General features: G+C 66.6%; 48 protein-coding genes and 1 tRNA gene (1 of these 49 running past the window's edge). 28 read left to right on the top strand and 21 right to left on the bottom strand.

Annotated elements, in window-relative coordinates:
• Window positions 1–1,211: the beginning of a ribonuclease R gene (rnr, locus tag LL962_RS17260; protein WP_228317782.1), read on the bottom strand. The gene continues 1,294 nt to the left of window position 1, outside the view; only the first 1,211 of its 2,505 coding nucleotides appear in the window; the start codon lies at window positions 1,209–1,211; its stop codon lies off the left edge, out of view.
• A gap of 121 nt (window positions 1,212–1,332) precedes the next feature.
• Between rnr and LL962_RS17255 the strand changes: the two genes are divergently transcribed.
• Window positions 1,333–1,419: transfer RNA gene (locus tag LL962_RS17255), tRNA-Leu, on the top strand.
• Between the two features lie 375 nt (window positions 1,420–1,794).
• Here LL962_RS17255 and LL962_RS17250 read toward each other — a convergent pair.
• Window positions 1,795–3,318 (bottom strand): platelet-activating factor acetylhydrolase IB subunit, encoded by a 1,524-nt coding sequence (locus LL962_RS17250; RefSeq protein WP_228317781.1) that lies wholly within the window; start codon window positions 3,316–3,318, stop codon window positions 1,795–1,797.
• 288 nt (window positions 3,319–3,606) lie between these two features.
• Window positions 3,607–4,725 (bottom strand): acyl-CoA dehydrogenase family protein, encoded by a 1,119-nt coding sequence (locus LL962_RS17245; protein ID WP_228317787.1) that lies wholly within the window; start codon window positions 4,723–4,725, stop codon window positions 3,607–3,609.
• Window positions 4,726–4,877: 152 nt separating this feature from the next.
• Between LL962_RS17245 and LL962_RS17240 the strand changes: the two genes are divergently transcribed.
• From LL962_RS17240 to metH, 3 genes are all read left to right on the top strand, one after another.
• Window positions 4,878–5,873 carry an ArsR/SmtB family transcription factor gene (locus LL962_RS17240; protein WP_228317780.1) on the top strand — a complete coding sequence of 332 codons (996 nt, stop codon included), beginning with the start codon at window positions 4,878–4,880 and terminating at the stop codon, window positions 5,871–5,873.
• On the top strand, window positions 5,870–7,009 hold the full coding sequence (locus tag LL962_RS17235; protein ID WP_228317779.1) for a homocysteine S-methyltransferase family protein: 1,140 nt from the start codon (window positions 5,870–5,872) through the stop codon (window positions 7,007–7,009). Before LL962_RS17240 ends, LL962_RS17235 begins: the two co-directional genes overlap by 4 nt.
• A 241-nt stretch (window positions 7,010–7,250) precedes the next feature.
• Complete coding sequence (gene metH / locus LL962_RS17230; protein WP_228317778.1) at window positions 7,251–10,004, top strand: methionine synthase; 2,754 nt, start codon at window positions 7,251–7,253, stop codon at window positions 10,002–10,004.
• Window positions 10,005–10,140: 136 nt separating this feature from the next.
• Here the strand turns inward: metH and LL962_RS17225 are convergent, their stop codons facing one another.
• From LL962_RS17225 to LL962_RS17180, 10 genes are all read right to left on the bottom strand, one after another.
• Window positions 10,141–11,346, bottom strand: coding sequence for an AGE family epimerase/isomerase (locus tag LL962_RS17225; RefSeq protein WP_228317777.1), 1,206 nt, complete (start codon window positions 11,344–11,346; stop codon window positions 10,141–10,143).
• A complete protein-coding gene (locus LL962_RS17220) occupies window positions 11,343–12,329 on the bottom strand; it encodes a carbohydrate kinase family protein (protein ID WP_228317776.1) in 987 nt (328 codons plus the stop codon). Before LL962_RS17220 ends, LL962_RS17225 begins: the two co-directional genes overlap by 4 nt.
• Window positions 12,326–13,636: an L-fucose:H+ symporter permease gene (fucP, locus tag LL962_RS17215; protein ID WP_228317775.1), complete on the bottom strand. Its 1,311-nt coding sequence runs from the start codon at window positions 13,634–13,636 to the stop codon at window positions 12,326–12,328. The genes LL962_RS17220 and fucP overlap by 4 nt, the downstream gene beginning before the upstream one ends.
• Before the next feature lie 13 nt (window positions 13,637–13,649).
• Window positions 13,650–14,780: a LacI family DNA-binding transcriptional regulator gene (locus LL962_RS17210; protein ID WP_228317774.1), complete on the bottom strand. Its 1,131-nt coding sequence runs from the start codon at window positions 14,778–14,780 to the stop codon at window positions 13,650–13,652.
• A gap of 400 nt (window positions 14,781–15,180) precedes the next feature.
• Window positions 15,181–16,008 (bottom strand): transporter, encoded by an 828-nt coding sequence (locus LL962_RS17205; RefSeq protein ID WP_425509875.1) that lies wholly within the window; start codon window positions 16,006–16,008, stop codon window positions 15,181–15,183.
• 335 nt (window positions 16,009–16,343) lie between these two features.
• The gene (locus LL962_RS17200; RefSeq protein WP_329957061.1) at window positions 16,344–17,054 is read right to left on the bottom strand and encodes a DUF2058 domain-containing protein; all 711 of its coding nucleotides are present in this window, start codon (window positions 17,052–17,054) and stop codon (window positions 16,344–16,346) included.
• A gap of 18 nt (window positions 17,055–17,072) precedes the next feature.
• On the bottom strand, window positions 17,073–17,309 hold the full coding sequence (locus tag LL962_RS17195) for a SlyX family protein (RefSeq protein WP_104587934.1): 237 nt from the start codon (window positions 17,307–17,309) through the stop codon (window positions 17,073–17,075).
• Window positions 17,302–17,718 (bottom strand): hypothetical protein, encoded by a 417-nt coding sequence (locus LL962_RS17190; RefSeq protein ID WP_228317772.1) that lies wholly within the window; start codon window positions 17,716–17,718, stop codon window positions 17,302–17,304. Before LL962_RS17190 ends, LL962_RS17195 begins: the two co-directional genes overlap by 8 nt.
• A gap of 24 nt (window positions 17,719–17,742) precedes the next feature.
• The gene (locus LL962_RS17185; protein WP_228317771.1) at window positions 17,743–18,714 is read right to left on the bottom strand and encodes an FKBP-type peptidyl-prolyl cis-trans isomerase; all 972 of its coding nucleotides are present in this window, start codon (window positions 18,712–18,714) and stop codon (window positions 17,743–17,745) included.
• Window positions 18,715–18,803: 89 nt separating this feature from the next.
• Window positions 18,804–19,361: a glutathione peroxidase gene (locus LL962_RS17180; protein ID WP_104587936.1), complete on the bottom strand. Its 558-nt coding sequence runs from the start codon at window positions 19,359–19,361 to the stop codon at window positions 18,804–18,806.
• 136 nt (window positions 19,362–19,497) lie between these two features.
• On the opposite strand from LL962_RS17180, the gene LL962_RS17175 reads away from it, so the two are divergent.
• From LL962_RS17175 to LL962_RS17145, 7 genes are all read left to right on the top strand, one after another.
• Window positions 19,498–19,746, top strand: coding sequence for a hypothetical protein (locus tag LL962_RS17175; protein WP_228317770.1), 249 nt, complete (start codon window positions 19,498–19,500; stop codon window positions 19,744–19,746).
• Between the two features lie 2 nt (window positions 19,747–19,748).
• Entirely contained in the window at window positions 19,749–20,111 is a 363-nt protein-coding gene (locus tag LL962_RS17170) for a GntR family transcriptional regulator (protein WP_104587938.1), read from the top strand.
• A complete protein-coding gene (locus LL962_RS17165; RefSeq protein ID WP_228317769.1) occupies window positions 20,108–20,983 on the top strand; it encodes an ABC transporter ATP-binding protein in 876 nt (291 codons plus the stop codon). Before LL962_RS17170 ends, LL962_RS17165 begins: the two co-directional genes overlap by 4 nt.
• Window positions 20,980–21,966: an ABC transporter permease gene (locus LL962_RS17160; RefSeq protein ID WP_104587940.1), complete on the top strand. Its 987-nt coding sequence runs from the start codon at window positions 20,980–20,982 to the stop codon at window positions 21,964–21,966. Before LL962_RS17165 ends, LL962_RS17160 begins: the two co-directional genes overlap by 4 nt.
• A 12-nt stretch (window positions 21,967–21,978) precedes the next feature.
• Window positions 21,979–22,803 (top strand): GIN domain-containing protein, encoded by an 825-nt coding sequence (locus LL962_RS17155; protein WP_228317768.1) that lies wholly within the window; start codon window positions 21,979–21,981, stop codon window positions 22,801–22,803.
• Window positions 22,804–22,822: 19 nt separating this feature from the next.
• The gene (locus tag LL962_RS17150; protein WP_208621458.1) at window positions 22,823–23,359 is read left to right on the top strand and encodes a DUF2884 family protein; all 537 of its coding nucleotides are present in this window, start codon (window positions 22,823–22,825) and stop codon (window positions 23,357–23,359) included.
• A gap of 283 nt (window positions 23,360–23,642) precedes the next feature.
• Complete coding sequence (locus LL962_RS17145) at window positions 23,643–24,065, top strand: hypothetical protein (protein WP_228317785.1); 423 nt, start codon at window positions 23,643–23,645, stop codon at window positions 24,063–24,065.
• A gap of 124 nt (window positions 24,066–24,189) precedes the next feature.
• Here LL962_RS17145 and LL962_RS17140 read toward each other — a convergent pair whose 3' ends face one another.
• Entirely contained in the window at window positions 24,190–25,596 is a 1,407-nt protein-coding gene (locus LL962_RS17140; protein ID WP_228317767.1) for a class II fumarate hydratase, read from the bottom strand.
• Between the two features lie 282 nt (window positions 25,597–25,878).
• Here LL962_RS17140 and LL962_RS17135 point away from each other — a divergent pair, with 282 nt between their 5' ends.
• The 3 genes from LL962_RS17135 (at window position 25,879) to LL962_RS17125 (ending at window position 29,299) form a co-directional block, all read left to right on the top strand.
• Complete coding sequence (locus LL962_RS17135) at window positions 25,879–27,201, top strand: hemolysin family protein (RefSeq protein ID WP_104587943.1); 1,323 nt, start codon at window positions 25,879–25,881, stop codon at window positions 27,199–27,201.
• 35 nt (window positions 27,202–27,236) lie between these two features.
• On the top strand, window positions 27,237–28,604 hold the full coding sequence (gene purB / locus LL962_RS17130) for an adenylosuccinate lyase (protein ID WP_228317766.1): 1,368 nt from the start codon (window positions 27,237–27,239) through the stop codon (window positions 28,602–28,604).
• A gap of 197 nt (window positions 28,605–28,801) precedes the next feature.
• Entirely contained in the window at window positions 28,802–29,299 is a 498-nt protein-coding gene (locus LL962_RS17125) for a DUF3060 domain-containing protein (RefSeq protein WP_228317765.1), read from the top strand.
• Between the two features lie 170 nt (window positions 29,300–29,469).
• Here LL962_RS17125 and LL962_RS17120 read toward each other — a convergent pair whose 3' ends face one another.
• Window positions 29,470–29,733, bottom strand: coding sequence for a PDZ domain-containing protein (locus LL962_RS17120; RefSeq protein WP_343237487.1), 264 nt, complete (start codon window positions 29,731–29,733; stop codon window positions 29,470–29,472).
• A 489-nt stretch (window positions 29,734–30,222) separates the two neighbouring features.
• On the opposite strand from LL962_RS17120, the gene LL962_RS17115 reads away from it, so the two are divergent.
• The 13 genes from LL962_RS17115 to LL962_RS17055 all read left to right on the top strand — a co-directional run bounded on the left by LL962_RS17115 (window position 30,223) and on the right by LL962_RS17055 (window position 47,878).
• On the top strand, window positions 30,223–31,701 hold the full coding sequence (locus tag LL962_RS17115; protein ID WP_228317764.1) for a ribosomal protein uL16 3-hydroxylase: 1,479 nt from the start codon (window positions 30,223–30,225) through the stop codon (window positions 31,699–31,701).
• Window positions 31,698–32,627 carry a GNAT family N-acetyltransferase gene (locus LL962_RS17110; protein WP_228317763.1) on the top strand — a complete coding sequence of 310 codons (930 nt, stop codon included), beginning with the start codon at window positions 31,698–31,700 and terminating at the stop codon, window positions 32,625–32,627. Before LL962_RS17115 ends, LL962_RS17110 begins: the two co-directional genes overlap by 4 nt.
• A gap of 180 nt (window positions 32,628–32,807) precedes the next feature.
• Window positions 32,808–35,636, top strand: coding sequence for a 2-oxoglutarate dehydrogenase E1 component (locus LL962_RS17105; protein WP_441004882.1), 2,829 nt, complete (start codon window positions 32,808–32,810; stop codon window positions 35,634–35,636).
• A gap of 40 nt (window positions 35,637–35,676) precedes the next feature.
• On the top strand, window positions 35,677–36,894 hold the full coding sequence (gene sucB, locus LL962_RS17100; RefSeq protein WP_104587949.1) for a dihydrolipoyllysine-residue succinyltransferase: 1,218 nt from the start codon (window positions 35,677–35,679) through the stop codon (window positions 36,892–36,894).
• 111 nt (window positions 36,895–37,005) lie between these two features.
• Window positions 37,006–38,448, top strand: a complete 1,443-nt coding sequence (lpdA, locus tag LL962_RS17095) for a dihydrolipoyl dehydrogenase (RefSeq protein WP_017156789.1) — start codon at window positions 37,006–37,008, stop codon at window positions 38,446–38,448.
• Window positions 38,449–38,741: 293 nt separating this feature from the next.
• Entirely contained in the window at window positions 38,742–39,335 is a 594-nt protein-coding gene (locus LL962_RS17090; RefSeq protein ID WP_228317761.1) for an LOG family protein, read from the top strand.
• Between the two features lie 430 nt (window positions 39,336–39,765).
• Window positions 39,766–40,368 (top strand): IMPACT family protein, encoded by a 603-nt coding sequence (locus LL962_RS17085; protein WP_228317760.1) that lies wholly within the window; start codon window positions 39,766–39,768, stop codon window positions 40,366–40,368.
• Window positions 40,365–42,134: an ABC transporter transmembrane domain-containing protein gene (locus tag LL962_RS17080; protein WP_228317759.1), complete on the top strand. Its 1,770-nt coding sequence runs from the start codon at window positions 40,365–40,367 to the stop codon at window positions 42,132–42,134. Before LL962_RS17085 ends, LL962_RS17080 begins: the two co-directional genes overlap by 4 nt.
• An 89-nt stretch (window positions 42,135–42,223) precedes the next feature.
• Window positions 42,224–43,123 (top strand): hydrogen peroxide-inducible genes activator, encoded by a 900-nt coding sequence (locus LL962_RS17075; RefSeq protein ID WP_104587952.1) that lies wholly within the window; start codon window positions 42,224–42,226, stop codon window positions 43,121–43,123.
• 88 nt (window positions 43,124–43,211) lie between these two features.
• Window positions 43,212–44,900, top strand: a complete 1,689-nt coding sequence (locus LL962_RS17070) for an ABC transporter ATP-binding protein (protein WP_228317758.1) — start codon at window positions 43,212–43,214, stop codon at window positions 44,898–44,900.
• Window positions 44,884–45,969 (top strand): HlyD family secretion protein, encoded by a 1,086-nt coding sequence (locus LL962_RS17065; protein ID WP_228317757.1) that lies wholly within the window; start codon window positions 44,884–44,886, stop codon window positions 45,967–45,969. The genes LL962_RS17070 and LL962_RS17065 overlap by 17 nt, the downstream gene beginning before the upstream one ends.
• Window positions 45,966–47,369: a TolC family protein gene (locus tag LL962_RS17060; RefSeq protein WP_228317755.1), complete on the top strand. Its 1,404-nt coding sequence runs from the start codon at window positions 45,966–45,968 to the stop codon at window positions 47,367–47,369. The genes LL962_RS17065 and LL962_RS17060 overlap by 4 nt, the downstream gene beginning before the upstream one ends.
• A gap of 314 nt (window positions 47,370–47,683) precedes the next feature.
• The gene (locus LL962_RS17055) at window positions 47,684–47,878 is read left to right on the top strand and encodes a hypothetical protein (protein WP_104587956.1); all 195 of its coding nucleotides are present in this window, start codon (window positions 47,684–47,686) and stop codon (window positions 47,876–47,878) included.
• 282 nt (window positions 47,879–48,160) lie between these two features.
• Here LL962_RS17055 and LL962_RS17050 read toward each other — a convergent pair whose 3' ends face one another.
• From LL962_RS17050 to hrcA, 6 genes are all read right to left on the bottom strand, one after another.
• Entirely contained in the window at window positions 48,161–49,288 is a 1,128-nt protein-coding gene (locus LL962_RS17050) for a prephenate dehydrogenase (protein ID WP_228317753.1), read from the bottom strand.
• A complete protein-coding gene (gene pdxY / locus LL962_RS17045) occupies window positions 49,285–50,193 on the bottom strand; it encodes a pyridoxal kinase (RefSeq protein WP_228317752.1) in 909 nt (302 codons plus the stop codon). The genes LL962_RS17050 and pdxY overlap by 4 nt, the downstream gene beginning before the upstream one ends.
• Window positions 50,194–50,543: 350 nt before the next feature.
• Window positions 50,544–51,668: a molecular chaperone DnaJ gene (gene dnaJ, locus LL962_RS17040; RefSeq protein WP_228317750.1), complete on the bottom strand. Its 1,125-nt coding sequence runs from the start codon at window positions 51,666–51,668 to the stop codon at window positions 50,544–50,546.
• Between the two features lie 160 nt (window positions 51,669–51,828).
• Window positions 51,829–53,754, bottom strand: coding sequence for a molecular chaperone DnaK (dnaK, locus tag LL962_RS17035; RefSeq protein WP_104587961.1), 1,926 nt, complete (start codon window positions 53,752–53,754; stop codon window positions 51,829–51,831).
• 140 nt (window positions 53,755–53,894) lie between these two features.
• Window positions 53,895–54,413 carry a nucleotide exchange factor GrpE gene (grpE, locus tag LL962_RS17030; protein ID WP_228317749.1) on the bottom strand — a complete coding sequence of 173 codons (519 nt, stop codon included), beginning with the start codon at window positions 54,411–54,413 and terminating at the stop codon, window positions 53,895–53,897.
• Window positions 54,414–54,511: 98 nt separating this feature from the next.
• Complete coding sequence (gene hrcA, locus LL962_RS17025) at window positions 54,512–55,543, bottom strand: heat-inducible transcriptional repressor HrcA (protein WP_167395370.1); 1,032 nt, start codon at window positions 55,541–55,543, stop codon at window positions 54,512–54,514.
• A 138-nt stretch (window positions 55,544–55,681) separates the two neighbouring features.
• Here hrcA and recN point away from each other — a divergent pair, with 138 nt between their 5' ends.
• A complete protein-coding gene (gene recN, locus LL962_RS17020; RefSeq protein ID WP_228317748.1) occupies window positions 55,682–57,346 on the top strand; it encodes a DNA repair protein RecN in 1,665 nt (554 codons plus the stop codon).
• Window positions 57,347–57,671 lie beyond the last annotated feature (325 nt).

Raw genomic sequence — 57,671 nt, 5'->3', positions numbered from 1 at the left:
TCCAGCGGCGTGCCTGGGCGCACATAGTTGGACACGTCGGCGATCGCCACCACCAGACGGAAACCGTCGGCATTGGGTTCGCAGTACACCGCGTCGTCGAAATCCTTGGCGTCCTCGCCGTCGATGGTGACCAGCGGCATCTGCCGCAGGTCCACCCGGCCGCCGATCATCTGCGGCTCCACCACCAGCGGCACGGCCGCCGCTTCGTCCAGCACTTGCTGCGGAAACTCGTGCGGCAATTCGTGGCCGTGGATGGCCATCTCCACCACCAGCGATGGCGTCAACTTGTCGCCAAGCACAGCGATGATCCTGCCGATGGCGGGGCGGCGCGCGTCCGGCGGCGCGATCAGCTCGCATACCACCAGCTGGCCTTCGCGCGCCTCGCCAATCCCATCCGGCGCGATCTGCACATTGCGCTGGATGCGCTTGTCGTCCGGATCGACGTAGGCCACGCCGTGTTCGTAGAAGAAGCGGCCCAGCATGCGCGACATGCCACGTTCGAGCACACGTGCGATGGCGCCTTCGCGGCGCCCGCGGCGATCGATGCCGGTGACATTGACCAGTGCACGATCGCCGTGCATCACCTTGCGCATTTCGAAAGGTGGCAGGAACAGGTCGTCGCCGCCCTCGTCCGGCTTGAGGAATCCGAAGCCTTCCGGGTTGGCGATCACCACCCCGGCGATCAGGCTGGTCTGCTGCACCGGTGCATAGCCGCCGCGGCGGTTCTGCACCAGCTGCGCCTCGCGCACCATCGCGGCCAGGCGCTTGCCGAGTGCGTCGATACGCGCGCTCAGGCCGAGCTGCCCGGCGATCTCTTCGGCGGTCTGCGGGCCGTCGCAGGCCTCCAGCAGCTGCAGGATGGCTTCGCGGCTGGCGATCGGCTCGGCATAGCGCAGCGCCTCGCGGTCGGCATGCGGGTCCTTGAAGCCCGGGGCGGAAGCGGCCGCAGGCTCGGCGAACCGCTCGGGCGGCGGCGCCGGTGGCCCGCTCTTGCGCGGATGCGGTGCGCGCGTGGCGCTGGGCAACTCCGGAGACGACTTGGCGGCGGAGCGCTTGTTTGCGGACCTGGTCGAAGCGCCGGCGGCGGCGCGAACCAGAAAGTCCGGCATCCACCCCGGCAACTTCTGTTGCTCGGCGGTAGAGGAATCGCCCGCTTTGGAGGCTTTACGGCGACTGGGCCGGGCGGAATCTGGGGGGTTTTTCTTTGTCATTGCGCTTATGGTACCCCCTGCGGTCCTGGCGTGGGCGGCAGGCCGACGCCGGCCGTCGGCGATCGGCCTGTAAAAAGCGTTGACAAGCCCTGCGGGAGTCTGCAGAATTCGCGGCTCACCTGCCCAGGTGGCGGAATTGGTAGACGCACTAGCTTCAGGTGCTAGCGGGGGCAACTTCGTGGAGGTTCGAGTCCTCTTCTGGGCACCAGTTTAAAAAGACCTCCGAGCGATCGGGGGTCTTCTGGTTTCTGGGGTCCGATGTCTTCCGGCACCTCTGATCACCTCGGCCTGCACCATGCCCCTGCCTGTTCGATCAGTTCAACGGCCGCTGGCGACGGCGCAGCGTGCAAGCGGCTCTCGCATCGGCCCCACGCATGCCAGGACGGCCAACGATCATGCGCTGTGTCGTATCGGCGCCAATGCCTCCGGATCAGCCTGGCTGACGATTTAGCCGCGCAGCCGACTCGAGCGGATACAAGCGAACGCAAGCCGCAGCGCGACCCGCGATACTCACTGACCGGCACGCGCAGTCGATGTCAGCGCAGCCCTGGACTGCGCCACGCCTGGCACCTGCCCGACCACCTCATCGCCCCGCGGTGATGCCTGCAGCGCGCAAGGCCTGGGCCCAGATACGGTAGCCGGCGTCGCTGGGATGGGTGCTGTCGGGCATCAAGGCTTCGGGCAGGGATCCGTCCGGTTGCAGCATCCGCGGCCCGATATCCAGTAACTGCACCGACGGATCCCTGGCGAAACGGGCGGCAAGCAGACGATTGGTTTCGGCGATCGGCGCCCGTAGCGGACTGTCGGCACGGAAGCCGCGTGGCATGATCTGCATCAGGATCAGCTTGCTGCCAGGCAACCGGCGGCGCACCTCGGCGACCACCGCCTCCACGCCCTTGGCAGCTTCGGCCGGCGTGCTGGCGCGCGCCTGCGCGGTGCCGGTGAGATTGTTGGTCCCGATGTGCAGCACCACCCAGCGCGGATCCAGGCCGTCGAGTTCGCCCTGGCGGATGCGCCACAACACGTTCTGGGTGCGATCCCAGCCGAAGCCCAGATTCAGCACCCGCCGTTTGCCGTACAGCCATTGCCAGGAATCCAGGCCGCTGACGCGGGTGGCCTGCGGCGGACCGGCCCAGAAATGGGTGATCGAGTCACCGATCATCACCACCTCGGGCTTGAGCGTGCGCGCCTCGGCCAGCGCGGCATGGTGGCGGGCGTACCAGTCGTAGGAATCCTGTTCCAGCCAATCGACCGGCATCAGCGAGGTCGCCGCATCGCGGCCGAGCTCGGCCACCGGCTTGACCGGCGGCTCGCCTAGCAGCCGCGCAAGGGTCGGCTCGATCGCCTCGGCCAGCATGCGCTGACCCTGCGTATCCGGATGCAGGGCACCGGCGGCAGGGCGCAGGCGCGGGTCGTAGAACAGCTCGGTGCGCAGTGCGCCGCCGCGCTGGAATACCGAACTCACGTCCAGATAGGTCACGCGCGGATTGTCGCCGTAGCGCACGGCCAACCCCTGATTGACCTGCGCGTCGCGCCGCGACTTCTCCACCGAGATCTCGCTGGGCAGCACGCTCAGCAGCAGGATATGGGTGCGCGGCAACTTCTGTTCGAGCGCCGCGACCACCGCATCGATACCCAGTTGGGTCTGCTCGGCGCTCTGGTCGAGGTGACCGGTGTTGTTGGTGCCGATCAGCACCAGCGCGACCTTGGGCTGCAGACCATCCACTTCGCCATTGGCCAGCCGCCACAGCAGGTTTTCGGTGCCATCGCCGCTGAAGCCCAGATTCAGGGCGCCGCGACTGCCGTAGAAGGTTTGCCAGGTGGACTGGAAGTCTTCGTCTGGCAGCTTGGCTTTCTCGTAGTTCTGGGTGATCGAATCGCCGATCAGCAGCAGCCTGGTGTTCGGGTGCTGTTTGACCTGCTCCAGCACCTGCGCATGCCGCTGCACCCACCAGGGCTCCTGCAGCCGGTCGGTGGGCACGATGGAAGGCGGCGGCGTCTGCGCCCCTGCGGTGGCGCAGGCCAGCAACAGCCCCCCGCACATCAGCGCAAGCGCGATGGCAGACAGCGAAGCGCGGAAAAGCGCAATATGCAACGACCGGAACATGCGCGCACCAGAAACGGAGAGAAGCGGCGATTGTGGTCCGCTGCCGCGGCGAACGACAAGCGCCATCGCGCAGCATCTGCACTCAGGCGCGGCGCGATGGCTAATGTGCGCCACTGGCCCGATAACGCTGCTGCATCCCATCCTGCGCACCGGCCGATGCAGGAGCGTGCCGACACGCGATCACCAGGCGCTGGATTTGGGAGGTCTTCGTAGACCTCGGTGATCTTCACATCTCTGTGAGCGATCCAGCGTTGCCGCGCCTGCGGCAGCGCTGGAGCGCGGCCGACCTCAGCGCAGCCCGGTCTCGCCGCGCGCGATCACCAGGCGCTGGATTTCGGAGGTGCCTTCGTAGATCTCGGTGATCTTCGCGTCGCGGAAGTAGCGCTCCAGCGGCATTTCCTTCGAGTAGCCCATGCCGCCATGGATCTGCACGGCCTGGTGGGTGATCCACATCGCCGCTTCGGACGCGGTGAGCTTGGCCACGGCCGCCTCGGTGCCGAATTTCTGCCCCTGACCCTTGAGCCAGGCCGCGCGCAGCGTCAGCAGCAGTGCTGCGTCCAGCTTGCACTTCATGTCGGCGATCTTGGCCTGGGTCATCTGGAAGGTGCCGATCGCTGCGCCGAACGCCTTGCGCTCCTTCACGTAGGCCAGCGTGGCTTCATAGGCGGCGCGCGCGATACCCACCGCCTGCGAGGCGATACCGATACGGCCGGCATCGAGCACGCTCATCGCGGTCTTGAAGCCCTCGCCTTCGGCGCCCAGCACTTCGTCCGGCTGCGCCACGTAGTCGGCGAACTCGATCTCGCAGGTGGCCGAGGCGCGAATGCCGAGCTTGGGCTCGGTCTTGCCGCGGTGGAAGCCGGCGCGCTCGGTATCGACCATGAACGCGGTGATGCCGCGCGATCCCTTGTCCGGTTCGGTCACCGCGAACAGCACGATGTACTTGGCCACCGGGCCGGAGGTGATCCAGCTCTTCTTGCCGTTGATGACAAAGCTGCCATCGCCCTGCTTGACTGCACGGCAACGCATCGCCGACGCATCGGAGCCGGACTGCGGCTCGGTCAGCGCGAACGCGCCGATGTGGGTGCCCTCGGCAATCGCGCGTACGTACAGCTGCTTCTGCGCCTCGGTGCCGTTCTTCAGGATGCCGGTGCAGAACAGCGAGTTGTTGACCGACATGATGGTCGAGTGCGCACCGTCGGCGGCAGCGATCTCGATCATCGCCAGCGCATAGCTGATCGGGTCCATGCCCGCGCCACCGTACTCGGCCGGCACCTCGATGCCCATCAGGCCGTTCTCGCCCAGCAACTGGATGTTTTCCAGCGGGAACTCGCCGCTGCGGTCGAAGTGCTCGGCGCTGGGGGCGATCTTTTCCTGGCCGATCCGGCGGGCCACGTCCTGGATCATCAGTTGTTCTTCGGTAAAGCTGAAATCCACGTTCGACCCCTCCGGGTATTGACTGTGCGCCCATTGTAGCCACAACCATTCGCATGCGTATGTAGTTGACCCCACTCCCTGCCCGGCCGAAAATATCTCCATATCGCGATATAGAGATATTCATGGATCTGGAAGACTGGTCGGCCCGCCTGAAAGTATTCGCCGACGCCACCCGGGTACGCCTGCTGGCCTTGCTGGAACAGGAAGAGCTCACCGTGGCCGAGCTGTCGGCCATCACCCGCCTGGCCCAGCCGCGCGTGTCCACCCATCTGGCCAAGCTCAAGGAAGCCGGGCTGGTGCGCGACCGCCGGGCCGGTGTCTCCGCGTATTACCGCTACGACGAGGTCTCGCTGGATCCGGCCCAGCGCGCACTGTGGCTGGCACTGAGTACCGGCAGCGACGACCCGCTGCTGCGTCAGGACGCCGAACGCGTGGCCGCCGTGCTGGCCAATCGTGCCGCCGACCAGAACTGGGCCGATTCGGTGGCCGGCGACATGGAGCGCCACTATTCACCCGGCCGCACCTGGGAAGCGCTGGCACGCACGGCCCTGCCCTTGCTGGAAACCGGCGACGTGCTGGACATCGCCTCCGGCGACGGCGTGCTGGCCGAACTGGTGGCGCCGCACGCCACCCGCTACATCTGTATCGACACCAGCGCCCGCGTGGTCGCCGCCGCCAGCGAACGCCTGCGCAAGCTGGGTAACGTGGAAGTGCGCGAAGGCGACATGCATGCGCTGCCCTTCCCCGATGCCAGCTTCGACCTGGTGGTGCTGATGCACGCACTCACCTACGCCGCCAAGCCGGCGCAGGCGGTGGCCGAATCGGCGCGCGTGCTGCGCCCGGGCGGCCGCTTGCTGCTGTGCAGCCTGGCCAAGCACGAGCATCGCGCCGCAGTGCAGGCCTATGGCCACGTCAATCTTGGTTTCGCCGCCAAGGAATTGCGCCGATTCGTCGAAAAGGCCGGGCTGGACGTCTCCAGCCTGGAGACGGTGACGCGCGAGAAGCGCCCGCCGCATTTCGAAGTGATTTCGTTGATTGCGGTGAAGCCGGGAATGGGGAATCGGGATTCGGGATTGGTGGAACACACAGACACTGCGGCGAGGAGAACCGGACCATGACGCAGGCGCGAATCCCCAATCCCGAATCCCCAATCCCGTTCTCGCTGCCGTGGCTGCATCCGGAGCGTGCAGCCAAGCTCACTGCCGCGCTTGCCGAACGCATCCTCATCATCGATGGCGCGATGGGCACCATGATCCAGCGCCACAACCTGCAGGAACCGGATTACCGCGGCACCCGTTTCGCCGACGGCTACGACAGCGCGCACGTGCATGGGCCTGGATGCGATCACGCGCATGCGCCGGAAGGCCACGACCTCAAGGGCAACAACGACCTGCTGCTGCTGACCCGCCCGGAGATCATCGCTGGCATCCACCGCGCCTACCTGGACGCCGGTGCCGACCTGCTGGAAACCAATACCTTCAACGCCACCTCGGTCAGCCAAGCCGACTATCACCTGGAACATCTGGTGTACGAGCTGAACAAGGCAGGTGCCCAGGTCGCGCGTGCTTGTTGCGATGCGGTTCAAGCGCTGACCCCGCACAAGCCGCGCTTCGTGATCGGGGTGCTGGGCCCCACCAGCCGTACGGCCTCGATCAGCCCGGACGTCAACGACCCCGGCTACCGCAACACCAGCTTCGACGCGTTGCGGGAAACCTACCGCGAGGCGATCGAAGGGCTGATCGACGGCGGTGCCGACACGCTGATGGTGGAAACCATCTTCGACACCCTCAATGCCAAGGCAGCGCTGTACGCCATCGAAGAAGTCTTCGAAGCGCGCGGCGGGCGCCTGCCGGTGATGATTTCCGGCACCATCACCGACGCCTCCGGACGCACGCTGTCCGGGCAGACCGCCGAAGCGTTCTATGCTTCGGTGGCGCATGGACGGCCCTTGTCGGTCGGCCTGAACTGCGCGCTCGGCGCCAAGGATCTGCGCCCGCACGTGGAGACGCTGGCGCAGATTGCCGACGCCTATGTCAGCGCGCATCCGAATGCAGGCCTGCCGAATGCATTCGGCGACTACGACGAAACGCCGGAAGAGATGGCGCACACGCTGCGCGAGTTCGCACAGGCCGGCCTGCTCAATCTGGTCGGCGGTTGCTGCGGCACCTCGCCCGACCACATCCGCGCCATCGCCGAGGCGGTGGCAGATCTACCGCCGCGGCAATTGCATGGCTCGCGGGAGCTGGCCGCGTGAGGTGCCAACCGCCCCCTCATCCGCCCTTCGGGCACCTTCTCCCGCAAGCGGGAGAAGGAAAGGGCGTCGCGTCGCCTGCCACGATGGCGCTCCGAGGACAGCGCACTTCCCTTCTCCCGCTGGCGGGAGAAGGTGGCGCGAAGCGCCGGATGAGGGCTGCTTCGCGTCACCTTCCGTGGCACAGCCGTGAACACCGGTTCACCACCACCGATCGCGCCCTCAACGTCCGGCAGAGCCTTGCATGAGCACTCCCCGCTACACCCGCCTGTCCGGCCTGGAGCCTCTGGTCATCACCCCGGACCTGTTGTTCGTCAATGTGGGCGAGCGCACCAACGTCACCGGCAGCGCGCAGTTCCGCAAGCTGATCAAGGAAGAGCGTTACGAAGAGGCGGTGGAGGTGGCGCGCCAGCAGGTCGCCAACGGCGCGCAGATCCTCGACGTCAACATGGACGAGGGCCTGATCGACTCCGAAAAGGCGATGACCCGCTTCCTCAACCTGATCATGTCCGAGCCGGATATCGCGCGCATCCCGGTGATGGTCGATTCGTCCAAGTGGACGGTGATCGAAGCCGGTCTGAAATGCCTGCAGGGCAAGAGCGTGGTCAATTCGATCTCGCTCAAGGAAGGCGAAGCGGTGTTCATCGAGCAGGCCCGCAAGGTGCTGCGCTACGGTGCCGCCGCGGTGGTGATGGCCTTCGATGAGGCTGGCCAGGCCGACACCTGTGCGCGCAAGGTGGAGATCTGCACGCGCGCCTACAAGGTACTGACCGAGCAGGTCGGCTTCCCCCCGCAAGACATCATCTTCGACCCGAACATCTTTGCCGTGGCCACCGGTATCGAAGAACACGACAACTATGCGGTGGATTTCATCGAAGCCACCCGCATCATCAAGGACACCTTGCCGCATTGCCACGTATCCGGCGGCGTCTCCAATGTCTCGTTCTCGTTCCGCGGCAACGAGACCGTGCGCCAGGCGATCCATTCGGTGTTCCTGTTCCACGCGATCAAGGCTGGCATGGACATGGGCATCGTCAATGCCGGCGGCATGCCGATCTACGACGACCTGGACCCGGAGCTGCGCGAGCGCGTGGAAGACGTGATCCTCAATCGCCGCCGCGATGGCACCGAACGTCTGCTGGAGATCGCCGAGCGCTACAAGGGCAGCAAGGGCGCCGCGAAGACCGAAGACCTGGCCTGGCGCGACAAGCCGGTGCGCGCACGCCTGGCGCACGCGCTGGTGCACGGCATCGATGCCTATGTGGACATCGACACCGAGGAAGCGCGCCAGCAGTCGACGCGCCCGCTGGACGTGATCGAAGGCCCGTTGATGGACGGCATGAACGTAGTCGGCGACCTGTTCGGCGCCGGCAAGATGTTCCTGCCGCAGGTGGTCAAATCCGCACGCGTGATGAAGAAAGCCGTCGCCTACCTGCTGCCCTTCATCGAGGCGGAGAAGTTGCGCACCGGCGATGTCGGCAAGTCCAACGGCAAGATCATCATGGCCACGGTCAAGGGCGATGTGCACGACATCGGCAAGAACATCGTTGGCGTGGTATTGGCCTGCAACAACTTCGATGTGGTCGACCTGGGCGTCATGGTCAGCGCGCAGGTGATCCTGGACCGCGCCCGCGAAGAGAATGCGGACTTGATCGGCCTGTCCGGATTGATCACCCCGTCACTGGAAGAGATGTCGCATGTGGCGCGCGAGATGCAGCGCCAGGGCTTCGAGATTCCACTGCTGATCGGCGGTGCCACCACCTCGCGCGCGCATACCGCGCTGAAGATCGACCCGCATTACACCGCGCCCACCGTCTGGGTGAAGGATGCCTCGCGCGCGGTAGGCGTGGCGCAATCGCTGATCTCGCGCGACCTGCGCGAGGCCTTCGTGGCCGCCAACGACGCCGACTACGCCGAAATCCGCGCCCGCCACCGCAACCGTGGCGACGCCAAGCGGCTGGTGTCGCTGGAGAAGGCGCGTGCGCAGCGGTTCGATGGCGACTGGAGCAACTACACGCCACCGACGCCGCGTCAGCCGGGCCTGCACGTGTTCGACGACTACCCGCTGGCCGAGCTGGTCGAGCTGATCGACTGGACCCCGTTCTTCCAGGCCTGGGAACTGGCCGGCAAGTTCCCGGCGATCCTCAGCGACGAGATCGTCGGCACCCAGGCCAGCGAGCTGTACCGCGACGCGCGGCGCATGCTCACGCAACTCGTCGACGAACAATGGCTGAGGGCCAAGGCCGTGTTCGGCCTGTGGCCGGCTAATGCGGTTGGCGATGATGTTGAAGTGGTCCTGACCGACCACCGGGTTTCGGCAACCGAGATTGGGGATTCGCAGCAGCCTGGCCAATCTCCAATTCCCAATCCCGAATCCCGGCGTTTACTGCATTTCCTGCGCCAGCAAGTCGACAAGCCCATCGATCGTCCGGACTTCTGCCTGGCCGATTTCATCGCCCCCAGGGACAGCGGAAAACAGGACTGGATCGGTGCGTTTGCCGTCACTGCCGGCATCGGCATCGACCCGCATGTCGCCCGCTTCGAGGCTGCGCACGACGACTACAACGCCATCCTGCTCAAGGCACTGGCCGACCGTCTGGCCGAGGCGCTGGCCGAGCGCCTGCACCAGCGTGTGCGCACCGAATTCTGGGGCTATGTCGACGATGAGAACCTGGACAATGAGGCGTTGATCGCCGAACGCTATCGCGGCATCCGCCCGGCCCCCGGTTACCCGGCCTGCCCCGAGCACAGCGAGAAACGCACGCTGTTCGACATGCTCGACGCCGAGCGCAATGCCGAAATGTCGCTGACCGAGAGCTTTGCGATGCTGCCCACGGCGGCGGTGTCCGGCTATTACTTCAGCCATCCCAAGAGCCAGTATTTCGTGGTCGGGCGGCTGGGCAAGGAACAGGTGGCCGACTACGCCAGGCGCAAGGGCATTACCGTGGCACTGGCCGAGCGCTGGCTGGCCTCCAACCTGGATTACGACCCGGAATAAGAGCATCTGCAGACTGCAGACATTGCAGGAGCGCACCCGGGCGCGACGGGCGTTATCGGAAAAGCTTCATCGCACCCGCGTGCGCCCCTAGGCGCCACCGACGCATCGCGCGGCGGCGCCCTTGATCACGCCAGCATCAAGCAACCGGCCGCAACACGTTCAAGACTTCGTAGCACGCGCCCATGGTGTGGTAATCGGTCTTGCCGGCGGGGCTCTTTTCGTCGCTGTACTTGCGGTTGTCCGCATCCAGAATGCGGTACCACGCGCCATAACGGTGGTCGATCATGTGTGTCCAGGAGTAGTCCCACAGCTTGTCGTACCACTGCCAATAGCGCGCATCGCCGCTGCGTTGAGCGAGCAAGGCAGCGGCGGCCAGCGATTCGGCCTGCACCCAGAAATACTTGTCGTCGTCGCAGACCTGGCCATCCGGCGCGAAGCCGTAGTACAGACCGCCGCGCTGTGCATCCCACGAGCGCTCCACCGCCACATCGAACAGGTGTCGGGCGGTAGGCAACAACCAGTCGGCCGGCGCATAGCGATCCAGCAGCATCAGCAGCTTGGCCCATTCGGTCTGATGGCCTGGCTGGAAGCCCCATGGCCGGAACAGATGCTTGGGATTGTCGCGGTTGTAGTCCCAGTCGATGTTCCACTGCGGGTCGTAATGCTCCCACACCAGGCCATCGGCCTTGGCCGCCTGACGCCGGGTCATGTGATCGGCCAGCTGCAGCGCGCGGTCGAGATAGCGCTGCTCGCCACTGGCCTCGTACGCGGCGATCATCGCCTCGCACATGTGCATGTTGGCGTTCTGGCCGCGATACGTGGTGAAGTTGAACTGCGCGTCGGCCTCGTCGCGATACAGGCCGAATTCCGGCTCCCAGAAGTATCGCTCCAGCAGCTGCCAGGTTTCGTCCATCCATGCGCGCGCCTCGGCGATGCCGGCCTTCAGTCCGCACGAATAAGCGAGCAGCACGAACGCAACGCCGTAGCAGTGGTTCATGTCGTCTTCGACCACGCCATCGCGCAAGGTCCAGGCATAGCCACCGGTGGCGGCGTTACGATGCACGTTGCGCAGGTAATCCAGGCCGTGGCGCACCGCATCCAGGTACTCGGCATTGCCGAATTCGCGGTAGGCCATCGCGTAGTTGAAGACGAAGCGCGTGCTGCTCACCAGATGCCGGTGGCCGGCGTCGTACACGGAGCCGTCGTCGCGGAAGTAGTGGAAGAAGCCGCCGGCAGGGTCGATCGCGCGCGGGTGGTAGAACGCCATGGTGTCTGCGATGTGCTGACGCAGGACATCGGCCGAACGGAAATCGGGTGTGGGGGATGCGGGCAACGGGCTCATGCTTGTTCCTGGATCAGGGTATGGACGTCATCGATACCGGGCATGGCGGCGAACGCGCCCTTGCGCGTGACCGCCAATGCGCCAACGGCAGCAGCGAAACGAATCACCTCGGCCATCGCCGCAGGATCGACGCACAGCCGCTCGAGCGGGAGCGCGCGCGCAGCCAGTTGGTACAGCAGGCCGCCCACGAAGGCGTCGCCTGCCGCAGTGCTGTCGCGCACCTGCACGTCGAAGGTCGGCACCTGGCCCGCGTCGGTACGCGTCTGCCAGTGCACCGGGCCACCGCCATCGGTGACCAGCAGCCAGCTCGCCCTTCCCTGCCAAAGCTTCTGCGTCACCGCGGATGCATCGGCGTTCAAGCTGCCGGCCAGATAGTCGAGTTCTTCGCGCGAAAGCTTGACCACATCGGCCAGGGCCAGCGCCTCCCATAGCACCGGCGCCGGGTCCACGTGCTGCGGCCACAGCATCGGACGCAGGTTGAGGTCCAGGCTGACGATGGCGCCGGCATCGCGTGCGCGGCGCATGCCATCGAGCGTGCATTGCGCGATCTCCGGCTCGGTCATGCTGTTGGAGCACACATGCAGCACCGCTGCCTGCGCGAAGCCGTCGGCCGCGAAGTGTTCGGCGCGGAACAGCAGGTCGGCTGCCGGTGGCCGGTAGAAACTGAAGCTGCGCTCGCCCGCGGCGTCGAGCGCCACGAAGGCCAGCGCGGTCTTGGCCTGGTCGGTACGCACGATGCCATCGGTGGCCACGCCGGCCTGCTGCAGGCTCTGCAACAGGAAATCGCCGAACATGTCGCGCCCGAGCATGCCAACGAAATGCGCTGCGCCACCGAGTCTGGCCACTGCCACCGCCACGTTGGCCGGCGCGCCGCCGGCATACTGCGCGAAGGTGCGCGCATCGTCGCTGGCGGCCTGCGGCAAGGCCAGCATGTCGATCAGGGCTTCGCCGAAGCAGATCACCTGGTTCCTGACGGCACTCATGCGCGCGCCTCCGCCAGGTCACCACGCAGGCGCGAACCCCAGATGCCGTAGAACACGATGTACAGATAGCAGAGCAGTGGCAGCACGAACGACTCGTGCAGGCCAATGCTGTCGGCCAGCAGGCCCTGCAGATAGGGCACGATGGCGCCGCCGACGATCGCCATGATCAGCAGACTGGAACCGCGGCCGGTCAACGGACCCAGGCGCTCGATACCCAGCGTGAAAATGGTCGGAAACATGATGGAGTTGAACAGGCCGATCGCCACCAGCGCGTACACCGCCAGCATGCCGCCGCTGGCCATGGTCGCGCCCAGCAACAGCGCATTGATCGCGGCAAACACCGACAGCAGGATGCGCGGCGACAGCTTGGCCAGCAGCGCCGAGCCGATGAAGCGGCCGATCATCGCCAGCGTCCAGTACGCCGATACGTACTTGGTCGCCTCGCGCTCGGTGAAACCGCCGATCTGCGGCAACGAGAAGTAATTGACCATCAGGCTGCCGATCGCCACTTCCGCGCCGACATAGAAGAAGATCGCCAGCACACCGAAGCGCACATGCGGATGGCGCAGCGCATCGCGCAGCGTATGCGCGCTTTCGTCCTTGGGCGCACTGGCATCGGTCAGTGCCGGAAGGCGGAACAGGAATACGAAGATCGCCAGCAGGAACAGCACGACGCCCAGCCCGATGTACGGGCCCTGCACTGCCTGCGCTTCCTGCACGCGATAGGCAAGCTGCTCGGGTTCCGGCAGCGCCTTGAGCGCGTCGCTGCTCATCACCGTGTTGGACAGGATCAACCAGCCACCCAGCAGCGGCGCGATCGCCGTGCCCAGCGAGTTGAGCGCCTGCGCCAGGGTCAGTCGGCTCGATGCACTGCGCTCGGGGCCGAGCAAGGCGACATAGGGGTTGGCCGCCACCTGCAGGATGGTGATGCCGGTCGCCAGGACGAACAACGCACCGAGAAACGCGCCGTAGACGCGCAATTCCGCTGCCGGCCAGAAACCCAGCGCACCGACCGCCGCTACCGCCAGCCCGGCCACGATGCCCAGCTTGTAGCCCAGCCGGTTCACCAGCCAACCGGCCGGCAGCGACATCAGGAAGTACGCGCCGAAGAAGGTGAACTGCACCAGCATCGCCTGCGCGAAGTTGAGTTCGAACACCGACTTCAGGTGCGGAATCAGGATGTCGTTGAGGCAGGTGAGAAAGCCCCACATGAAGAAGATCGTGGTGACCACCGACAACGCGACGCCGTTGTTGACGGGCGCCTTGCTGCCGCTTGGCACGGTGGATTGCGTGGAAAGGGAAACCATAGGAGTTGCCTGGTCAGCGGCCGGAGGCCTTGGTGGGAAAACGGGAGGGGGAGTGCGACGGCGGAAGCGGACCGGCCGATGGCGGGGCGCAGGCGCTGCTGGCGCGCACCTTCAACGCGACCGCGGCGGTGAGTCGTTGTGCGGCCAGCTCGGGGCTGCCGATGCGTTGCAGCACCAGTTGCGCGGCCTGCCGACCACGCGCGCGTGGATCGGCGGCCAGCGTGGTCAGTGCGGGGGTGAACAACGCGGCTTCGGCGATATCGTCGAAGCCGGTCACCGCGAAGTCGCGCCCGGGCACGATGCCACGCATCGCCAGGGCCGCCATCAGGCCCAGCGCAACGCTGTCGTTGTAGCAGACCGCTGCGGTGACGCCGTGCGCGCCGCCGTCGAGCATGGCTGCGCCACACAGCGCCGCATCCTGGCGATTGGGCGCCGACTCGACGTAGTGCACGGGCAGCCCGGCCTCGGACATCGCGCGCGCATAGCCGACACGGCGCTGCCGGCAGGAGCTGGAATCGGCGTGACCGCCGAAGAACACGATCTGCCGGTGCCCCTGGGCGATCAGATGCGTACAGGCCAGCAAGGCGCCCTGCTCGTTATCCAGCGCCAGCAGATCCCAGTCCGCCCCTTCCACTTCGCGGTTGAACAGCACCACGTTGCGCTGGCGGCCGAACACCTGCGCCAGCGCCTGCGCCTGGCTGCCCTCTGCCGGCGAAAGGATGATGCCGGCCGGCGTGTGCTCCATCAGCGAGGTCAGCACCGCCTGCTGGCGTTGCGTCGACTCGCCGGTGCTGCCGAGCAAGGTCACGTACCCGGCCGCGCCCAGCGCCTCGTCGACGCCCGCCGCGAACTCGGCAAAGAACGGGTTGGACAGATCGTTGATCACCAGCGCGATGCTGGACGAGGTCCGCTGGCGCAGATTGGCTGCCGCACGGTTGTAGACGTAATGCTGCCGATCGAGCTCGGCCTCCACGCGTGCGCGGGTCGTGGCATGCACCAGCGGGCTGCCACGCAGCACCAGCGACACGGTGGCGCGCGAGACGCCGAGCGCCGCGGCGATATCGCGCAACGTCACCGCGCCGCGCCGCGCCGGGCGCGCATCGACCGGCTCAGGGATGGCGGGCGCCGGCCTGGAACGCGTCAAGCGACCGGCCCTGCTGAATGAACGTCGCGCATGCAATGGACTTGAATTGGATCGATCCAATTAAGCCCGTTCCCCGCAGGCTTTGCATGCGGCAGCGCAACATAGGGCCGCGATCCGGGGCTGACGTGGCCCCTGCCTTTCGGGCTGTCGTCCCACTTCCAATCCCCCAAGCCTCGCACCGCCTGTCCCCGGACCATGAGGACGCAGCATTGCCGCTCCTGCGGTGCCACCTCATCTAGAAGTCTCGCACACGGTCGTCGGTCGGCTGCGGCAGCGCCCCGTGGACGTAAGCTGCGCCCTCTCGCCGGCAGCCTATCGTTTTCCCGGTGCGCCGCCATGCTCGGTCATGCAACCGGTCGGGAAGCCTGTTCCAGCCTGCGCACCACCAGGGCATGCCCGCTTACCGGAAGGCGATCGACAAACCGATCCCGCCTTGCCAGTCCGGGCTCTCCGACGTCACTCCGCGCAGTACCGAGATATCCAGCTGCATGGCATGCGGCAGCTGCCAGGCGCCGCCGGCGCCCACCACCCGCGAATGCTCGCTGCCGGTGTCCACGCCCGCTTCGACATAGCTGCTGAAATGTTCGCCCGAGAAAAACGTGTAGTTCGGCGCGAAGGTCCAGGTGTGGCCGCCGTCGTTGCGCGCGTAATTGACGTACAGCGCCAGCGAGCGCGCCTGCGCCAGATCCCAGGACGCCGTCACGCCAAGCTCGTGCGTATAGCCGTCGCTGAAAGCGCGCCTGCCGGTGGGCATGCCATAGGTGCCCAGCGCAGCCCATTGAAAACTGTCCCAGCGCGATGGCAGCGCGACCTTCAGCCCGATATGGCTGTCGCCGCTTCCGCGCACGCGCGTGCCGGCCGTGCGTTGCCAGTTGTAGCTATCGCTACCCAGTTGCAATTCCACATGCTGCGACAGGCCCAGACGCAGGACGGTATCGGCGGTGTACTGGGTCGTGCGCTGCCCGTCCGCACGATCGGTACTCGCATCCGGCAAGCCCTGCTCCCAGGCGAACGCACCGGGTTGCAGCACCTGCGCCGCGAACGGAAGTCCCGGCCGATCAAACGCGGGTGGCTCGTCGGCCTGTGCCGCCACCCGCCCGCTGACAAGACCCAGCGCCAACAATGCCCCCGCCCGGATCCGGCCTGGCCGCGCGGGCTTGCGCCACAGGCGGCACGCCGCCGTTACGGCGTACGGGAAATCGACTGACATGGACATGGGCGACACCATCGGCAGGAAGTGGGCGGCAACACGGCAGACCATAGTCCCGGCCGCGTCCACCGACAACGGGGGCGCAACCCGGGCGGGCCGTGATGGGGCCGGAATGCCCCTGCCGCCCAGGCTCCAACTCGGGCGCGCCCTGCTGGTCCTCCGTCGCCTGGACCGGGCCTCGTCCGGCAGACCAGGGCGAATGGGCGACCTGCACGACACGCGCGGCATCCTCCTGCAGCGCGCCCGTCGGGCGCTACCGCGAACAGACGCATGTCGACGCCCGCCGCCGTCGCTGCCGTTCAACGCATGGACACCCTCAGGTGTCCGTGGACGACACCGCCCAATGCCGCCGGTTACCAGACCAGATCGTCGGGAACCTGATACTTGGGATCTGCGTACGGGTCATCGCCCGCGGGCGCGTTCGGATCCACCTTCAACGCCACCGACGGAGCGAACACCGCCTCGGCCGCGGCCAGTACTTCGGCGGTGACCAGCAGGTAACGCCCGTTGAGCTGCAGCACACCCAGCTCGCCGGCATTGAGCGCCTTGAGCTGATCGGCGGTCACGTAGATGCGCTTGATCTTGCCGCCGTACGGGAAATGCCGGGCGATATCGGCATCGGCATGATTGAGCCCCTTGTCCTTGAGCAGCTCTTCCAGCTTGGCCTTGGCCTCGCGGCGCAGGCGTGCCTCTTCCTGCTTCACGCGCTCGGCTTCGATACGCTCGTCCTTCTCGCGCTGCGCACGGATCGCATAGGCCTTGGCCAGGTCGATGTCTTCGCGGCTGCGCGCCGGCTTCGGGCCACGTCGGTCGGCAGCGGCCTGCTGCGGGCGCGCCGGTCCTCCCGGCCGCCCGTCGCGCCTGTGCGCAGGCCTGCCATCCGGCGTCGTGGCCGACTGCGGCCGCTGCGGCCCCCTGCCCTGGCCACCCGGCGTGTTGCCGGGCGCGGGCTTGCCGCCCTGCCCGTGTGCACGCGCGTTCGGCCGTGCGTCGGATTTGCGTTCGGGCTTGGGCGAGGACTTGAAGCCCAAGCCAAGCAACTGGTCACGTAAGGTATCGCTCATGGCGGCGGCAATCTGCAATCAGTAGTGCGGAGGCGGCGGTTCATCGGCCGCGTCGGCAAACAACGTGGAGCGCACCTTGCCCAGATCCTCGAGCAGGTGGCGGATCAGTTCGGCATTGCGGGCGCCCGTCAGTCGGGCGTCCGCGAGCGCTTCGCTGAGCTCGTTGAGCGCCTGCTCCTGAAAGGAAAGGCGCGTTTCCAGTTCGATCAACCGCTCTTCCAGTGCGCGGTCGTGCAGCGGGAGTTGCTCATGCATACAACGAAGAACCTCGTCCGATGGGGTAAGCGATCGGTTCCGGCATGGCGGACCCGCTGACCACGATCGCTGGACCGTCGTCATGACGACCTGCGGTTTGCGCCATCGCCATCAGATGCCATAGCCCGGCGCCGCCGACCAGGGCCGGCGGCGTGCGCATGGCGGTGAAGTGATCCCGCCGTGCGCGACCGCCGCCGCTGCGGCGTCGGTGAATCGCTACCGGCAGCAGACACGGCAGGCTTTCAGCAGCGACGCCTGGCCGGGGACGCGACCGAGAGACCACCCGGTGGTCGAGGCCATCGACCTCGACCGGTTCGATGCCCACGCAGACGATCCGATGCTTCACGTCCGCCAGGCAAGTACCGGTGACATGACCCACGTAACCGGCGCCTGGAATCGCAACGCACATGGACGCAATGACTCCCGCGAACTATCAGGGAAGGATGCCCATCAATTCGACATCGAAGGTCAGGGTGGCATCCGGTCCGATCGGCCCACCCTGCGTCCCGTTCGGACCATAGGCGAGGTTGGACGGAATCCAGAAGCGGTACTTCGAGCCCACCGGCATCAGCGCCACACCCTCGGTCCAGCCGGGAATGACCTGATCCAGGCCGAACTCGGCCGGCTGGCCGCGCTGGTAGGAGCTGTCGAACACCTGCCCGTTGAGCAGCTTGCCTTCGTAGTTCACGCGGACCTTGTTGGTGCGCATCGGGCGTTCGCCGCTGCCCTGGCGCAGCACCATGTACTGCAGGCCGGACGCGGTGGTGATCACGCCCTTCTCGGTCTTGTTCTTGGCCAGGAAGGCATTGCCTTCTTCGCGGTTCTTGGCACCGGCAGCACCCTGCTTGGCAGCGGCGAAGGCCTGCATGGTGGCAGCGGCTTCCTGCTGGGTCAGACGCGTGCTGCCCTTGGCGAAGACGGTGCGCACCGCCTCCATCAGGATCGACAGGTCGATCTCGTCCTTGATGCCGGCCAGCGACGGGCCGACCGCACGATCGCCAAGCATCAGGCCGACATTTTCCTTGGACGGCGCGGCCGGCGCCGACCCCGGCGCCATGCCCGGTACCTGCTGGCCGTTACGCGCCGCCAGCGCGGTGCGCAGGGCGGTATCGGTGGCCTGGGTCTGCTCGTCGGACAACAACGGCTTGCCGCCCTTGAACGCATTCTCGATGGCGCGCTGCATCGCGCTCAGATCGATGTCCTGGGCGATCGGCTCGAACGAGCGCGCCACGTCCATGCCGATGGCGTAACTGACGTTCTCGCGCGTGCTCTTCTCAGACGATGCATTCAAAACTGGCTTCTCCTTGGTGGCCGCTGCGGCCGGTTGCTGCGACATCGCCGGCACCGAAGCCGTCATTGCCACCATCAATAGCGACGCCGCCGCGCCGCGCTTTCCCATCTTCATTCGATGCACTTCCCGAGAGTGAAAAGACACGCCGCCCACGGCGCTGAACGCGCATTGTCGCATGCGCGCGCGGCATTGCGAGCGCTCGCTCAGCGCGACGGCGCCTGCAGTGCGCGTTCGATCGCCGCCAGTACGCGCGGATCGTCCGGTTTGATCTTGCTGGAGAACTGCTCGGCCACGCGTCCATCGCGGCCGATCAGATACTTGTGGAAGTTCCAGTCCGGCGCCACCCCGGTCGCCTGCGTCAACCGCTGATACAGCGGCGTCGCGTCCTTGCCCAGCACATGCACCTTTTCGAACATGGGGAACTTCACCCCATAGGTCAGCGTGCAGAATTCCTGGATCTGCTGCTCGGATCCCGGTTCCTGGCCCTGGAAGTCATTGGACGGGAAACCGAGCACGGCAAAGCCTCGGCTGCCGAACCGCTGGTTCAGGGCCTCCAGGCCCGCGTATTGCGGGGTGTTGCCGCATTTGCTGGCGGTGTTGACCACCAGCACCACCTTGCCCCCATAGCTACGGTTCAGGTTGATTGGCTGCTTGCCGGCCAGCGGGCGGTAGTCCACATCCAGCAACGGCGCATTCGCAGCGACCGCCGATGCCGCAAAAAAACCAATCAAAACAAGCATCAACAGAGGTTTGGTCGACATGACAATCCCTTCAGGGTGAGCAGGCAACCCAGCCCGTGCCAGGGGTGCCATCGGTTGGGTATGACAGGCAGTTGACTCGCCGCGTGTCGGTGTTATAGTTGAATACAACACCAGTCATCCAACGCAGGGGGAAAGCATGAACAGCACGCGCTTCACGCGACCAGTACCGCTGTTGCTGTTCGGCAGCACCCTGTTCGCCATTGGTTGTCTGGGAGCCGCTTCCAGTCAGGTCACGGAGTCCGGCGCCGATTATGGCGTGTCGGAGGCGGTTACGGAAAACGCGACAACTCCCCCCGACGCACGCCCCCGGCTCAGCCGGCATCCGCGCGCCTCGCTGTCGATGCCCTATTTCTCCTTCGCGCAGGTTCTGCGCCCACGGAGCTGATCATGAACGACATCCAGTGGAGCGACGGCGCTCCCATCTATCGCCAACTCAAGGAGCGGGTCATTGCCATGATGCTCGATGGAGTCCTCAAGCCTGGCGATGCCCTGCCTTCGGTACGGCAGGTGGCCGCTGACTACCAACTCAATCCGATCACCGTCTCGCGCGCCTACCAGGAACTGGCAGACGAGAACCTGGTGGAAAAGCGCCGCGGCCTGGGCATGTTCATGACCCCGGAAGCCGCGCAGAAGCTGCGCGGAAGCGAACGCGAGCGTTTCTTGAATGAAGAATGGCCGGCCGTGCTGGAGCGCATCCAGCGGTTGGGCCTGTCCATCGACGATCTGTTGCCACAGGGGAAAACATCATGACTGCCGTCTACACCGACCACGTCGTCGAGGCACGCGGGCTGCGCAAGGCCTACAAGCATCGACAGGCGCTGGACAACACCAGCTTCACCATCGCCGCCGGCCGCATCGTCGGGCTGATCGGGCCCAACGGTGCGGGCAAGACCACCGCCCTGAAGGCGGTGCTGGGGTTGACCGATTTCGACGGCGAGCTGCGCGTGCTGGGCATGGATCCGCGCACCCAGCGCAATGCGCTGATGAACGAGGTGTGTTTCATCGCCGATGTGGCGGTGCTGCCGCGTTGGCTGCGGGTGGGCGAGGCGATCGATTTCGTCGCCGGCGTGCATCCGCGCTTCGATCGCGCCAAGTGCGAGCGCTTTCTGGCCAATACCCAGCTCAACCGCAAGTCGCGGGTGCGCGAACTGTCCAAGGGCATGATCGTGCAGCTGCATCTGGCGCTGGTGATGGCCATCGATGCGCGCATCCTGGTGCTGGACGAACCCACCCTCGGCCTGGACATCCTCTACCGCAAGCAGTTCTACCAGCGCCTGCTGGAGGATTACTTCGACGAACAGAAAACCATCATCGTCACCACTCACCAGGTCGAGGAGATCGAACACATCCTCACCGACGTGATGTTCATCCGCGACGGCCGCGTCGTCCTGACCGCCGACATGGAGGATGTGGCGCAGCGCTATACCGAAGTCCTGGTCGGCCCAGAGCAGCTGGATGCCGCCCGCGCGCTCGCGCCCATCGACGAACGCGCCCTGCCCTTCGGCAAGACCGTGATGCTGTTCGATGGCGCCCCCAAGGATCAGCTCGCCCGCTTTGGAGAAACCCGCAATCCCGGCCTGGCCGATCTGTTCGTTGCCGTCATGAAGGGGACCTACGCATGAATGCCATGACCCACCAAGCATCTCCCGCCCGTACCTTCGGCTGGCTGCTCAGACGCGAGTACTGGGAAAACCGCGGCGGCTTCGTCTGGGCGCAGGTGATCACCGGCGGCATTGCCGTGTTCTTCGCGCTGCTGGGCGCGGTGATCGGGGCGATCACCGCACGCCGCAATCTGGTCAACGACAGCGTGAACCCGGGCGACATGGCCGAGTACGCTCGCACCCTGGGTCAGGTCGGCGACGGCCTGCTGCTGGGCGGCATCGGCATCGCCTCGGTGGTGCTCGCCTTCGTGGTGTTCTTCTATTCGCTGGGGAGCCTGTACGACGATCGCCGCGATCGCAGCGTGCTGTTCTGGAAATCGTTGCCGGTTTCGGATGCGCAGACCGTGCTGTCCAAGGCGGCCTGGGCGCTGCTGCTGGCGCCGCTGATCGCCATCGCGATCGGCCTGGTGGTGGGCCTGGCGTTGTGGCTGATCGCCATTGGCGGCGCGCTGATCGCCGGTGCGCCCAGCCCCTGGGCGATGGCCACGCACTCGCACCCGTTCGCGCTGTTGTGGCTGCTGCTCAAGACAGTGCCGATGAGCCTGTTGTGGTCACTGCCCACTGTGGGCTGGCTGATGTTCTGCTCGGCCTGGGCCAACAGCAAGCCATTCCTGTGGGCAGTCCTGTTTCCGCTGCTGGCCTGCGTGATGCTGAGCATTCTCTCGGCGATGCCCGGCGTGTCGCTGCCGATCGGCTGGATCTGGTACATCGTCGCCTACCGCGGCCTGCTCAGCGCCCTGCCCGGCACCTGGTCGCCACGCGCGGTCAGCGGCAACCTGGACAGCAGCGCCATGCAGAACCCCAGCGATCTGGTGCAATGGGCGCTGCAGCACACCGACAGTTCACGTGTCTATGGCAACCCGGATATCTGGGTGGGTGCCGCCATCGGCGCCGCCCTGATCGCCGCCTCCATCTACCTGCGCCGCCGGCGTTCCGAAGCCTGAGGGAGTTCCATCATGCGTGTGCTACTGAGCCTGGCCATTGCCCTCGCACTGCCCGCCTCCGCCCTTGCCGAAGAACAATGCAAGTTTTCCGAGCCGCGTCAGCTCGACCTGCAACTGGCGGGAGTGAAATCGGTGCTGTTCGAGGTCCATTCCAACGATCTGCGGCTGCAGGCGCAGCCAGGCAACAACGGACGCCTGAGCGGACGCGCCTGTGCCGCCAAGGCCGATCTGCTGAAGGGCCTGAACGTCACCCAGAAGCGGGTCGGCGACAAGCTGGTGGTGACCCTGGCCGCGGATCGCCTGCCGCGCATGTCCATCGGCGAGTACTACGCGTATCTGGACTTGCGCGGAAGCGTGCCCGACGCGTTGTTGGTGCAGCTCGACGTCGGTTCCGGTGATGCGGAGATCGACGGCGCCGCGACGGTCAGCGCCGATGTCGGTTCGGGCGATGTGGCGGTCCGCCACAGCAAGGGCCGTGTCACCGCCAAGGTCGGCTCCGGCGATGTGGAGCTGCAAGAGGTGGGATCGCTGCGTGTGCTGAGCGTGGGCTCCGGCGACCTGAAGGCCAGACAGATACGCGGCGCGGCGGACATCGGCGCGGTCGGTTCGGGCGACGTCCAACTGCAGGGGGTGGCTGGCAACGTCACTGTGGGCACCGTCGGTTCGGGCGATGTGGAGATTGCAGACGTACAAGGAAGCGTCACGGTCGAGGCGATCAGTTCCGGCTCGCTGGACGTGCGCAAGGTCGGCGGCGACCTCAGCGTCGCGCGCAAGGGCAGCGGCGATATCGACGTGAGCGATGTCGCCGGTGCCACGCGCGTGCCGGCAGACAGGTAACTTTCCACATGAGGGGGGAATGCTGATGAAACTGTTCGTTTCTGTGGTGTTGGCGAGCGCATTGCTGGTGGGCTGCGGAAAATCCGAGCCCAAGGTCGTGGTCTCCGGCCAGAATGGCGGAAGCGGCGTGACGTTCAACGGCAAGAGCGTCACGCTCAAACGCGATGGCCTTGCTGCGGCGACGATCAGCGCCGATGGCGCGCTCAGTATCGACGGCAAGCCGGTGCAACTGAGCGAGGCGCAGCGACGTGCGATGCGCGAGTACTACGTGCAGATCCAGGGTGTCGCGGCCAAAGGCATCGACATCGGCACGCAGGGCGCAGCATTCGGCGCGCACGCCGCCGGCGAAGCGCTCAAGGGCGTCCTCAGCGGCAACGCAGAGCAGATCGGCGACAAGATCGAAGCCGAAGCGGAGACATTCAAGCAGAAGGCCTTGCTGATCTGCGACCAGCTGGAAAAGCTGCGCGGCGCGCAGGACACCGCAGCAAGCGCAGTGCCCGAGTTCGGGCCGTATGCCAACCTCACCCAGAAAGACGTGGCCGACTGCCGCGAGTGAATGCCATGGCAGGCTCCAGTTTCTGAGATCCGGCTGTGGATCGGCTTGCCGCTGGGGGCACGCAATTGCGCCGCCTATGTGCGTGGGCGCCCTGCTGGAGGGGGACATCGGCGCGCCGACGACAGCGTCGGCGCAATCACCGAGGCGCAATCACCGAGGTGTGGCGGCAGCTGCCGGTTGGCGCTGGCTGCGACAGCATGTCGCCTTCCGGCTCGCCCATGGCACCCGCGCCGGTGAATCGGGCGGGATTACACTAGTGCGCTCCCCTCGACCCACCGATCCCATGAACAAGTTCTTGATGCTTTGCATGGCACTGCTGCTGTGCACCCTCGCCGCCTGCGGCGACCAGTCGGCCCGGCGTGCCGAGCGCGGCAAGCCGCGGGTTGCCGTCACCACGCAGTCGGTGATGATCCGCCGCCCGCCGGCTGCCAACGCACAGATCACGCCCGACGGGACGCTCAAGATCGACGACATCGCGCTGCCGCAGAAGGAACCGACCCGGGCCAAGCTGCAGTTGCTGTTCGGGCATCTGCAGATGCTGCGCCAGCAGGCGGTCAACGATGCCGGCCCGGACCCGGAGTACAAATCCATCAAGCTGACGGCCACGCCGGAGATTCAGCGCCTCAGTCGCGAATTGCTGGATGAGATCCCCTCGCTGCATCCGTATCGCGAGAGCTTCGACAACGTGCAGGCCGAGCGGCACTGAGCCGCGCCGGCGAAGACCGATTGCCGGTTCCGGGGCGACGGGCATCCACCCATCGCCCACCGCGCCACCGGATTGCCACTTCGGCGGGCAGCCGGATGCTGCCATTGCAACAGGCTGGCGGCGGTCAGCCGCCGCTGCCCCCACCGCCGGCCTGGATCCCGCCGCGCGTCAGTGCTGCAGGATCCAGCAGCCGCCGCAGTTCGGCTTCGGGCAGGCCGCTGTCTTCCTTGGCAACGTCCAGCACCGGGCGCTGCTCCTTGTAGGCGCGCTTGGCGATCGCAGCCGCTTTTTCGTACCCGATGATGGGATTCAACGCGGTGACCAGGATCGGATTGCGATCCAGCGCCTCGCGCACGCGCTCCTGGCGCACCTTCAAGCCCGCGATGGCGCTATCGGCCAGCAGCCGCGCCACATTGCCCAGCAGCGTGATCGAATCCAGCAGGTTGTAGGCGATCAACGGCAGGGTCACGTTCAACTGGAAATTGCCGGTCTGTCCCGCCACGGTGATTGCGGTGTGGTGGCCGATGACCTGCGCGCAGGCCATCACCGTGGCCTCGGGGATCACCGGATTGACCTTGCCCGGCATGATCGAGCTACCCGGCTGCAGCGCCGGCAACTCGATCTCGCCCAGCCCGGCCAGCGGACCGGCATTCATCCAGCGCAGATCATTTGCGATCTTGATCAGGGCCACTGCCAGCGCGTTGAGCTGGCCGGACAACTCCACTGCATCGTCCTGCGCGGCCAGGCCCTCGAACTTGTTCTCCGCGCTTTCGAACCTGGCCCCGCTCAGGCTCGACAAGGCCTTGGCCACCTTGCCACCGAAACGTGGATCGGCGTTGATGCCGGTACCGATCGCGGTACCGCCCAACGGCAACCGGCGCAGGCGCTTGAGCGCATCGTCGATGCGTTCCTGCGCGGAACTCAACTGCGCAGACCAGGCGCCGAATTCCTGCCCGAAGGTCAGCGGCATCGCGTCCATCAGATGGGTACGCCCGGTCTTGACGATCTTGTCCAAGCCTTTGGCGCGCTTGTCGATGGTCTTGCGCAGATGCTTGAGCGCCGGCTGCAGATGCTCCTGCACCGCCAGCAAGGCAGAGACACGGATCGCGGTGGGCACCACGTCATTGGAACTCTGCCCCAGATTGACGTGATCGTTGGGGTGCACCGCCGTCTTGCCGGCACGCGTGGCCAGCGTGGCGATCACCTCGTTGGCATTCATGTTGGACGACGTCCCCGACCCGGTCTGATAGACGTCGATCGGGAACTGCGCATCGTATGTGCCCTCGGCCACCTGCAAGGCAGCATCCTGCACGGTCTTGCCGATCGCTTTCGGCAGCAGCCCCAGATCGGCGTTGACACCGGCGGCGGCGGCCTTGATCAAGCCCAGCGCACGAATGAAACCGCGCGGCATCGGCTGCCCGGAGACCGGAAAATTCTGTACGGCGCGTTGGGTCTGCGCGCCCCACAACGCATCGGCAGGCACCTGCAGCTCGCCCATGCTGTCGTGTTCGGTCCTGAAACGTTCGCTCATCTGCATTCTCCGCAATTGGTGATGTTGTGGTGACGCAATGGCTGGCAGCGGGCGTGCCCATGCTGGCGTGGCCGCCTACGATACCCGGTGCGTGCGTTGCGACCACGTCGTCGCATCAGCTGGGCTAGACTGGCCGTTCATTCTTTCCGAGGTACCACGCCGCCATGGGCGACGACCCTGACTGTAGAAACGCACCGAGCGTGTCGCTCTTCGCTGTAGACCTCATCGCCTTCTGCCCTGCTGCGCCGATGCGCGTGGCCACCGATCCGGGCGGAGGCGAACATGCTCGGTAACGTGCTGCTGCTGTTCGTCGCATTGCTGCTGGTGCTGTTGAACGGCTTCTTCGTCGCCGCCGAATTCGCACTGGTCAAACTGCGTCACACCCAGGCGGTGGGGCTGGCGCAGAACAACGGCTGGCGCGGGCGTCTTCTACTCGGTGTGCATGCACACCTGGATGCGTATCTGTCGGCCTGCCAGCTGGGTATCACCCTGGCCTCGCTCGGCTTGGGTTGGGTGGGCGAGCCGGCCTTCGCGCACCTGCTGCAGCCGCTGTTCGATGCGCTGGGCCTGTCGCCGGATGCGGCGCAGTTCACCGCATTGGCGATCGCCTTCAGCCTGATCTCCTTCCTGCACATCGTGCTGGGCGAACTGGCGCCCAAGAGCATGGCGATCCGGCGCCCGGAGCGGATGTCGCTGTGGACCGCAGCGCCGTTGTACCTGTTCTACTGGATCATGTATCCGGCGATCTGGCTGCTCAATACCAGCGCCAACCGTCTGCTGCGGCTGCTGGGCTGGGGCGATGTCGAACATCAATCGCACCGTTATTCGCGCGAAGAACTCAAGCTGATCGTCGGCCGCCAGGACCCCAACGCGGCCGCGCCCGATCACGGCCTGGCGCTAATGAGCCATGCACTGGAACTGCCGGACCTGGTGGCCGGCGACCTGATGCGCCCGCGCGAGCACATGCGCAGCCTGCGCGAAGGCATGGACCTGGAGGCGGTGCTCGCAGAATTCAGCGAGTCGCGCTACAGCCGCTATCCGTGGTTCGACACCGATGGCGAACAGGTGCTGGGCATCCTGCACACCAAGGATCTGTTGGTGGCGATGGCGCGCGGCCAGGATCTGGACGATTTGCGGCCGCTGCTGCGCCCGGCCACCCGGCTGACCCTGGAAACCCCGATCCCCCAGGCGTTGGAGCAGTTCCGCAGCGGCACCACCCATCTGGCGCTGTGCGTGGAAGACGAGGGCCGCATCCTGGGCTTCTTCACCCTGGAAGACCTGCTGGAAGTGGTGGTCGGCGAGATCGAGGACGAGCACCGCCATGTGGTGCGCGATGCCCCGGTCCGCAGCCAGGACGGCTCGCTGCTGGTGGCCGGCAGCACCTCGATCTTCCGCCTGGAGCGCCTGCTCGGCCAGGATCTGAGCGCCCCGGACCATGTCAATTCGGTGGGCGGGCTGATCGTGCATCGATTGCAGCGGCTGCCCGAAGAGGGCGAGACCCTGGAACTGGATGGACATGCGCTGACCGTCCGGCGCATGGCCGGCCACCGCATCCAGGCGGTCACGGTCCGACCGCTGGGCGAAGCCGGGGCCGGGGCGGCGTAGAATACCGGCCCCGCCAGCTTCCCAGTGCCCTGCCCATGTCGGATTCCGCCCTGCTCGCCCTGTCTCCGCTCGACGGCCGCTACGCCTCCAAGGTGGACGCGTTGCGCCCGATCTTTTCCGAATACGGCCTGATCCGGGCCAGGGTCAAGGTTGAGATCGAATGGCTGTTGGCGCTGGCCGCCGAACCCGGGATCGCCGAGCTGGCGCCGTTTTCGGACGCCGCCGCGCGGCGCCTGCGGGTGTTGGCCGAGGACTTCAGCGTGACGCATGCCGCGCGGGTCAAGGAGATCGAGCGCACCACCAACCACGACGTCAAGGCGGTGGAGTACTTCATCAAGGAACAGCTCAAGGACGACGCCGAACTGGGCCCGGCGCTGGAATTCGTGCATTTCGCCTGCACCAGCGAGGACATCAACAACCTCAGCTACGGCCTGATGCTGGAGCAGGCGCGCCGCAAGGTGCTGCTGCCCACGCTGGACGGCATCGTCGCCTCGCTGCGCGCCCTGGCGCACGCGCAGGCCGCCCAGCCGATGCTCTCGCGCACCCACGGCCAGACCGCCTCGCCCACCACGCTGGGCAAGGAAATCGCCAATGTGGTCGCGCGCCTGGAACGCCAGCGCCGGCAGATCGCCGCGGTGGAACTGACCGGCAAGATCAACGGCGCGGTCGGCAACTACAACGCGCACCTGGTGTCGTACCCGCAGCTGGACTGGGCCGGCTTCGCGCAGCGTTTCGTCGAAAGCCTGGGCCTGGTGTTCAACCCTTATACCACCCAGATCGAGCCGCACGACAACGTGGCCGAGATCGGCGATGCCACCCGCCGTGCCAATACCATCCTGATCGACCTGGCACGCGATATCTGGGGCTACATCTCGCTGGGCTACTTCAAGCAGAAATTGAAGGAAGGCGAAGTCGGCTCGTCCACGATGCCGCACAAGGTCAACCCGATCGACTTCGAAAACGCCGAGGGCAATCTCGGCATCGCCAACGCCCTGTTCGAGCATTTTTCGGCCAAGCTGCCGATCAGCCGCTGGCAGCGCGACCTCACCGACTCCACCGTGCTGCGTGCCCTCGGCACCGCGTTCGGCCATACCCAGGTGGCGCTGGATTCGCTGGCCAAGGGGCTGGGCAAGCTGACCGTCAACCCCGAGCGTCTGGATGCCGATCTGGATGCGGCATGGGAAGTGCTGGCCGAAGCGGTGCAGACCGTGATGCGCCGTCACGGCCTGCCCAATCCCTACGAACAACTGAAGGCGCTGACCCGCGGCCAGGGCATCACTGCGGCCTCGATGCAGGCGTTCGTGGAAAGCCTGCAGTTGCCGGAAGAAGACAAGCAGCGTCTGCGCGCGCTCACTCCGGGCGGCTACACCGGCCTGGCAGAGCAGCTGGCCCGCGCGATCTGAGCCTGGCCATTGCGTGCGGTCGCACCGCGCCCCGAGCGGGCGCGGTGGGCAGCCGCTGACTGCCTGCACCCCACATCGGTGCGGCCTGCGGATCTTCATCCGCAGGATCTGCGGCATCAGCGCGCGCCCCGCCTCGTCGACAACGCGCAACACAGCGGCTGCTATGGTGCCGGCCTCATCCACCCAGGAACCGACCCATGCGCGTACTCCGGATCAATGCGGTTCTGCTTGCCTCGCTCAGCGCAGCCGTCAGCGGCTGCGGTGCCGATCGCCCGGCCGCGCAGGCGGTATCGGCCATGTCCTCCACCCTCACCGACCCTGACAGCGGCGCGGACTGCAGCGGCAAGGATGTCCGGCTGACCCGCAACGACAGCGAGTGGATCCTGCACGGCGACTGCGGCGCAGTCACCATCACCGCCTCGCGTGGTGCGATGAACCTGGACAACGCGCGCAGCATTCGCGTGGAAGGCAGCAACTTCACCGTACTCAACCAGCAGCTCGGGCAACTGAGCGTGACCGGTCACGACAACACGCTCAATCTGACCAACGTCGACAGCGTGGACATCCAGGGCAACAAGAACCTGGTGCTGGCGCGCGAGGTGAAGCAGGTGCGGTTTTCGGGTAACGACAACACCGTCAACCCGTCCAGCAAGCCCACGCTGGACGACAGCGGCAGTGGCAACAAGCTGATGTAGGGCCCTGTCGGGGGCCCACCGCCGCACACGAGGCTGTGCCCTGACGACCGTCAACAGGGCCACCAACGGTCACGCTCGTCCGTGGCGATGTTCCGGCATCTGCAGGCATCGCTTCGCCGCGCATGGCTTCATGCACTCGTCGCGCCCTGGCCATGCCAGGTGCAGCCCGATCAGGGCTGAGGCGCCGCCACCAGCGTCACCTCGCGCGGCTTGGCAGTGCCTCGCACGATCATGAAACGCAGCGTTTCCCCGACCTTTCGATCGAGCGCGGACTTGAGCACGTCGGCCTTGCTGCCGGCCACCGGGATGCCCTGCGCCGAGACGATGGCATCGCCTACCTGCAGGCCGGCGGCGGCCGCAGGCGATGCAGGCTTGACCGCGTCGATGGTCACCGAGGTCAGCGTGGGATTGAACGAAAACCCTTCGCTCTGCACCGCGAAGCTCAAACCGAACCAGCCTTTCGCATCGCCCGCCTGCACCATGCCGCTCAAGCTCATGGCGGCAGTCAGCACGAGCGCACCCGGTTTCCATCGACGCATCACATCCATCCCTAGTCGAGATTGCAGCGCACAGCGGCTGCGGTCCTGCAGTGTGCAGCGCGTACCGCAGCGGACTCATGTGCCATCGGGCACCCTGCCGCCAAGTCGGCAGCGGGCCTGCCTCATGCGGCGCCCGACACCTCGCATGCATATCGCCGCGCCGGACCGCCGTCTTGCAGCGTGATGGCATGCGCGCCCATGCCGGACCTGCACAGGCGCCGCCGATCCGCAGCGCACATCCGCTTCACCACCTCCCTGAAACCTTGCCTGTCTGCGCTGCCGTGTGCAGGTGCAGATCCGGCGCAGGCATCGGACAATAGCGCCGGTGTGCGCCGGCCTGGTCCGCGCCGCCAGCATTCCGTCGATCCCCTGCAAGGAAATCCCATGGCTGCACGCAAGGCAAACCCTCCCGTCATCGAAGTCCAGGCGCGCCCTGGCCAGCCACTGGGCATGCCGGTGGAGCGCTTCCTGCGCACCTACTGGCACAAGCACCCGCTGCTGATCCGCAATGCGTTCGCGGACTTCGCTTCGCCGCTGCAGCCGGAAGATCTGGCCGGGCTGGCTTGCGAGGAGGGCGTGCTGGCACGGCTGATCAGCCACGACCGCGCCAGCGACGACTGGAGCGTGCGTACCGGCCCGTTCCAGGAAACCGACTTCCCCGGCCTGCCCGACCATGACTGGACCCTGCTGGTGCAGGACGTGGACAAGTGGGATGCCGACGTGCGCGCGTTGCTGGAACAGTTCCGCTTCCTGCCGCGCTGGCGCATCGACGACATCATGATCAGCTTCGCCGCCACCGGCGGTTCGGTCGGCGCGCATGTCGATCACTACGATGTGTTCCTGTTGCAGGGCCAGGGCCATCGCCGCTGGCAGATCGACGCACGCGCCTCGCAGGGCCGCAGGCCCACGCCGCAGGCATTCCGCGACGATGTCGACCTCAAGCTGCTGCGCGAGTTCAAGCCCACCCACGACTGGGTGCTGGGCCCGGGCGACATGCTGTACCTGCCGCCGCTGGTGCCGCACCATGGTGTGGCGCAGGACCCGTGCCTGACCTTCTCGATCGGCACCCGCGCGCCTTCGTCGGCCGAGCTGATCGGCGACTACCTGGACACCCTGATCGCCGATGCCGACGAGTCCGTGCGCTATCACGACGAAGACCTGAAGGTGCCGGCCGATCCCTACGAGATCGACGTCACCGCGATGAACCGCGTGGTCGAAGCGCTCAACGCCTTGCGCATGAACGACCCCGATCGCCTGGGCGACTGGTTCGGCCGCTTCATGACCACCTACCGCGCCTCCGGCGATGTGGTGCCGGCGCCGGAACCCATTCCGCGCGAGGCAGTGGAACAGGCACTGGACGAAGGCGTGCTGCTGTATCGCCACCCGTGGTCGCGGCTGGCCTGGCGGCGTGCCAAGCGCGGCGCCACCCTGTTCTGCAGCGGCCTGGAGTTCGCCCTGTCGGCCAAGGACGCCGCACGCCTGGCGGCCGCCGAAGAGATCGATGGCGCGCTCTACGGGCAGTTGTCGGCGCGTGGCCGCGAGGTCGTGCTCGAACTGCTGGCCCAGGGACATTACCAGCGCGCCCACAACGACACGCACGAGGATATCGACGACGAACCAGCACCTGCGCTGAGCGTGTCGGCCGCTCACGGCGATGCCGATGACGACGCCAGTGACGATGCCGACACCATGGACGCCGATGATGCGGTCGATGACGACGCCGATGTCGAAGCGGTCGCCGACGACGCCGACAGCCCGGAGGAGCGCGTCGCTGCCGCCGAGGCAGCGGACGACGAGGCGGACACGGACGACGAAGCAGACCCGTCTGACACCGGCGACGATGGAATCCCGTCTCGCGCATGAACCCGCAAGGCAGCCCGCAGATCGTCACGCTGGACCCGGCCACCGACGCCGCGGCCCTGCGTGCGCTGCGCCTGGCCTGTGCCACAGCCCCCGCGGCTGACCCGCTTGAGCCCGACTGGGACGCGCTGGACCCGCTCAGCCTGCATCTGGGAGCGCGGACCGAGCAGGGCCAATGGGTTGCCTCGGTCCGGCTGACCCCGGACCGGCGCATCGACCGGCTCGGCCTGCTGCCGCACTGGCGCCGCCGCGGCCTGGCCGACCAGCTGCTCACCGCGGCCGTGGCCAACGCCGCCCAGCGTGGCTGGCCCGAACTGCAGGCACGTGTCACCGCCAGTGCCCAGGCGGTGTTCGCGCGCCAGGGCTTTCTTCCCCGCGCTTCCGCCGGCGTTGCAACCGAACATGGCGACGATGGCGACGCGTCCGGCACGCTGCTGCATCGCCGGCTCGACGGGCCGATGGCCGTGGACAGCCTCACCGCAGCCCTGGCCGCCACCGCCGGCCTGCTCTGCGGCGCACGCCGGCAGGTACTCATCTACAGCCGCGCGCTGGATCCGCCCCTGTTCGACAATGCAGCGGTGCTGGATGCACTGCGCCGCTTCGCCACTGCCCGCCACGACAAGCGCGTGCAGGTGCTGGTACAGGATCCGGCAGCGGCCATGGCCAGCGGCAGCGCGATGTTGCGCCTGGCCCAGCGCCTGCCGAGCGTGTTCCGGTTCCGCGCGGTCAGCGATCCGGTCGATACGAGCTATGCATCGGCCTACGTGGTCGGCGACGACGCCTACTACTTTCGTCCAACAGGTCATCGCTACGATGACGGCGAAACCTGGCTGTCCGGGGCCGCGCGCAGCCGCCAGCTGGAGCGCGAATTCGCGCAGATATGGGAGCGCAGCGCGCTCTGGAACGAACCGCGCGCACTCGGCATCTGACGCGGCAAGTCCTTGCCGGCGCAGGCGCGCCGGCAATTGGTCTGCCTCGCCGGTCAGCTCACAGACGCCCTCTCACAAGCGCAAGGGGGTATAATTTTTCGAGATTTGAGACCGACCGACAAGGCATCCTGCCCTGCCGCTTCCGCACAATCATCCCCACAGCAGACCCGACTTACCATCGTGGATAATCTCCTAAAGCACTTCGCGCAGTCATCGCAGCTCGCCGGCGGCAACGCCGCCTACATCGAGGATCTGTACGAGCAGTACCTCGTCGCCCCGGACAGTGTCGATCCGAAGTGGAAGAGCTACTTCGATGGCTTCGAAGGTCGCAATGCCGGTGATGTCCCACACTCGGCCGCCATCGCCCATATCCTCACCGCTTCCAAGCAGGCCGCCCATGCCGGCACCGGTGCAGGCGCCAGCGACGAGCGCGAGCGCAACGTCGGCCGCCTGATCACCGCCTACCGCGCTCGCGGTCACCTGGGCGCGCAGCTGGACCCGCTGGGCCTGACCCCGCCGGTCAATCCGCCGGACCTGGACCTGCCGTTCCACAGCCTGTCGCAGGCCGATCTGGACAGCGAGTTCAGCACCGGCGGTGTCGGCGGACAGCCGCGGATGAAGCTGAAGGACCTGCTGGCGCGCCTGAAGGCGACCTATGCCAGCACCATCGGCGCGGAGTTCATGCACATCCAGGAATTCGACCAGCGCCAGTGGATCTACCGTCGCCTGGAAGATGCCGGCGGCAAGATCGCAGGCGATGCGGCCAGCCGCAAGCGCACCCTGGAGCGGCTCACTGCCGCCGAAGGACTGGAGCGCTACCTGCACACCAAGTACGTCGGCCAGAAGCGCTTCTCGCTGGAAGGCGGCGATTCGCTGATCCCGATGATGGACGAAATCGTTCGCCAGTCCGGCAACGATCAGGTCAAGGACATCGTGATCGGCATGGCCCACCGCGGCCGCCTCAACGTGCTGGTCAATACGCTGGGCAAGAACCCACGCAAGCTGTTCGACGAGTTCGAAGGCAAGTTCGAACACGCCCATGACGACCGCGCACACACCGGCGACGTCAAGTACCACATGGGCTTCTCGGCCGACATCGCCGTTGGCACCGACAAGCAGGTGCACCTGGCGCTGGCCTTCAATCCTTCGCACCTGGAAATCGTCGACCCGGTCGTGGTCGGCAGCGTGCGCTCGCGTCAGGAGCGCTTCGGCGATACCGAGCGCAAGGCCGTGCTGCCCATCCTGATCCACGGCGATGCCGCATTCGCCGGCCAGGGCGTGGTCATGGAGCTGTTCCAGATGTCGCAGGCGCGCGGTTTCGCGGTCGGCGGCACGGTGCACATCGTGGTCAACAACCAGATCGGCTTCACCACCAGCACCCGCGACGATGCCCGCTCCACGCTGTACTGCACCGACGTGGCCAAGATGATCGGCGCACCGGTCTTCCACGTGAACGGCGACGACCCGGACGCGGTGATGTTCGTGTCCAAGCTGGCCTACGAGTTCCGCCAGCAGTTCAAGAAGGACGTGGTCATCGATCTGGTCTGCTACCGCCGCTGGGGCCATAACGAGGCCGACGAACCGGCCGCGACCCAGCCGGTGATGTACCAGACCATCCGCAAGCACAAGACCACCCGCGAACTGTACGCCGCCAAGCTGGAAAGCGAAGGCGTGCTGAGCGCCGACGAGGCCAAGGCACTGGTGGATGGCTACCGCAACAAGCTCGATTCCGGCGAATACACCACCGAGCTGGCCAAGCGCAAGCCGGACGAATTCGCCATCGACTGGTCCAGGTATTTGGTCGGCACCGCCGCCGATCCGGTCGATACGCGCGTCAAGCGCGAGCAGTTGGACCGCCTGGCCAAGCTGATCACCACGATTCCCGAAGGCGTCGAGCTGCACGCCCGCGTCGCCAAGATCTACGAAGATCGCGTCAAGATGGCCGCTGGCGACCAGCTCGGCGACTGGGGCTTCGCCGAGAACTTGGCTTACGCCACCTTGCTGGCCGAAGGCCACAAGCTGCGCCTGGTTGGCCAGGACGCCGGCCGCGGCACCTTCTTCCACCGTCACGCGATCCTGCATGACCAGAAGAACGACAATTACTACCTGCCGCTGCGCCAGCTGGTGCAGAACCCCGAGGACGCCACCATCATCGACTCGTTGCTGAGCGAGGAAGCGGTGATGGGCTTCGAATACGGCTACTCCACCACCGACCCGAATGCGCTGTGCATCTGGGAAGCGCAGTTCGGCGATTTCGCCAACGGCGCACAGGTGGTGATCGACCAGTTCATCGCCGCCGGCGAAGCGAAGTGGGGCCGCATCGCGGGCCTGTCGCTGTTCCTGCCGCACGGCTACGAAGGCCAGGGCCCGGAGCACAGCTCCGCACGTCTGGAGCGTTTTCTGCAGCTGTGCGCGCTGGAGAACATGCTGGTCTGCGTGCCCACCACGCCGGCGCAGTGCTTCCACATGATCCGCCGCCAGATGCGCATGACCACCCGCAAGCCGCTGGTGGTGATGACGCCCAAGTCGCTGCTGCGTCACAAGCTGGCGGTGTCGAGCCTGGAAGAACTGGCCGAGGGCGAGTTCCAGCACCTGATTCCCGACGCCAAGGCCGATGCGCAGAAGGTCAAGCGCGTGGTGCTGTGCTCGGGCAAGGTGTATTACGACCTGCTCGAAGACCAGACCAAGCGCGGCCAGGACGATGTCGCCATCGTGCGCATCGAGCAGCTGTACCCGTTTCCGCGTGCGCAGCTGGCGGCCGAGCTCAAGGGCTATGCCAACGCCACCGACGTGGTGTGGTGCCAGGAAGAACCGCAGAACCAGGGTGCGTGGTACCAGATCCGCCACCACCTGAACTTCTGCCTGGCCGGCGGCCAGAGCCTGCACTACGCGGGCCGCGCCCGCTCGCCCTCGCCTGCCGCCGGCCACATGGCCGACCACATCGTCGAACAGCAGACGCTGGTTGCCGATGCGCTGATCAACCCGTTCAACGACCAAGTCGCTGAATAACTCCTTCCCCAAAGACCGAAAACCCTAGGACGCTCCCCGAATGGCCACCGAAGTCAAAGTTCCGGTACTGCCCGAATCCGTTTCCGACGCCACCATCGCCAGCTGGCACAAGAAGGCCGGCGAAGCGGTCAAGCGCGACGAGAATCTGGTCGACCTGGAAACCGACAAGGTCGTGCTGGAAGTTCCCTCGCCGGTCGACGGCGTGCTGAAGGAAATCAAGTTCGACACCGGCAGCACGGTCACCAGCAATCAGATCCTGGCGATCATCGAGGAAGGCGCCACAGCTGCCGCTGCACCGGCTGAAGAGAAGAAGGCCGATGCACCGGCAGCTGCCGCAGCTCCGGCTCCGGCGGCTGCTCCGGCTCCGGCGGCTGCCGCTGCACCGGCAGCCGCGTCCAAGTCCGCTGCCGATTCGCTGCCCCCGGGTGCGCGTTTCTCCGCCATCACCCAGGGCGTGGATCCGGCCCAGGTCGAAGGCACCGGCCGTCGTGGTGCGGTGACCAAGGAAGACATCGTCAACTTCGCCAAGGCCGGCGGCGTGGGCAAGGCCTCGGGTGCCCGCCCGGAAGAACGCGTGCCGATGACCCGCGTGCGCAAGACCATCGCCAAGCGTCTGATGGAGTCCAAGAACTCCACCGCGATGCTGACCACCTTCAACGAAGTGAACCTGGCCAAGGTCTCGGCCGCGCGCAAGGAGCTGCAGGACGAGTTCCAGAAGGCGCACGGCATCAAGCTCGGTTTCATGAGCTTCTTCGTCAAGGCCGCCGCCAACGCGCTGCAGCGCTTCCCGCTGGTCAATGCCTCGATCGACGGCGACGACATCATCTATCACGGCTACAGCGACATCTCCATCGCCGTGTCCACCGACAAGGGCCTGGTCACGCCGGTGCTGCGTAACGTCGAACGCCAGTCGTTCGCCGACGTCGAACAGGGCATCGCCGACTACGCCGCCAAGGCACGCGCCGGCAAGCTGGGCCTGGACGACCTGCAGGGTGGCACCTTCACCATCACCAATGGCGGCACCTTCGGTTCGCTGCTGTCGACCCCGATCATCAACCCGCCGCAGAGCGCCATCCTGGGCATGCACGCGATCAAGGAACGTCCGATCGCCGAGAACGGCCAGGTCGTGATCGCCCCGATGATGTATCTGGCACTGTCCTACGACCATCGCATCATCGACGGCAAGGACTCGGTGCAGTTCCTGGTCGATATCAAGAACCAGCTGGAAAACCCGGGCCGCATGCTGTTCGGTCTGTGATGAAAGCCGGGATTGGGGATTCGGGATTGGGGATTGGCGAGAGCCGCCCTTTCCCAAGCATCCCGCTTTTACGAATCCCCAATCCCCAATTCCCAATCTCGTGAGCGAAGAATGAGCGAACAAGAACAATTCGACGTCGTCGTCATCGGTGCCGGTCCGGCCGGTTATCACGCTGCAATTCGCGCGGCCCAGCTGGGCATGAAGGTCGCCTGCATCGACGCGGCACTGGGCAAGGACGGCAAGCCCGCCCTGGGCGGTACCTGCCTGCGCGTGGGCTGCATTCCGTCCAAGGCGCTGCTGGATTCCTCGCGCCAGTTCTGGAACATGGGCCACCTGTTCGGCGACCACGGCATCAGCTTCAACGACGCCAAGATGGACGTGCCCACCATGATCGGCCGCAAGGACAAGATCGTGAAGCAGTTCACCGGCGGCATCGCGATGCTGTTCAAGGCCAACAAGATCACCCCGTACTACGGCTTCGGCCAGCTGCAGCCGGGCAACATCGTCAAGGTCACCCAGCACGAAGGTGGGGAGATCGAACTCAAGGGCACCAACGTGATCCTGGCGGCCGGTTCGGAATCGATCGAACTGCCGTTCGCCAAGTTCGACGGCGACACCATCGTCGACAACGTCGGCGGCCTGGATTTCACTGCCGTTCCCAAGCGCCTGGCGGTGATCGGCGCTGGTGTGATCGGCCTGGAGCTGGGCAGCGTGTGGAAGCGCCTGGGCGCCGAGGTCACCATCCTCGAGGCGCTGCCGGACTTCCTGGCGCTGGCCGATGCCGAAGTGGCCAAGACCGCGCTGAAGGAATTCAAGAAGCAGGGCCTGGACATCAAGCTCGGCGCCAAGGTCAGCAAGACCGAGATCACCGGCAGCGGCGATGCCAAGCAGGTGGTGCTCAGTTACACCGACGCTACCGGCGAGCAGACCCTGACCGTGGACAAGCTGCTGGTGGCCGTGGGCCGCAAGGCCGCCACCAAGAACCTGCTGGCCGAGGGCACCGGGGTCAAGGTCACCGACCGTGGCCAGATCGAGGTGGACGGGCATTGCCACACCGGCGTCGATGGCGTGTGGGCGATCGGCGACTGCGTGCGCGGCCCGATGCTGGCGCACAAGGGCTTCGAGGAAGGCATCGCGGTGGCCGAACTGATCGCCGGCCTGCCGGGTCACGTCAACTTCGACACCATTCCGTGGGTCATCTACACCGAGCCGGAAATCGCCTGGGTCGGCAAGACCGAGCAGCAGCTCAAGGCCGAGGGCGTGGCCTACAAGGCCGGTAGCTTCCCGTTCGCGGCGATCGGCCGTGCGGTGGCCATGGGCGAACCAGCCGGCTTCGTCAAGGTGATCGCCGATGCCGAAACCGACCGCGTGCTGGGCATGCACCTGGTGGGCGTGGGCGTCTCCGAGCTGGTGCACGAAGGCGTGCTGACGATGGAATTCAACGGCTCGGCCGACGATCTGGCCCGTATCTGCCATGCGCATCCGACGCTGTCCGAAGCCATCCACGATGCTGCGATGGCCGTGAGCAAGCGGGCGATCCATAAGGCCAACTAAGGTCGGGATTTGGGATTCGGGAGTGGGGATTCGCAACTGCGGTTCCCGCTCCTGAACCTCTCCCGGCAATGACATGGCGCCGGGGAAACCCGGCGTTATGTTTTTCAAGCCTGAAGAGCAGACAAATGCATCGGCAAGGGCCGGCCCCGAAGCATCGCGTGCGAGCAGCGCAGCCCCGCTTTTACGAATCCCGAATCCCACGAAAGCATCTCCGTCTCTCGACGGCTTTTCCAGATGACATAGACGCGCCCCACCGCGCTTTTACGAATCCCAAATCCCGAATCCCGAATCCCATGAAAAGCATCTGCGTCTATTGCGGCTCCAACGCCGGTAACAAGCCGGTCTATGCCGAACGCGCCACCGCCCTGGGCACGCGCATCGCCGAGCAAGGCCTACGCCTGGTCTACGGCGGCGGCAACGTCGGCCTGATGGGGACGGTGGCCAGCGCCGTCCTGGCCGCCGGCGGCGAGGTCACCGGTGTGATTCCCAAGCAGCTGGCGGACTGGGAAGTGGCGCACCGCGGCCTGACCGAACTGGAGATCGTCGGCTCGATGCACGAGCGCAAGATGCGCATGTTCGAGCTCTCCGATGCCTTCGTCGCCCTGCCCGGCGGCTTCGGCACCATGGAAGAGATCTTCGAGATGCTCACCTGGCGCCAGCTGGGCATCGGCAACAAGCCGTGCGCGTTCCTGGACATCGCCGATTTCTACGCGCCGCTGATCGGCATGATCGATCGCATGGTGGAAGAGCGCTTCCTGCATCCGGATCAACGCACCGACCTGTGGTATGGCAACGACATCGGGCAGATGCTCGAGTGGATGCAGCACTACACGCCGGCCCAGGCGTCGAAGTGGATCGACGAGAAGCGCCGCTCCACCCTGGTGTGATCATGCTGCCATCCGCATGCATTGCGGATGCACCGGGCTGCACGGCCCGTTCGTACTGACGGGCATCTGCTGCCATGCCGGTCCGCGATACCCCCGGGCCGGCAGCGCACGGCGCGAACAGCGACCTGGGGCAGCCGGCGAGACGACTGCGCAACCACCAGGCCGGTGCGGCGGCACTCCCAGTCGGCATCGGCCACTTGTACATCCCTTTTCCAGCTGCGCGGTCCACGCCCCTCTGGCGATCGCTTCGCTACGTCCTGTTGGCCGCCGTTGTCCTCGCCCGTTATCCAGTCACGACCCGGCGATCGCCGCGCCCGGACCAGAGGCGCCGACATGCTCGCCTGCGCCGCTGCACCGTGGCCGGTCGAAGTCGAAATGGCCGCACCACCTCGCATCCCCCGCCACGGCGTGCCACACCGCTTCGCATAGAATGACCGCGATGCCCGATACCCTTGCCGCTGACGCGCACCACAGCCTGGAGATCAAGCACAGTCGCTTCGTGGCGACCGCCTGTGCGCTGGAGTCTGCGCAGCAGGCGCTGGCCATCGTGCAGGACGTGGCGGTACCCGATGCCACCCACAATTGCTGGGCCTACCGCTTCGGGCAGGACTATCGCTCCAGCGACGACGGCGAACCCAGCGGCACTGCGGGACGGCCGATCCTGGCGGCCATCGATGGTCAGGGCTTCGATCGCGTGGTGGTCGTGGTCACGCGTTGGTATGGCGGCATCAAGCTCGGCGCCGGCGGCCTGGTGCGTGCCTACGGCGGAACCGCGGCCGAGTGCCTGCGGCTGGCGACGCGGCGGCCATTGATTGCCTCGACGCGGCTCGATCTGCGCTGCCAGTTCGACGACCTGGGCCTGGTACATGCGGCCCTTGCCGCGTTCCAGGCCGACAAGCTCGATGAGCGCTTCGATGCCGATGGCGCAGCGCTGCGCGTACAAGTGCAGGCAGATCGGCTTGCCGGCTTGAAAACCCGCCTGTGCGACGCCACTCGCAATCGTGTCCATCTCTCAATGCCGGAAGCCGCATGAATCAGCCAGCCGCCGCCAGGCCCAATCCGTTGCGGAAGCTTGGCAGCCTGCGCACCCTGTGGCCGTTCGTGCAGCGCCAGCGCGGGTTGTTCGCCGCCTGGCTGATCGCATTGGCAGTGTCCTCGGCAGCCACGCTGAGCCTGCCGGCCGCAGTCAAGCGCATGATCGACCACGGCTTCTCCGGCGGTGCGCAGATCAACCAGGCGTTCGCGTTGCTGTTCGCGGTGGCGGTGGTGCTGGCGCTGGCCACGGCGGCACGTTTCTATTTCGTCTCGCTATTGGGCGAAAAGGTCGTTGCCGATCTGCGCGGCCGCCTGTACGCGCATCTGATCGGGCTGGATGCGGGCTTTCACGACCGTAGCCGCAGCGGCGAACTGGTGTCGCGATTGTCGGCCGACAGCGAACTGCTGCGCGGGCTGATCGGCACCACCATGTCGGTGGCGTTGCGCAGCTCGGTCACGGTCATCGGCAGCATGGTGATGCTGTTCGTCACCAGCCCACGGCTGGCCGGCTTCACCCTGATCGGCATTCCGTTGGCGGTGTTGCCGATCGTGCTGGGCGCGCGCCGGCTGCAGAAGATCTCGCGCGCCAGCCAGGACCGCGTGGCCGACGCCAATACGCTGGCCGCCGAGACCCTGGGCGCGGTACGCACCGTACAGGCACATGCGCGCGAGCGCTACGAAAGCCAGCGTTTCAGTCAGGCCTTGTTCGCCGCCATCGACACCGCCCGCGTGCGGATCCGCACCCAGGCTGCGGTGACGGCGGTGGCGATCGTGCTGATCTTCGGCGCCATCGTCGCGGTGTTGTGGCTGGGCGCGCACGACGTGGTCTCCGGACGCATGACCCCCGGCACGCTGGGACAGTTCGTGTTGTATGCGCTGATCGGCGGCGGCTCGGTGGGCGCACTGGCCGAGGTCTGGAACGAATTGCAACGTGCCGCCGGCGGCATGGGCCGGGTGGGCGAACTGCTCGACGAGCAGCCGGTCATCGTCGCCCCGGCCATGCCCACGTTGCTGCCGCAGCCGCTGCATGGCGCGATCCACTTCGACAAGGTGGTCTTCCATTATCCGCAACGCCCGGATGCACCGGCGCTGGACGGTTTCGACCTGCATGTCAGCCCCGGCGAAACCGTGGCGCTGGTCGGTCCTTCCGGCGCCGGCAAGAGCACGGTGCTGTCGATGCTGCTGCGCTTCCACGACCCGCTGAGCGGCCGCGTGCGCGTCGACGAAGTGGATCTGCGCGACACCGATCCGGTGCGGCTGCGCGAGCATATTGCGCTGGTGCCGCAGCAGCCAACCCTGTTCGCCGCCAGTGCCGCCGACAACATCCGCTATGGGAGGCTGCAGGCCACCGACGCAGAGGTCGAAGCCGCCGCCGCCGCCGCCGAGGCCGATGGCTTCATCCGCGCCTTGCCACACGGCTACGCCAGCGAACTGGGCGAACGCGGCACCCGGCTGTCCGGCGGACAGCAGCAACGCATCGCGATCGCGCGCGCGCTGCTCAAGGATGCACCGATCCTGCTGTTGGACGAGGCCACCAGCGCGCTGGACGCGCAGAGCGAGCGCGCCGTGCAGCAGGCGCTGGACCGGCTGATGCAGGGCCGCACCACCCTGGTGATCGCGCACCGGCTGGCCACCGTGCTCAAGGCCGACCGCATCGTGGTGATGGATGCCGGCCGCATCGTGGCGCAGGGCACGCACGCGCAGCTGATCGCCGAAGGCGGCCTGTACGCGGAACTGGCGCGACTGCAGTTCATCGATCAGTGATGCCCGGCCGAGGCGCCGACGGCCGACACGGTCCGTTCACCGCCTTGGCGACGATGCTGCGCCCTCCCTTTCCCTGCACCGCTGCGCCCATGCCCCGCCCCAGACTCACGCTGCGCCAGCTCAGTTACTTCGTGGCCCTGGCCGAGACCGGCAGTTTCACCCGTGCGGCCGAGCAGATGGGAGTATCGCAGCCGTCGTTGTCGCAGCAGATCCGCGGGCTGGAAGCCATCATCGGCACGGCGCTGTTCGAACGCGGCGTGCCTGCCATCCTGACCCCGCTGGGCCGCGACCTGCGCGACCGCGCGCGCAGCATCCTGCTCGATGTCGCCGATCTGGAGGAGCTGCGCGCGAGCTCGGCCGATCCCTTGCTCGGCACCATCCGGCTCGGCGTCTCGCCGACGCTGGGCGCGTACCTGATGCCCAGCCTGGTGGCGCGCCTGCACCGCGAGCACCCTGCCCTGCGCGTGCATGTGCGCGAAGGCCTGCCGACCGTGCTCGCCAACGACCTGGCCAATGGCGTGCACGATCTGGTGCTGGCGCAGTTACCGGTCGCCGGACGCAACCTGCACAGCGAACGGCTATTCCGCGAGCCCTTGCACGTGACCATGGCCGCCGATCATCCGTTGCGCAGCAAACGCCATATCACCCCGGCCGACCTGCGCGGCGCCAACCTGCTGACGCTGATGCCGGAATACCGCCTGGCCGAACAGATCGGCGCGATCGCGGTGGATGTCGGCGCGAACGTCCTGCGCGATTACGAAGGAACGAGTCTGGATGCGATCCGACAGATGGCCGGCATGGGCATGGGGCTGGCCTTGTTGCCGGACCTGTACGTGCGCCAGGAAATCCGCGAGGGCGACGATGTGGTGGTACGTCCCATCAAGGGAGGGCGCTATTACAGGGAAATCGGCCTGCTCTGGCGACAGGGCGCCGGCCGCGCGCCCGCGTTCGGCCTGATCGCCGACTTGCTGCGTGCGGCGGCTGCATAGGAAAATCCTATGCAATGGATAAGCGGTTCGGCCTTGTCCTGATGCCGCAACTCGTCAATGCTTGTTTGAAATCAACAGTGGAAGGTACATGGCGGCAAAGCAGATCGGATGGCGGCAGGCAGCGGGCTGGCTGGCGGAAATCGTCGGGCCGGACATGCCGTATGTGCGCCTGACCCTGGTGTACGGCGTCGCAATCAGCCTGCTGTCGCTGGCCACCCCCATTTCGGTGCAATTGCTGATCAACAGCGTCGCCAACATCGCCTTGCCCACCCCGCTATGGACGCTGTCAGGCCTGTTGCTGGGCCTGTTGCTGCTGGTGGCGGGTCTGAGTGCAATGCGGGTGTGGGTCATGGCGCTGTTCGAGCGCCGGCTGTTCGCGCGAGTGGTGGCGGAGATCACGGTACGGGCGGTACATGCCCAGAACCCGTTCTTCGCCGATCAGAACCGCAACGACATGTTCAACCGCTACTTCGATCTGGTGGTGGTGCAGAAGGCCGTGCCCAGCCTGGCGATCGCTGCCTTCACCATCGTGCTGCAGTCGGCGGTGGGCCTGATCGTCACCAGTTTCTACCATCCGTTCTTCCTGGCCTTCAATGCGCTGCTGCTGCTGGTCATCTTCTCGATCTGGATGATCTGGTCGCGCGGTTCCATCCGGACCGCAGTCGAGTTGAGCCATGCCAAGCACAATGCCGCGCACTGGCTCGAGAGCGTCGGCGGCTCGAACGGCTTCTACAAGTCCAGCCGCCACCTCAACTTCGCGATGGACCGCTCCGAAGCGGTGACTGCCGCCTACGTCGAACGCCACCGCCGCCATTTCCGCTACACCTTCACCCAGACCCTGGCCTTCCTGCTGACCTATGCGGTGGCCAGTGCAGCACTGCTGGCCCTGGGCGGCAGCCTGATCCTGCGCGGAGAGTTGTCGATCGGCCAATTGGTCGCCGCCGAGCTGATCCTGAGCGCGGTGTTCTATGGCATTGCCCAACTCGGCGCCTATCTCGATACGTTCTACGACCTGGTCGCCAGCGCCGAGGAATTGTCGCTGCTGTACGCCATTCCGCAGGAGCGCGCGGTGGCGGTGCCCGGCAAGACCCCGAACAACAGCGCAGTGCGGCTGGATGGGGTGGTGATCGAAGGTGCGCGCTTCGATTTCGCGCTGGAAGCCGGTGAGCAATTGGTCACCTTGGCGTCCGGCGGCGCCGAGCGCCTGCTGGCGATGGTGCTCAAGCGCCACGCGGTCCCGGAGCGCGGGCTGGTGATGGTGGGCGGCGCGGACATGGCGACCTTCGACATGTATCTGCTGCGTTCGGAAGTGACGGTGCTCGATCGCCCCAGCATCGTGGAAGTCACCATCCGCGAGTACCTGTCGATGGCATCGCCGGACGTCAGTTCCGAGGCCATGCTCGAAGCGATCGATGCGGTGGGACTGCGGGCACGCATCGCCGCGCTTCCACAGGGCCTGGATACGCGCCTGGCCGCTTCGGGCTACCCGCTGTGGATCGGCGATGTGATGGGACTCAAGCTGGCCAATGCCTTGCTGGTACGGCCACGGGTACTGATGCTGTCGCAGTTGTTCGACCTCATTCCCACCGAACACCTGACCGCCGCGCTGCGCCGGCTCAAGGACGCCGGAACCACGGTGTTGCTCTGCACCGGCCGCCCGGAAGACATCACGCTGGATGGCTGGTTCCGCCTGGCACCCGGACACCAGCAACGCTACGCCACGCGGGCCGAACTGATCGCATCCGCGCAGGAGGCAGGCAATGCCGTACGCCCCTGACCGCGTCATGCATTTCCCCACGCTGGCGGCCATGCGCCCGCCCAGCATCGCCAAGGCGCTGGCGTGGATGCTGCTGATCGGCATCGTCCTCTGCGGCGCCATCCTGGCGCTGGTTCCCTGGGTGCAGACCGCCAGCGGCAAGGGCCAGGTGGTGGCGCTGGATCCCGACGATCGCCAACAGCAGGTCACCGCCTTCGTTCCTGGCCGGGTCGAGCGTTGGTACGTCCACGATGGCCAGCACGTCTCCAAGGGCGATCCGATCGCCCGGGTGGGCGATCTGGATCCGGACCTGCTCACCCGGCTCGCCAGCGAACGTGCGCAGGTGCAGGCCGAAATCACGGCCATCCAGCAATCGCGTGCGGTCGCCAGCATCGACGTGGAACGCAGCCGGCAATTGCTTGCCGAAGGCCTGGCCGGCCGTCGCGACTACGAGTTGACCCAGATCAAGGTTGCCGAGGCCGATGCCAAGCTGGCGGAGTCGCGCGCCAAGCTCACCCGCATCGACATCCAGTTGAATCGCCAGTCCGCCCAGCTGGTGCGCGCGCCTCGCGACGGTCGCGTGCAACAACTCAACGCTGCCAGCGGCAGCGCGATGGTCTCGCCAGGCACGGTGTTGGCGGTGATCGCCCCTGAACGCGTGGAACGCGCGGTCGAACTGTACATCGATGGCCGCGACGTACCGCTGATCCGTCCGGGCCGCCCGGTGCGGCTGGAATTCGAAGGCTGGCCGGCGATCCAGTTCAGCGGCTGGCCTTCGGTGGCGCACGGGATGTTCGACGGCCGCGTGCGCGCCATCGATCCCAACGCCGCCCCCGATGGCGTGTTCCGCATCCTGGTGGAACCGGCACCCGGCAAACCGGCATGGCCGGCCCAGGAATTCGCCCGCCAGGGCGGAAAGGTGCGCGGCTGGGTGCAGGGCGAGACGGTGAAGGTGGGCTACGAACTGTGGCGCCAGCTCAACAACTTCCCGCTGGAGTTCGGCCAGCGTCCCGCAGCGTCGATGCAGGAAGATGGCAAGGCCAAAGCCGCCGCCGGCAAGGCCGAAGACGACGCGACGGGCAAGAAATGATGCAGCGTCTTGCCGTCCTGTTGATCGCACTCTGCTCCGGTGCGGCGTTCGCCCAGTCGGCGCCGCTCACCCTGGACGAAGTGCTGCAGTCCTCGGCGCGTTCGGCGCCGCAGATCGTCGAAGCGCTGGCAAAGGTTCGCCAGGCCGAGGGCAAGGGCATCTCGGCCGATGGTGCCTTCGATACCGTGTTCGACATCGAAGGTCGCTCGCGCGAGGCCGGCTATTACGACGGCAGCACGATCGAAAGCGGCGTCAAACGGCCGTTCGAGAGCAACGGCGGCTATTACTACGGCGGCTACCGCTCCTCGCGTGGCGATTTCCCGGTTTACGAAGACAAGTCCTACACCGACCGCGGTGGCGAGGTGAAGGTCGGCGCGCTGTATGCGCTGCTGCGCGATCGCGTGGTGGACGAACGCCGCACCCGTCGCAGCGTGGCCAGTGCCGACATCAACGTGGCCCAGTACGAAGCCGAGATGGTGGCCATCGGCGTCCAGCGCCGCGCCGTCGACGCCTACCAGAGCTGGGTGGCGGCCGGCCTGAAGCTACGCGCCTACAGGGACCTGCTGGAGCTGGCCGAGCGCCGCCGCAACGCGATCTCCCGGCAGGTGACGCTGGGAGCCCGGCCGACCATCCTGTTGACCGAGAACGACCAGAACCTGGTGCGCCGCCGCGCGCTGGTGGTGCGCTCGGAGCAGGAGTTCGCCAGTGCGGCCAACAGCTTGTCGCTGTATCTGCGCGACGACGCCGGCATGCCGCTGATCGTCACCGCCGAGCGCCTGCCGGCCGATACGTCGGCCCTGGAGGGGCTGGCCGGAGCCAGCAAGATCACCGCACCGGTGGAACGTCCCGATTACCGCGCCGTGCTGACGCGCATCGATCAGGCCACCGCGCGGCTGATGCTGGCGCAGAACGACCTGAAACCGCGCCTGGATGTCAGCGTCGAGGTCAGCAAGGACCTGGGCCCGCCCGGGCTGGGTGGCCCGAACCGTTCGCCGACCGATGCCATCATCGGCTTCCGTTTCAGCGTGCCGTTGGAGAACCGGGCTGCCAAAGGCCGCGTCGCCGAAGCGCGCGCCGAGATCGAGGCGCTCGACCAGCGCAGTCGCTTCCTGCGCGACCAGATCTCGGTGGAGGTGGAGTCGGTGGTCATCTCGCTCACGGCGGCAGAGCGGCTGGCCAGGATCGCCGACGAAGAACGCAGCCTGGCGGACCGCCTGGCCGATGCCGAGCGGCGGCGCTTCGAGCTGGGGTCGGGCGATTTCTTCCTGGTCAACCAGCGCGAGGAAACCGCTAACGATGCCCGCGTGCGCCTGATCGATGCGCAGGCCCGTATCGCCTCGGCGCGTGCAGAGCTGGCAGCGGCGACCGCCGACCGCGACGCGTTACGGCTGAGCCGCTGAAACAGCCGCGCGAACGCCACCTCCCTGCCATGCCGTACGCCCATGCCGTGTCGCCCGGGCCGCTGCGCACAGTGCAGCAACCGGCTTGCACATGGCAGTCATCGCGTGGCCGGCGGCAGTACACCGGGCTCGGTGGCTGAACGCCCAGCCTTGTAGGCCTCGGCAGATCGTCGACAGGCCTTGCGAACTCGACCGACCGGTACCGCCGATGACGCCTGGATAACAGCTGCCTGCGCATGCTCGGGGCGCCGGTCCGGTACCGGCAGTGCGATCAGACGATCCGCACGGCAACCCTGGCTCTTTCGGAGGTGCTTATGTCTTTCCGGCAGTTTCCCGCCATCGGCGCCGATGGCGAACCCTACGTCATCATCGAATTCCGCGATGAACATCCGTCCGGCTCCGCCACACAGGCTGCGCCGCGCTACGAGCTCCCCGACGGCCGCCATCTGCAACGCCAAGGCCAGCGCTTCGTCACCGAAGGCGGCGAACTGCAGCTCTCGACGCCCTGACGACTGCCTGGTCATTTTTTGATCACTGCGGCCGAATTCCTTGTCCGACAACGGCTGGCGGAAGTTATCCACATGCTTGTGCAGATTTCATCCACACCCGGTGTGGATGAAATCCGCGGCCGCGCTCCGGCTGCGGGCGGTCTGCACTCGCACATGCATGCCTGTTGCTACACGCCGGCTGGCTTGCTCTTCCAGGCCAGCGACGCCAGCGGCAGCAGATTTTTACGGGACGGTCGGTCCGCCGGCCCGCGCGCCGGTGCCCGGTGCCACGCTCGCGTCAGCTCACACAGTACGGTCCGAACGCTCCAGCACCCGCCCGATCCCGCTGTCGTCGATCTCGATGGCGGCCCGGGACAGCGCGTGCCGATCGCTGTCCGGCTCGAATCCGATCCGGAAATGCAGCTCGCCCAGCGGCGTGCGCGAGGAATGGATGGAAGACAGATTCACCCCATGGCGTTCGAAGACATGCAGCAATGCCCGCAGCGAGCCGGGCTCATCCTGCGGCAGGTACACGCTCAAGGTCAGCGGCTCGGTGAGATCGGCCAGCAGGTAGCCGACGCGCTCATAGGTGTAGTTGCCCGCGGCCAGCGCGTCCTGCTGCAAGGCCTGTGCGTTGTCGTGCAGGAAGTGACGGCGGAACTGCGCACGCGCCGCGTCGTCGCCTTGCGCAACCAGGGCGCGCAGCTGCTGCAACTGCGACAACAACCGATCGAGCATCTCGCCGGCGTACGGATTGCCGAACTGGATATCCTCGTAGATCGCCGGATTGAGCGAAAGGATGCGCGCAATGACTGCGGTGTCCAATTCGAACGAGGCCGAGCGGTAGGGCATCAGCGCCTGCAGGTCGCCCAGCAACGGGGCGTAGTCGCGCAGGGTACCGGCCTGCGCCAGGTGGGTGGCGTGCACCATCGCCTGCACCAGCGCCATCACCCTGTCGTGGTGTTCGGGCGTGGTGTGGACGCACTGCGCCTGCAAGGCGGTGCACAACGTGCGCAGCCACCCCGACCAATGCTGCAGGCGTGCTTCGCAGACCACCATCACCCGACCCTTCAGGGTCGGCGATTTGGGCGGCGCGGTCATCGGATGCAAACCGACCACCTCGGCCGATGAGGCCAGCATCGCCGCCACCGGCGCCTGCTTGATCGAGGTGACGTCCATCCACAACTGCGACGCCGCACGGTCACCGGCCAGCGCGACATAGCGTCGTATCACTTCCGCAGTGTGGCGGATCGGCGCCGAGAAGATCAGCACATCCGCCTGCTGCGCCAGCGTGAGCTCGTCCATGCTCCCGGCATCGGCCGGGTCGAAGCCGATCACCTGCAACTGCAGGCGCGTGCGCAGGAACTGCGCCAGCCATCGCCCATAGGCGCCGGCACTGCCGACGATCCCGACCACCGGCTGAGCGATCATGCCAGCCGCTCGACCGCGAAGCGCGACGCGGCGGCAAGCGCTGCCGGCGCGGCCGCCAACACATCGAACTCCTCGACACCGGCTGCCAGCGTGGCCTCCAGCGCAGCATGCACGCCGCCGAGCGCGTGGCCCACCGCCTGCTCGAACGGCACATCGCGCAACAGAAACCCGATCAGCAAGGCCATCAGCACATCGCCGGTGCCGGCCACGTCAACCGGCAGATGCGGGCTGGACCAGCGATACACCGCGGTGTCGCTGACCGCCAGCGTCACCAGCTCGCCCGCACCGCCGGCGACGCTATGCGCCAGGACCCACTGCGGGCCACGCGCCAGCAGCGCGCGTGCGGCCACGATGGCATCGTCCTGTTGCAGGCTCGGCAGGCCGGTCAAGCGCTCCAGTTCGAAGGCGTTGGGCGTCACCAGCCAGGCATGCGGCAGCAGGCGCTCGGCGAACACGCGCTCCAGGCCCGGTTCGACGTAGGGGCCGGTATGCGTGTCGCCGATCACCGGATCCAGGCAATAACGCAGTTGTGGCGCCTGCGGCAGGGTCTGCTCCAGCCAGTCGGCGAAGGCCTCGCCGTTGGCCAGGCTGCCGAAGTAACCGGACACCAGCATGCGCGCACGTTGCGGCAGGCCGCGCTCGCTGGCGCCGAGCAACAGGTCGGCCAGCCAGTCAGCAGGCAGGATGCGGCCACGCAAGGTGGCATAGAACGGCGCGTTGCTCAGCAAGGTGGTGGGGACTTCGGCAACCCGCAGGCCCAATGCACGCAGTGGCGGCACGGCCGCGCTGTTGCCGGCATGGCCATAGACCAGTTGCGATTGCACCGAAATCACATCGACCGGCGCAGGACCATCCGGGCGCTGGCGGCGTCCGTGGACCAGATGACTATCGGGGGCATTGTTCATCGCAGCATCTTACGCCAGCGCCACGGCGTGCCCGCATTCGATCAATGCGACCGGCACCCGCTCGCCCCTATGTACATTGCCGCCAGGCCGGTCTTCGCTGGACCGGTCCATGCGCTGGCAGCAACCGATATCGCCTCCGATCTGCGGGAACTCCTGCCGCAAGAACGCAAATGCCGGCCCCTGGGCCGGCATCCGTCTGGAGAACCTCGCTCCAATCGTGCAACTTTCCGGGCATTCGGGAGCCGGCATCCGCTCCCGCGCATCCCGGATCGCCACGACGGCGCACCATCCCGGCGGGCCCGGCCATGCCGCCCTTGCGATTGCCCGATCCCGACTCCCGATTCCCTGCCTCAGGACGTCATGCGGTCCCAGAAACCCTTGACGCCATCGATGAAGGTGGCCGATTTGGGTGAATGCTTGCGGGCATCCTCACCGGTGAAGGTCGCTTCGAATTGCTGCAGCAACTCGCGCTGGTCGGCGGTCAGGTTGACCGGGGTCTCCACCACGACGCGGCAATACAGATCGCCCTCGCTGCGGCTGCGCACCGAACGCACACCCTTGCCGCGCAGGCGGAACAACTTGCCGGTCTGGGTCTCGGCCGGGATGCGGATCTCCGCCTCACCGCCCAGCGTGGCCACACGCACGGTGTCGCCGAGCGCCGCCTGCGAGATACGGATCGGCACCTCGCAATGCAGATCGTCGCCATCGCGCTGGAAAATCGCATGCTCGCGCACGCGCACTTCCACATACAGATCGCCCGGCGGCGTACCGGCCGGGCCGGCCTCGCCTTCGCCAGCCAGACGGATGCGGTCGCCGGTATCAACGCCGGCCGGCACCTTGATCGACAGCACCTTGTTTTCTTCAACCCGGCCAGCACCGCGGCAGGTCTTGCAGGGATTCTGGATCAGCGTGCCGCGTCCGTCGCAATGCGGGCAGCTCTGCTGCATGGCGAAGATGCCGCGCTGGATGCGCACCTGGCCGCGACCATGGCAGGTGCCGCAGGTCTCCACCTTGCCGTCTTCCGAGCCGCTGCCATGGCAGGGCGCGCATTCCACCAGCGTGGGGATCTCGATGCGCCGCTCGAGGCCGGCGACGGCTTCTTCCAGATCCAGTTCCAGTACGTAACCGACGTCGGCACCGCGTCGCGCAGCGCGCGGACCGGCGGCGCCACCGCCGAAAATGTTTCCGAAGATATCGCCGAAGATATCGCCCATGTCCGGGCCACCCGGGCCACCACCGCCCATGCCATGCTCGAACGCCGCATGGCCATGCGCGTCGTAGGCGCGCCGCTTGTTGCCATCGGATAGCACTTCGTAGGCTTCCTTGCATTCCTTGAACGCCGCTTCGGCGGCAGCGTCGCCAGGATTGCGATCGGGATGGTGCTTCATGGCACACCGCCGATACGCCTTTTTCAGCTCGTCGTCGCTGGCGCCACGGGCAACGCCCAGCACTTCGTAGTAATCGCGTTTGCTCATAAGCCGGGATTCGTGATTCGTGATTCGTGATTCGTTGAAACGCGAAAGCGGACAGCGTGCGCTGGTCCGCCTTGGCGACGCGACGCGTAGAGGATATCGGGACGGGGATCGGCAAGCTTTAGCGCTTGCCGATCCCCATTCCCGACTCCCAAATCACGGCTTACTTCTTGTCGTCCTTGACCTCGGTGAACTCGGCGTCCACCACGTCGTCGGCAGCCTTGGAGGCCTGCGCATTGCCACTGGCCGCATCGGCACCACCGCCCTGCTCTGCCGCAGCGGCCGCTGCGTACAGCGACTGGCCGGCCTCTTCCAGGGTCTTGCTGCGCGCTTCGATCTGCGCCTTGTCGTCGCCCTTCATGGCGGTTTCCAGGTCGGCCAGCGCCGCTTCCACCTTGCCGATCACATCGCCACCGACCTTGCTGCCATGCTCGGTGATCGCGGTACGGGTGGCGTGGATCAGGCCATCAGCCTGGTTGCGGGTCTGCACCAGCTCGTGGAACTTCTTGTCCTCTTCGCGGTTGGCTTCCGCGTCGGCGACCATGCGCTGGATCTCTTCGTCCGACAGGCCCGAACCGGCTTTGATCTCGACCTTCTGTTCCTTGTTGGTCTTCTTGTCCTTGGCCGACACGTGCAGGATGCCGTTGGCGTCGATATCGAAGGACACTTCCACCTGCGGCATGCCGCGCGGCGCCGGCTCGATGCCGGACAGGTCGAACTTGGCCAGCGACTTGTTGAAGCGGGCCTGCTCGCGCTCACCCTGCAGCACGTGCACGGTCACGGCCGACTGGTTGTCCTCGGCGGTGGAGAAGGTCTGCGAGGCCTTGGTCGGGATGGTGGTGTTCTTTTCGATGATCTTGGTGAACACGCCGCCCATGGTCTCGATACCCAACGACAGCGGGGTCACGTCCAGCAGCAGCACGTCCTTTACGTCGCCGGCCAGCACGCCGCCCTGGATCGCGGCACCCACGGCCACGGCTTCGTCCGGGTTGACGTCCTTGCGCGGTTCCTTGCCGAAGAAGTCGGCAACCGCCTGCTGCACCTTCGGCATGCGGGTCTGGCCGCCGACCAGGATCACTTCGTTGATGTCGCTGGCGCGCAGGCCGGCGTCGTTCAACGCGGTGCGGCACGGCTCGATCGACTTCTTGACCAGGTCTTCCACCAGCGCCTCGAGCTTGGCACGGGTCAACTTGATGTTGAGGTGCTTCGGGCCCGATGCATCGGCGGTGACGTACGGCAGGTTCACCTCGGTCTGCTGGCTGGACGACAGCTCGATCTTGGCGCGCTCTGCAGCATCCTTCAGGCGCTGCAGCGCCAGCGGATCCTTGCGCAGGTCGATGCCCTGGTCCTTGTTGAATTCGTCGACCAGGTACTCGATGACACGGTTGTCGAAGTCTTCGCCGCCCAGGAAGGTGTCGCCATTGGTGGCCAGCACTTCGAACTGCTTCTCGCCGTCGACTTCGGCGATTTCGATGATCGACACGTCGAAGGTGCCGCCGCCCAGGTCGTACACGGCGATCTTGCGGTCGCCGCCATTCTTGTCCAGGCCATAGGCCAGGGCCGCAGCGGTCGGCTCGTTGATGATGCGCTTGACGTCCAGACCGGCGATGCGGCCGGCGTCCTTGGTGGCCTGGCGCTGGCTGTCGTTGAAGTACGCCGGCACCGTGATCACCGCTTCGGTGACCTTCTCGCCCAGGAAGTCCTCGGCGGTCTTCTTCATCTTCTCAAGCACGCGCGCGGAGATCTCCTGCGGCGCCATGCGCTTGGCATCGCTGGTCTGCACCCAGGCGTCGCCGTTGTCGTGCGCCAGGATGCCGTACGGCACGTGGGAGATGTCCTTCTGCACTTCGCCGTCGGTGAACTTGCGGCCGATCAGGCGCTTCACCGCGTAGAAGGTGTTCTTCGGGTTGGTCACCGCCTGGCGCTTGGCCGAGGCACCGACCAGCACTTCGCCGTCCTTGGTGTAGGCGACGATCGAAGGCGTGGTGCGGTCGCCCTCGGAATTTTCGATGACGCGGGCCTTGCCGCCGTCCATGATCGCCACGCACGAGTTCGTGGTGCCGAGGTCAATACCAATGATCTTGCCCATGGATACGCTCCTGATGAGTCTTTAGCTGTGTCCGGCGACGCCGGGTCTGGCTGAGATGTGGGGGTGGCGCGCAGGTGTTCAAGCCACCTGTGCGCATCTGTGTTTCATCCGTGCGCCTGGCAGTTCAGCCGGCGCTGCGGTCAGTCGTGCTTGGCCACGACCACCAGGGCCGGACGCAGCAGGCGATCGTTGAGCAGATAGCCCTTCTGGAAGACCTGCACGATATGGCCCGGCGCGATGCCCTCGGCCTCGCCCTGGCTGATCGCCTGGTGCTGGTCCGGATTGAACGGCTGGCCGACCGGGTCGAGCAGGGTCAGGCCGTTGTCGGCGGCGACCTTGAGCAATTGCTTGTAGGTCATGTCCAGACCGTCGCGCAGCGGGCTGGGTTGGCTGCCGGCGGCGGTCAGCCCTGCATCCAGGCTGTCGAACACCGGCAGCAATTCGCCGAGCAGCTTCTCGTTGGCGAACTTGCGGGCGTTTTCCACATCACGCGCAATGCGCTTGCGCTGGTTTTCCAGATCCGCGCGTTCGCGCAGGGCGTCGGCCTTGACCAGGGCGATCTCGCTTCGCAACGACTCGATCTCGGCCTTGAGCGGATCGGTCTCGGGCGGGTTCTGGGACAGGTCTTCGGAGTCGAATTCGGGGTGGTCTTGAGTCATGTGCAGTTCCCGGGCAAGCGGAACGCCCGCCCCAACGTCACCCCGTATGTGGGCGCCGGCGCGCGTTTCAAGCAAGCGATCGCACCGATCGCCATCGGTTATCGCGCGCCGGGCGGCTCCATCGCCGCACCCAGCACCTGGGCGGCGGTCTGCACCAGCGGGATCACCCGGTCGTAGGCCATGCGTTTGGGGCCGATCACCCCCAGCACGCCCAGTACCTGCCCGCCGGCCGCATACGGCGCGGTGACCAGAGAGACGTCTTCCAGCGAGACCATGCCGGTTTCCTCGCCGATGAAGATGCGCACGCCCGGCGCCTGGATGGTGCGTTCGAGCAGCTGCAGGATCTCGCGCTTGCTGGCGAAGGCCTCGAACAGCTCGCGCAGGCGGTCCAGATCCGACAGGTCCTGCACCCCCATCAGCCGGGTCTGACCGGCCATCACCATGTCCTCGCCGGCAGCGGGCACCAGGGCTTCGCTGGCCAGGTCCACGCTGTGCGCCAGCAGTTGCTCCATCTCGTTCTTGGCCGTGCGCAGCTCGCGCAGCAGGCTGGCGCGGATGTCCGCCAGCGCGCGCCCGGCGAACTGTGCGTTGAGATAGTTGGCCACCCGTTCCAGCTCGGCCGGCTCGTAGGCCCGGCGCGGCTCGATCACCCGGTTCTGCACCTCGTTGTCGGCGAACACCAGGATCGCCAGTACCCTCCGCGCATCCAGCGGCACGAAATCGATGTGCCGGAACGCGAACTGCTCGCGCCGCGGCGCGCTGACCACGCCGACGAAGTGGCTCATCGCCGACAGCATCTGCGAGGCGCTGCCGAGCAGCGACTGGGTCCCGTTGCCGCTGGCCAGCTCCGCGCGCAGGCGGCGCACTTCGTCTTCGCCCGGTGGCTGCATCTGCACCAGGCTGTCCACGAACACCCGGTAGCCATGCGCGGTGGGCACACGCCCGGCGGAGGTATGCGGGGAACTGAGCAGGCCCACGTCTTCCAGATCGGCCAAAATATTCCGGATGGTGGCCGGGCTCACGTCCAGCCCGGCATGCCGGGCCAGCGTCTTGGACCCCACCGGCTCGCCGTCGCGGATGTAGCGCGCAATCAGCGTGCGCAGCAACTGCCGGGCGCGGGGGTCGAGCATTGGGGACTGGGACGCGCGCATGGGATCATCCGGTGAGACTGGGCATAGATAATGTCTGGCCCCAGGGATGGCAAGCGCCCGACTCCCTGCCCGCGCCCTCCTGCCCTAAGCTTCCCTAACGCATTCACGCCCATCCCCATGCTCAGACATCTCTCGATCAAGGATTTCGCCGTCGTCCGCGCCACCGAACTGGAATTCGGGCCGGGCATGACCGTGGTGTCGGGCGAGACCGGCGCCGGCAAGTCGCTGATGGTGGACGCGCTGGGCTTCCTGTCCGGCCTGCGCGCCGACAGCGGCGTGGTGCGCCATGGCGCCGATCGCGCCGAGCTGTCGGCCGAATTCCAGTTGCCGGCCGAGCATCCCGGGCTGCGCTGGCTGGCCGACAACGAGCTCGACGACGATGCCCAGTGCCAGCTGCGCCGGATCATCCGTGCCGACGGCGGCTCGCGCGCCTGGATCAACGGCCGCCCGGTCACCTCCTCGCAACTGGCCGAGCTCGCGGCGCGGCTGGTGGAGATCCACGGCCAGCACGAGCACCAGGCCCTGATGGCCCGCCACAGCCAGCTCGCCCTGCTCGATGCCTATGCCCGCAACAGCGCGCAGCGCGAACAGGTGCGCCAGGCCAGCCAGCGCTGGCAGGCGCTGCTGGACGAACGCGACGCACTGGCGGCGCAAGGCGATGTTTCCGACCGCATCGGCTTTCTGGAGCACCAGCTGGCCGAACTGGAACGTGAAGACCTGGATCCGGCGGCGATCGCGGCACTGGACATCAACCACCGCCGCCAGGCGCATGCCACGGCCTTGATCGGCGCCTGCGACAGCGTGGCCCGGCAGCTCAACGGTGACGACGGGGCCTCGGCCCTGGGCTTGCTGCAGGACAGCCGCCACGATCTGGCGCGCGTGGCCGAGCACGAACCGCGCCTGGGCGAGGTGGACGCGCTGCTGGACAGCGCCGTCATCCAGATCGAAGAAGCGCTGGCCCTGCTGGACCGCGTGCGCGACGACCTGGACGCCGACCCGGCCCAGTTCGAGGCCATGGAACGGCGTCTCGGCCGCCTGCACGACCTGGCCCGCAAGCACCGCGTGGCCCCGGATGCGCTGGCCGCGCACCGCGACCATCTGAGCGCCGAGGTCGAGAGCCTGCGCGGCGCCGACGAGCGCCTGCAGCAGTTGGACAAGCACATCGCCACCGCCACCGAGGCCTGGCGCAGCGCCGCCGCCGTCCTGAGTGCCGGCCGCGCCGATGCCGCCGACGCCTTGTCGGCGGCCACGACCGCGCTGATCGGCGAGCTGGGCATGGGCGGCGGGCAGTTCCTGATCCAGCTACAACCCCATGACAGCCTGCGCCCGGATCCCAACGGCGCCGAGCGCGTCGAATTCCTGGTCGCCGCCAATGCCGGCCAGCCACCACGCGCCTTGCGCAAGGTCGCCTCCGGCGGCGAGCTGTCGCGCATTTCGCTGGCCATCGAGGTGGCCGCACTTGGCCTGGACAGCGTGCCGACCATGGTCTTCGACGAAGTGGATTCGGGCATCGGCGGCGCAGTGGCCGATATCGTCGGCCAGAAACTGCGCGCGCTCGGCGAGGAACGGCAGGTATTGTGCGTCACCCATCTGCCGCAGGTCGCGGCCAAGGGCCATGCGCACTACCGGGTCAGCAAGGCGCCGGTGGACGACATGACCCAGAGCGCGGTCGAACTCCTCGGCCCGCAGGCACGCCAGGAAGAACTCGCGCGCATGCTCGGCGGGGTGGAAGTCAGCAAGGAAGCCCGCGCGGCCGCGCGCAAGCTACTGCAGAGCGCCTGACCGGGGACGGCAGCGACGGGCCCTGCGGCAGTCTGACCGACCGGGACCACCCTGACACACCGAGGACCGCCATCCGAGGACTGCCCCTCGCCCATCAGCCTCGCTCCCTTCATCCGCCCGCGGGGGCATCAGCCTCGCTCCCTTCCCCCCGCCCGCGGGGGCATCGGTCTCGCTCCCTTCCCCCGCCTGCGGGGGAAGGTGCCCGAAGGGCGGATGGGGGCAACATTGCTGCGAGGCGACCAGCACACGCGCGACAAGCGCAAACGGTGTTGCCCCTCCCTCATCCGGCGCTGCGCGCCACCTTCTCCCGCCAGCGGGAGAAGCG

It is taken from the genome of Xanthomonas sp. NCPPB 1067 (assembly GCF_020783795.1).
In the GTDB taxonomy this organism is placed as follows: Bacteria; Pseudomonadota; Gammaproteobacteria; order Xanthomonadales; family Xanthomonadaceae; genus Xanthomonas; species Xanthomonas melonis.
The sequence above is the reverse complement of the archived record's forward strand: the minus strand, read 5'-3'. Positions and strand labels throughout refer to the sequence as shown.

Excerpts from the sequence above, each read along its gene's own strand:
- LL962_RS17250 (WP_228317781.1), bottom strand. The coding sequence starts at position 3,318 with ATGTTCCGGTCGTTGCATATTGCGCTTTTCCGCGCTTCGCTGTCTGCC.
- LL962_RS17245 (WP_228317787.1), bottom strand. The coding sequence starts at position 4,725 with ATGATCCAGGACGTGGCCCGCCGGATCGGCCAGGAAAAGATCGCCCCC.
- LL962_RS17240 (WP_228317780.1), top strand. The coding sequence starts at position 4,878 with ATGGATCTGGAAGACTGGTCGGCCCGCCTGAAAGTATTCGCCGACGCC.
- LL962_RS17235 (WP_228317779.1), top strand. The coding sequence starts at position 5,870 with ATGACGCAGGCGCGAATCCCCAATCCCGAATCCCCAATCCCGTTCTCG.
- metH (WP_228317778.1), top strand. The coding sequence starts at position 7,251 with ATGAGCACTCCCCGCTACACCCGCCTGTCCGGCCTGGAGCCTCTGGTC.
- LL962_RS17225 (WP_228317777.1), bottom strand. The coding sequence starts at position 11,346 with ATGAGCCCGTTGCCCGCATCCCCCACACCCGATTTCCGTTCGGCCGAT.
- LL962_RS17220 (WP_228317776.1), bottom strand. The coding sequence starts at position 12,329 with ATGAGTGCCGTCAGGAACCAGGTGATCTGCTTCGGCGAAGCCCTGATC.
- fucP (WP_228317775.1), bottom strand. The coding sequence starts at position 13,636 with ATGGTTTCCCTTTCCACGCAATCCACCGTGCCAAGCGGCAGCAAGGCG.
- LL962_RS17205 (WP_425509875.1), bottom strand. The coding sequence starts at position 16,008 with ATGGTGTCGCCCATGTCCATGTCAGTCGATTTCCCGTACGCCGTAACG.
- LL962_RS17200 (WP_329957061.1), bottom strand. The coding sequence starts at position 17,054 with ATGAGCGATACCTTACGTGACCAGTTGCTTGGCTTGGGCTTCAAGTCC.
- LL962_RS17195 (WP_104587934.1), bottom strand. The coding sequence starts at position 17,309 with ATGCATGAGCAACTCCCGCTGCACGACCGCGCACTGGAAGAGCGGTTG.
- LL962_RS17190 (WP_228317772.1), bottom strand. The coding sequence starts at position 17,718 with ATGTGCGTTGCGATTCCAGGCGCCGGTTACGTGGGTCATGTCACCGGT.
- LL962_RS17185 (WP_228317771.1), bottom strand. The coding sequence starts at position 18,714 with ATGAAGATGGGAAAGCGCGGCGCGGCGGCGTCGCTATTGATGGTGGCA.
- LL962_RS17180 (WP_104587936.1), bottom strand. The coding sequence starts at position 19,361 with ATGTCGACCAAACCTCTGTTGATGCTTGTTTTGATTGGTTTTTTTGCG.
- LL962_RS17175 (WP_228317770.1), top strand. The coding sequence starts at position 19,498 with ATGAACAGCACGCGCTTCACGCGACCAGTACCGCTGTTGCTGTTCGGC.
- LL962_RS17170 (WP_104587938.1), top strand. The coding sequence starts at position 19,749 with ATGAACGACATCCAGTGGAGCGACGGCGCTCCCATCTATCGCCAACTC.
- LL962_RS17165 (WP_228317769.1), top strand. The coding sequence starts at position 20,108 with ATGACTGCCGTCTACACCGACCACGTCGTCGAGGCACGCGGGCTGCGC.
- LL962_RS17160 (WP_104587940.1), top strand. The coding sequence starts at position 20,980 with ATGAATGCCATGACCCACCAAGCATCTCCCGCCCGTACCTTCGGCTGG.
- LL962_RS17155 (WP_228317768.1), top strand. The coding sequence starts at position 21,979 with ATGCGTGTGCTACTGAGCCTGGCCATTGCCCTCGCACTGCCCGCCTCC.
- LL962_RS17150 (WP_208621458.1), top strand. The coding sequence starts at position 22,823 with ATGCTGATGAAACTGTTCGTTTCTGTGGTGTTGGCGAGCGCATTGCTG.
- LL962_RS17145 (WP_228317785.1), top strand. The coding sequence starts at position 23,643 with ATGAACAAGTTCTTGATGCTTTGCATGGCACTGCTGCTGTGCACCCTC.
- LL962_RS17140 (WP_228317767.1), bottom strand. The coding sequence starts at position 25,596 with ATGAGCGAACGTTTCAGGACCGAACACGACAGCATGGGCGAGCTGCAG.
- LL962_RS17135 (WP_104587943.1), top strand. The coding sequence starts at position 25,879 with ATGCTCGGTAACGTGCTGCTGCTGTTCGTCGCATTGCTGCTGGTGCTG.
- purB (WP_228317766.1), top strand. The coding sequence starts at position 27,237 with ATGTCGGATTCCGCCCTGCTCGCCCTGTCTCCGCTCGACGGCCGCTAC.
- LL962_RS17125 (WP_228317765.1), top strand. The coding sequence starts at position 28,802 with ATGCGCGTACTCCGGATCAATGCGGTTCTGCTTGCCTCGCTCAGCGCA.
- LL962_RS17115 (WP_228317764.1), top strand. The coding sequence starts at position 30,223 with ATGGCTGCACGCAAGGCAAACCCTCCCGTCATCGAAGTCCAGGCGCGC.
- LL962_RS17110 (WP_228317763.1), top strand. The coding sequence starts at position 31,698 with ATGAACCCGCAAGGCAGCCCGCAGATCGTCACGCTGGACCCGGCCACC.
- sucB (WP_104587949.1), top strand. The coding sequence starts at position 35,677 with ATGGCCACCGAAGTCAAAGTTCCGGTACTGCCCGAATCCGTTTCCGAC.
- lpdA (WP_017156789.1), top strand. The coding sequence starts at position 37,006 with ATGAGCGAACAAGAACAATTCGACGTCGTCGTCATCGGTGCCGGTCCG.
- LL962_RS17090 (WP_228317761.1), top strand. The coding sequence starts at position 38,742 with ATGAAAAGCATCTGCGTCTATTGCGGCTCCAACGCCGGTAACAAGCCG.
- LL962_RS17085 (WP_228317760.1), top strand. The coding sequence starts at position 39,766 with ATGACCGCGATGCCCGATACCCTTGCCGCTGACGCGCACCACAGCCTG.
- LL962_RS17080 (WP_228317759.1), top strand. The coding sequence starts at position 40,365 with ATGAATCAGCCAGCCGCCGCCAGGCCCAATCCGTTGCGGAAGCTTGGC.
- LL962_RS17075 (WP_104587952.1), top strand. The coding sequence starts at position 42,224 with ATGCCCCGCCCCAGACTCACGCTGCGCCAGCTCAGTTACTTCGTGGCC.
- LL962_RS17070 (WP_228317758.1), top strand. The coding sequence starts at position 43,212 with ATGGCGGCAAAGCAGATCGGATGGCGGCAGGCAGCGGGCTGGCTGGCG.
- LL962_RS17065 (WP_228317757.1), top strand. The coding sequence starts at position 44,884 with ATGCCGTACGCCCCTGACCGCGTCATGCATTTCCCCACGCTGGCGGCC.
- LL962_RS17060 (WP_228317755.1), top strand. The coding sequence starts at position 45,966 with ATGATGCAGCGTCTTGCCGTCCTGTTGATCGCACTCTGCTCCGGTGCG.
- LL962_RS17055 (WP_104587956.1), top strand. The coding sequence starts at position 47,684 with ATGTCTTTCCGGCAGTTTCCCGCCATCGGCGCCGATGGCGAACCCTAC.
- LL962_RS17050 (WP_228317753.1), bottom strand. The coding sequence starts at position 49,288 with ATGATCGCTCAGCCGGTGGTCGGGATCGTCGGCAGTGCCGGCGCCTAT.
- pdxY (WP_228317752.1), bottom strand. The coding sequence starts at position 50,193 with ATGAACAATGCCCCCGATAGTCATCTGGTCCACGGACGCCGCCAGCGC.
- dnaJ (WP_228317750.1), bottom strand. The coding sequence starts at position 51,668 with ATGAGCAAACGCGATTACTACGAAGTGCTGGGCGTTGCCCGTGGCGCC.
- dnaK (WP_104587961.1), bottom strand. The coding sequence starts at position 53,754 with ATGGGCAAGATCATTGGTATTGACCTCGGCACCACGAACTCGTGCGTG.
- grpE (WP_228317749.1), bottom strand. The coding sequence starts at position 54,413 with ATGACTCAAGACCACCCCGAATTCGACTCCGAAGACCTGTCCCAGAAC.
- hrcA (WP_167395370.1), bottom strand. The coding sequence starts at position 55,543 with ATGCTCGACCCCCGCGCCCGGCAGTTGCTGCGCACGCTGATTGCGCGC.
- recN (WP_228317748.1), top strand. The coding sequence starts at position 55,682 with ATGCTCAGACATCTCTCGATCAAGGATTTCGCCGTCGTCCGCGCCACC.